Source organism: Rhodoferax sp. U2-2l (genome assembly GCF_020594515.1).
Taxonomy (GTDB): domain Bacteria; phylum Pseudomonadota; class Gammaproteobacteria; order Burkholderiales; family Burkholderiaceae_C; genus Rhodoferax.
The window spans coordinates 57,672-112,942 of record NZ_JAJCTH010000016.1 but is presented as its reverse complement, the minus strand read 5'-3'; the positions used below and the strand labels follow the sequence as shown (position 1 = coordinate 112,942).

General features: G+C 63.0%; 57 protein-coding genes (2 of these 57 cut by a window edge). 34 read left to right on the top strand and 23 right to left on the bottom strand.

Features of this window, described 5'->3' with window-relative positions; all coding sequences use genetic code 11:
* The 3 genes from fliD to LHU53_RS15020 form a co-directional block, all read right to left on the bottom strand.
* Window positions 1-1,304, bottom strand: partial view of a flagellar filament capping protein FliD gene (fliD, locus tag LHU53_RS15030; RefSeq protein ID WP_227333470.1) — the 5' portion only. 484 nt of this gene lie to the left of the window's left edge; the window shows 1,304 of its 1,788 coding nt (coding positions 1-1,304); the start codon lies at window positions 1,302-1,304; its stop codon lies off the left edge, out of view.
* Window positions 1,305-1,319: 15 nt separating this feature from the next.
* The gene (locus LHU53_RS15025) at window positions 1,320-1,691 is read right to left on the bottom strand and encodes a flagellar protein FlaG (protein WP_227333469.1); all 372 of its coding nucleotides are present in this window, start codon (window positions 1,689-1,691) and stop codon (window positions 1,320-1,322) included.
* Between the two features lie 76 nt (window positions 1,692-1,767).
* Window positions 1,768-4,266 carry a flagellin gene (locus tag LHU53_RS15020; protein ID WP_227333468.1) on the bottom strand — a complete coding sequence of 833 codons (2,499 nt, stop codon included), beginning with the start codon at window positions 4,264-4,266 and terminating at the stop codon, window positions 1,768-1,770.
* Window positions 4,267-4,934: 668 nt separating this feature from the next.
* Here LHU53_RS15020 and flhD point away from each other — a divergent pair.
* The 11 genes from flhD to LHU53_RS14965 all read left to right on the top strand — a co-directional run bounded on the left by flhD (window position 4,935) and on the right by LHU53_RS14965 (window position 15,336).
* Complete coding sequence (gene flhD / locus LHU53_RS15015) at window positions 4,935-5,261, top strand: flagellar transcriptional regulator FlhD (protein ID WP_227333467.1); 327 nt, start codon at window positions 4,935-4,937, stop codon at window positions 5,259-5,261.
* Window positions 5,262-5,397: 136 nt separating this feature from the next.
* Entirely contained in the window at window positions 5,398-5,943 is a 546-nt protein-coding gene (gene flhC, locus LHU53_RS15010) for a flagellar transcriptional regulator FlhC (RefSeq protein WP_227333466.1), read from the top strand.
* A 168-nt stretch (window positions 5,944-6,111) separates the two neighbouring features.
* Window positions 6,112-6,969, top strand: a complete 858-nt coding sequence (motA, locus tag LHU53_RS15005) for a flagellar motor stator protein MotA (protein WP_227333465.1) — start codon at window positions 6,112-6,114, stop codon at window positions 6,967-6,969.
* 18 nt (window positions 6,970-6,987) lie between these two features.
* Window positions 6,988-7,929 carry a flagellar motor protein MotB gene (gene motB, locus LHU53_RS15000; RefSeq protein WP_227333464.1) on the top strand — a complete coding sequence of 314 codons (942 nt, stop codon included), beginning with the start codon at window positions 6,988-6,990 and terminating at the stop codon, window positions 7,927-7,929.
* Between the two features lie 69 nt (window positions 7,930-7,998).
* Entirely contained in the window at window positions 7,999-8,388 is a 390-nt protein-coding gene (cheY, locus tag LHU53_RS14995) for a chemotaxis response regulator CheY (protein WP_227333463.1), read from the top strand.
* Window positions 8,385-9,050 carry a protein phosphatase CheZ gene (locus LHU53_RS14990; RefSeq protein WP_227333462.1) on the top strand — a complete coding sequence of 222 codons (666 nt, stop codon included), beginning with the start codon at window positions 8,385-8,387 and terminating at the stop codon, window positions 9,048-9,050. The genes cheY and LHU53_RS14990 overlap by 4 nt, the downstream gene beginning before the upstream one ends.
* A 96-nt stretch (window positions 9,051-9,146) precedes the next feature.
* Complete coding sequence (locus LHU53_RS14985) at window positions 9,147-10,298, top strand: flagellar biosynthesis protein FlhB (protein ID WP_227333461.1); 1,152 nt, start codon at window positions 9,147-9,149, stop codon at window positions 10,296-10,298.
* Window positions 10,295-12,385 (top strand): flagellar biosynthesis protein FlhA, encoded by a 2,091-nt coding sequence (flhA, locus tag LHU53_RS14980; RefSeq protein WP_227333460.1) that lies wholly within the window; start codon window positions 10,295-10,297, stop codon window positions 12,383-12,385. The genes LHU53_RS14985 and flhA overlap by 4 nt, the downstream gene beginning before the upstream one ends.
* On the top strand, window positions 12,382-13,884 hold the full coding sequence (gene flhF, locus LHU53_RS14975) for a flagellar biosynthesis protein FlhF (protein ID WP_227333459.1): 1,503 nt from the start codon (window positions 12,382-12,384) through the stop codon (window positions 13,882-13,884). Before flhA ends, flhF begins: the two co-directional genes overlap by 4 nt.
* The gene (locus tag LHU53_RS14970; protein ID WP_227333458.1) at window positions 13,877-14,620 is read left to right on the top strand and encodes a hypothetical protein; all 744 of its coding nucleotides are present in this window, start codon (window positions 13,877-13,879) and stop codon (window positions 14,618-14,620) included. The genes flhF and LHU53_RS14970 overlap by 8 nt, the downstream gene beginning before the upstream one ends.
* Window positions 14,620-15,336: an RNA polymerase sigma factor FliA gene (locus LHU53_RS14965; protein ID WP_227333457.1), complete on the top strand. Its 717-nt coding sequence runs from the start codon at window positions 14,620-14,622 to the stop codon at window positions 15,334-15,336. Before LHU53_RS14970 ends, LHU53_RS14965 begins: the two co-directional genes overlap by 1 nt.
* A gap of 201 nt (window positions 15,337-15,537) precedes the next feature.
* Here the strand turns inward: LHU53_RS14965 and LHU53_RS14960 are convergent, their stop codons facing one another.
* From LHU53_RS14960 to flgA, 3 genes are all read right to left on the bottom strand, one after another.
* Entirely contained in the window at window positions 15,538-15,933 is a 396-nt protein-coding gene (locus tag LHU53_RS14960; RefSeq protein ID WP_227333456.1) for a hypothetical protein, read from the bottom strand.
* 45 nt (window positions 15,934-15,978) lie between these two features.
* On the bottom strand, window positions 15,979-16,302 hold the full coding sequence (flgM, locus tag LHU53_RS14955; protein ID WP_227333455.1) for a flagellar biosynthesis anti-sigma factor FlgM: 324 nt from the start codon (window positions 16,300-16,302) through the stop codon (window positions 15,979-15,981).
* A gap of 96 nt (window positions 16,303-16,398) precedes the next feature.
* Window positions 16,399-17,139: a flagellar basal body P-ring formation chaperone FlgA gene (gene flgA, locus LHU53_RS14950; RefSeq protein ID WP_227333454.1), complete on the bottom strand. Its 741-nt coding sequence runs from the start codon at window positions 17,137-17,139 to the stop codon at window positions 16,399-16,401.
* A 146-nt stretch (window positions 17,140-17,285) separates the two neighbouring features.
* On the opposite strand from flgA, the gene flgB reads away from it, so the two are divergent.
* Genes flgB through flgL form a run of 11 tightly spaced genes read left to right on the top strand, consistent with a single transcriptional unit; the run spans window position 17,286 to window position 27,990 of the window.
* On the top strand, window positions 17,286-17,735 hold the full coding sequence (gene flgB, locus LHU53_RS14945; RefSeq protein WP_227333453.1) for a flagellar basal body rod protein FlgB: 450 nt from the start codon (window positions 17,286-17,288) through the stop codon (window positions 17,733-17,735).
* A 24-nt stretch (window positions 17,736-17,759) separates the two neighbouring features.
* Entirely contained in the window at window positions 17,760-18,164 is a 405-nt protein-coding gene (flgC, locus tag LHU53_RS14940; protein ID WP_227333452.1) for a flagellar basal body rod protein FlgC, read from the top strand.
* A gap of 15 nt (window positions 18,165-18,179) precedes the next feature.
* On the top strand, window positions 18,180-18,827 hold the full coding sequence (locus LHU53_RS14935) for a flagellar hook assembly protein FlgD (RefSeq protein WP_227333451.1): 648 nt from the start codon (window positions 18,180-18,182) through the stop codon (window positions 18,825-18,827).
* Window positions 18,828-18,868: 41 nt separating this feature from the next.
* Window positions 18,869-20,308 (top strand): flagellar hook protein FlgE, encoded by a 1,440-nt coding sequence (locus LHU53_RS14930; protein ID WP_227333450.1) that lies wholly within the window; start codon window positions 18,869-18,871, stop codon window positions 20,306-20,308.
* Window positions 20,309-20,343: 35 nt separating this feature from the next.
* Window positions 20,344-21,084, top strand: a complete 741-nt coding sequence (locus tag LHU53_RS14925) for a flagellar basal body rod protein FlgF (protein WP_227333449.1) — start codon at window positions 20,344-20,346, stop codon at window positions 21,082-21,084.
* Window positions 21,085-21,103: 19 nt separating this feature from the next.
* Window positions 21,104-21,886, top strand: coding sequence for a flagellar basal-body rod protein FlgG (flgG, locus tag LHU53_RS14920; protein ID WP_227333448.1), 783 nt, complete (start codon window positions 21,104-21,106; stop codon window positions 21,884-21,886).
* 15 nt (window positions 21,887-21,901) lie between these two features.
* Window positions 21,902-22,627, top strand: a complete 726-nt coding sequence (locus LHU53_RS14915; protein WP_227333447.1) for a flagellar basal body L-ring protein FlgH — start codon at window positions 21,902-21,904, stop codon at window positions 22,625-22,627.
* A 35-nt stretch (window positions 22,628-22,662) separates the two neighbouring features.
* Complete coding sequence (locus LHU53_RS14910) at window positions 22,663-23,799, top strand: flagellar basal body P-ring protein FlgI (RefSeq protein ID WP_227333446.1); 1,137 nt, start codon at window positions 22,663-22,665, stop codon at window positions 23,797-23,799.
* Complete coding sequence (gene flgJ, locus LHU53_RS14905) at window positions 23,799-24,713, top strand: flagellar assembly peptidoglycan hydrolase FlgJ (RefSeq protein WP_227333445.1); 915 nt, start codon at window positions 23,799-23,801, stop codon at window positions 24,711-24,713. Before LHU53_RS14910 ends, flgJ begins: the two co-directional genes overlap by 1 nt.
* The gene (gene flgK, locus LHU53_RS14900; RefSeq protein ID WP_227333444.1) at window positions 24,710-26,704 is read left to right on the top strand and encodes a flagellar hook-associated protein FlgK; all 1,995 of its coding nucleotides are present in this window, start codon (window positions 24,710-24,712) and stop codon (window positions 26,702-26,704) included. Before flgJ ends, flgK begins: the two co-directional genes overlap by 4 nt.
* A gap of 26 nt (window positions 26,705-26,730) precedes the next feature.
* The gene (flgL, locus tag LHU53_RS14895; protein ID WP_227333443.1) at window positions 26,731-27,990 is read left to right on the top strand and encodes a flagellar hook-associated protein FlgL; all 1,260 of its coding nucleotides are present in this window, start codon (window positions 26,731-26,733) and stop codon (window positions 27,988-27,990) included.
* Here flgL and LHU53_RS14890 read toward each other — a convergent pair.
* The 5 genes from LHU53_RS14890 to LHU53_RS14870 all read right to left on the bottom strand — a co-directional run bounded on the left by LHU53_RS14890 (window position 27,987) and on the right by LHU53_RS14870 (window position 31,390).
* Window positions 27,987-28,994: an ROK family protein gene (locus LHU53_RS14890; RefSeq protein WP_227333442.1), complete on the bottom strand. Its 1,008-nt coding sequence runs from the start codon at window positions 28,992-28,994 to the stop codon at window positions 27,987-27,989. The two genes, flgL and LHU53_RS14890, sit on opposite strands and share 4 nt — an antisense overlap.
* Window positions 28,995-29,004: 10 nt before the next feature.
* On the bottom strand, window positions 29,005-29,388 hold the full coding sequence (locus LHU53_RS14885; protein WP_227333441.1) for a phosphomannose isomerase type II C-terminal cupin domain: 384 nt from the start codon (window positions 29,386-29,388) through the stop codon (window positions 29,005-29,007).
* Between the two features lie 89 nt (window positions 29,389-29,477).
* The gene (gene trxC / locus LHU53_RS14880; RefSeq protein ID WP_227333440.1) at window positions 29,478-29,918 is read right to left on the bottom strand and encodes a thioredoxin TrxC; all 441 of its coding nucleotides are present in this window, start codon (window positions 29,916-29,918) and stop codon (window positions 29,478-29,480) included.
* A 61-nt stretch (window positions 29,919-29,979) separates the two neighbouring features.
* Window positions 29,980-30,174 carry a DUF2905 domain-containing protein gene (locus LHU53_RS14875; protein WP_227333439.1) on the bottom strand — a complete coding sequence of 65 codons (195 nt, stop codon included), beginning with the start codon at window positions 30,172-30,174 and terminating at the stop codon, window positions 29,980-29,982.
* A gap of 73 nt (window positions 30,175-30,247) precedes the next feature.
* A complete protein-coding gene (locus LHU53_RS14870; RefSeq protein ID WP_227333438.1) occupies window positions 30,248-31,390 on the bottom strand; it encodes a class I SAM-dependent methyltransferase in 1,143 nt (380 codons plus the stop codon).
* 20 nt (window positions 31,391-31,410) lie between these two features.
* On the opposite strand from LHU53_RS14870, the gene LHU53_RS14865 reads away from it, so the two are divergent.
* The 7 genes from LHU53_RS14865 to LHU53_RS14835 all read left to right on the top strand — a co-directional run bounded on the left by LHU53_RS14865 (window position 31,411) and on the right by LHU53_RS14835 (window position 38,758).
* Window positions 31,411-32,196, top strand: coding sequence for an SDR family oxidoreductase (locus LHU53_RS14865; protein ID WP_227333437.1), 786 nt, complete (start codon window positions 31,411-31,413; stop codon window positions 32,194-32,196).
* A gap of 78 nt (window positions 32,197-32,274) precedes the next feature.
* Window positions 32,275-32,649: a dihydroneopterin aldolase gene (locus LHU53_RS14860; protein WP_227333500.1), complete on the top strand. Its 375-nt coding sequence runs from the start codon at window positions 32,275-32,277 to the stop codon at window positions 32,647-32,649.
* 13 nt (window positions 32,650-32,662) lie between these two features.
* Window positions 32,663-33,670: a tRNA 2-thiocytidine(32) synthetase TtcA gene (gene ttcA, locus LHU53_RS14855; RefSeq protein WP_227333436.1), complete on the top strand. Its 1,008-nt coding sequence runs from the start codon at window positions 32,663-32,665 to the stop codon at window positions 33,668-33,670.
* 24 nt (window positions 33,671-33,694) lie between these two features.
* Window positions 33,695-34,279, top strand: a complete 585-nt coding sequence (locus tag LHU53_RS14850; RefSeq protein WP_227333435.1) for a DUF4136 domain-containing protein — start codon at window positions 33,695-33,697, stop codon at window positions 34,277-34,279.
* 121 nt (window positions 34,280-34,400) lie between these two features.
* Entirely contained in the window at window positions 34,401-35,699 is a 1,299-nt protein-coding gene (locus LHU53_RS14845; RefSeq protein WP_227333434.1) for an HD-GYP domain-containing protein, read from the top strand.
* Window positions 35,696-38,110: an EAL domain-containing protein gene (locus LHU53_RS14840; protein ID WP_227333433.1), complete on the top strand. Its 2,415-nt coding sequence runs from the start codon at window positions 35,696-35,698 to the stop codon at window positions 38,108-38,110. Before LHU53_RS14845 ends, LHU53_RS14840 begins: the two co-directional genes overlap by 4 nt.
* Window positions 38,111-38,119: 9 nt before the next feature.
* Window positions 38,120-38,758, top strand: coding sequence for a histidine phosphatase family protein (locus LHU53_RS14835; protein WP_227333432.1), 639 nt, complete (start codon window positions 38,120-38,122; stop codon window positions 38,756-38,758).
* Window positions 38,759-38,786: 28 nt separating this feature from the next.
* Here the strand turns inward: LHU53_RS14835 and LHU53_RS14830 are convergent, their stop codons facing one another.
* Both LHU53_RS14830 and ruvB read right to left on the bottom strand, forming a co-directional pair.
* Entirely contained in the window at window positions 38,787-39,746 is a 960-nt protein-coding gene (locus tag LHU53_RS14830; RefSeq protein WP_227333431.1) for a TRAP transporter substrate-binding protein, read from the bottom strand.
* A 67-nt stretch (window positions 39,747-39,813) separates the two neighbouring features.
* A complete protein-coding gene (gene ruvB, locus LHU53_RS14825; protein WP_227333430.1) occupies window positions 39,814-40,881 on the bottom strand; it encodes a Holliday junction branch migration DNA helicase RuvB in 1,068 nt (355 codons plus the stop codon).
* Window positions 40,882-41,025: 144 nt separating this feature from the next.
* Here ruvB and LHU53_RS14820 point away from each other — a divergent pair, with 144 nt between their 5' ends.
* The gene (locus LHU53_RS14820) at window positions 41,026-42,333 is read left to right on the top strand and encodes a carbonic anhydrase (RefSeq protein ID WP_227333429.1); all 1,308 of its coding nucleotides are present in this window, start codon (window positions 41,026-41,028) and stop codon (window positions 42,331-42,333) included.
* 12 nt (window positions 42,334-42,345) lie between these two features.
* Here LHU53_RS14820 and LHU53_RS14815 read toward each other — a convergent pair whose 3' ends face one another.
* From LHU53_RS14815 to ruvA, 10 genes are all read right to left on the bottom strand, one after another.
* Entirely contained in the window at window positions 42,346-43,641 is a 1,296-nt protein-coding gene (locus tag LHU53_RS14815; protein WP_227333428.1) for an ATP-binding protein, read from the bottom strand.
* Window positions 43,638-44,723 (bottom strand): B12-binding domain-containing protein, encoded by a 1,086-nt coding sequence (locus tag LHU53_RS14810; RefSeq protein ID WP_227333427.1) that lies wholly within the window; start codon window positions 44,721-44,723, stop codon window positions 43,638-43,640. Before LHU53_RS14810 ends, LHU53_RS14815 begins: the two co-directional genes overlap by 4 nt.
* Window positions 44,724-44,737: 14 nt before the next feature.
* The gene (locus LHU53_RS14805; RefSeq protein WP_227333426.1) at window positions 44,738-45,094 is read right to left on the bottom strand and encodes an antibiotic biosynthesis monooxygenase; all 357 of its coding nucleotides are present in this window, start codon (window positions 45,092-45,094) and stop codon (window positions 44,738-44,740) included.
* 3 nt (window positions 45,095-45,097) lie between these two features.
* Window positions 45,098-45,961, bottom strand: coding sequence for an alpha/beta hydrolase (locus LHU53_RS14800; RefSeq protein ID WP_227333425.1), 864 nt, complete (start codon window positions 45,959-45,961; stop codon window positions 45,098-45,100).
* Window positions 45,961-46,671, bottom strand: coding sequence for an ABC transporter ATP-binding protein (locus LHU53_RS14795; RefSeq protein ID WP_227333424.1), 711 nt, complete (start codon window positions 46,669-46,671; stop codon window positions 45,961-45,963). Before LHU53_RS14795 ends, LHU53_RS14800 begins: the two co-directional genes overlap by 1 nt.
* Window positions 46,668-47,432: an ABC transporter ATP-binding protein gene (locus tag LHU53_RS14790; RefSeq protein WP_227333423.1), complete on the bottom strand. Its 765-nt coding sequence runs from the start codon at window positions 47,430-47,432 to the stop codon at window positions 46,668-46,670. Before LHU53_RS14790 ends, LHU53_RS14795 begins: the two co-directional genes overlap by 4 nt.
* Complete coding sequence (locus LHU53_RS14785; RefSeq protein ID WP_227333422.1) at window positions 47,429-48,442, bottom strand: branched-chain amino acid ABC transporter permease; 1,014 nt, start codon at window positions 48,440-48,442, stop codon at window positions 47,429-47,431. The genes LHU53_RS14790 and LHU53_RS14785 overlap by 4 nt, the downstream gene beginning before the upstream one ends.
* Window positions 48,435-49,355, bottom strand: coding sequence for a branched-chain amino acid ABC transporter permease (locus LHU53_RS14780; RefSeq protein WP_227333421.1), 921 nt, complete (start codon window positions 49,353-49,355; stop codon window positions 48,435-48,437). Before LHU53_RS14780 ends, LHU53_RS14785 begins: the two co-directional genes overlap by 8 nt.
* Window positions 49,356-49,370: 15 nt before the next feature.
* On the bottom strand, window positions 49,371-50,567 hold the full coding sequence (locus tag LHU53_RS14775) for an ABC transporter substrate-binding protein (protein ID WP_227333420.1): 1,197 nt from the start codon (window positions 50,565-50,567) through the stop codon (window positions 49,371-49,373).
* 65 nt (window positions 50,568-50,632) lie between these two features.
* The gene (gene ruvA, locus LHU53_RS14770) at window positions 50,633-51,205 is read right to left on the bottom strand and encodes a Holliday junction branch migration protein RuvA (RefSeq protein WP_227333419.1); all 573 of its coding nucleotides are present in this window, start codon (window positions 51,203-51,205) and stop codon (window positions 50,633-50,635) included.
* 145 nt (window positions 51,206-51,350) lie between these two features.
* On the opposite strand from ruvA, the gene LHU53_RS14765 reads away from it, so the two are divergent.
* The 4 genes from LHU53_RS14765 to LHU53_RS14750 all read left to right on the top strand — a co-directional run.
* Complete coding sequence (locus LHU53_RS14765) at window positions 51,351-52,364, top strand: PhoH family protein (RefSeq protein ID WP_227333418.1); 1,014 nt, start codon at window positions 51,351-51,353, stop codon at window positions 52,362-52,364.
* 88 nt (window positions 52,365-52,452) lie between these two features.
* Window positions 52,453-52,896 (top strand): rRNA maturation RNase YbeY, encoded by a 444-nt coding sequence (gene ybeY / locus LHU53_RS14760; protein WP_227333417.1) that lies wholly within the window; start codon window positions 52,453-52,455, stop codon window positions 52,894-52,896.
* 44 nt (window positions 52,897-52,940) lie between these two features.
* Window positions 52,941-55,082, top strand: coding sequence for a protein-disulfide reductase DsbD family protein (locus LHU53_RS14755; RefSeq protein ID WP_370632314.1), 2,142 nt, complete (start codon window positions 52,941-52,943; stop codon window positions 55,080-55,082).
* Between the two features lie 79 nt (window positions 55,083-55,161).
* Window positions 55,162-55,271: the beginning of a DUF1924 domain-containing protein gene (locus tag LHU53_RS14750; RefSeq protein ID WP_227333416.1), read on the top strand. 307 nt of this gene lie beyond the right edge of the window; the window shows 110 of its 417 coding nt (coding positions 1-110); it begins with the start codon at window positions 55,162-55,164; the stop codon falls past the right edge of the window.

Genomic DNA, 55,271 nt, shown 5'->3' with positions numbered 1-55,271 from the left:
CCCGCCACCTTGGTGGCAGGGTCGTACTTGGACAGCTCTGTCAGCGTGTCGGTCAAGGCGTTGAACTTGGTCACAAAGTCGGTCAAACTCGTCACCGCTGGCGCGGTGTCTTTGGTGATCGTCATGGTCAACGGCGTAGCGCCCGTTGTTGCCAGCAAGTTGATGGTCACGCCCGGCAAATTGCCTTCGAGCTTGTTGGAGCTCGACGTCACATCAAAGCCATCGATGCTGGCCTTGGCATCTTGGGCATATTGCACCGTACCGGCACCGGCACCGTTCATGCCAAAAGCGCCACTGGCTGGATCAAAAGCCATCCGGGACAAATTGTCGCCCCCGACTAGCATGGCGTCCGACGTGTCAAACGCCTGCAATCTGAATCCGGACTCGGCACCTGTGGCGGCCGAGCGCAGCAACAGCCGGTCTGAGGTGCCATCGTTAAACACCGTGGCCGTCACCCCGGCATTGGCCGCGTTGATTTTGGCGGCAATGGTGCTGACCGTGTCTTCTGCCGTGACATCAATGCCCACATCGGCACTGGTGCTGGGCACAAACGCGCCCGCGCTGGCCGACACCGCCGCGCCCTTGAGGGCCGAAGCATCTGTGGCCGCAGCGGTCACGCTGGCGGGCAGCGCATCCAGGGCCGCCAAATCGGCCGGATCCAGTGCGGCTTTAGCGGCGTCGAGTGCCGCCAATGCATCTGTTTCAGCACTTTGCAGGCTTGGCGTGGCGTGGTCATTGGCGCCCACCGACGCCACCCATGCGGTGTAGGCCACGGCATAAGCGCCTGCGGTGGTGCCGTTGGCCGGTGCGCCTGAGGCAAAGGCCGTGATCGCCGTGGCTGCGGCTTGGTCGTCGGCCAACGCGCTGGCCGCCGCGGTGTTGGCGCTGGCTGCGGCCCCGGCATCCCCCCAGGTGCCCAAGCGCAGTTTCAAAGTACCCGCGCCCACAGCCTGGCCGCCCGTGATCTTGGCGCTGGCCGCCGACTGCTCCTTGGCCAGCTGTGTCACTGCCAACGAAAAACTGGTGACATTGGCGGTCTCTTTCGCGCTGATGGTGGCTACGCTGGTATTGCTTGAGGTGGCCGTGCGAGCGCCCCAGGCGCTGGGCAGCAGCAGCTTTTCCATCAGGTCTTGAACGTCAGCAAACTTCGACTTGATCTGCCCCAACGCAGACACTTTGGCGGTGACTTTGGTTTCTGACGCAATCAAATTGGCAATGGGGGACTTTCTGATGGCCACCAGTTTGTCCACAATGCCACTCATGTCCAGGGTGCTGCCGACACCCAGCGAGGTGATCAATGCCATGTCAATCTCCGGTTATCAGGCCTTTTCGTTCAACAACTTACCCAGCACCTGGTCCAGCACCTTGGCCAATTGCAGCGCCTGCTCGGTGGGGAACTGGCGGATCACCTCATTGGTATGACTGTCAACCACCTTCACCACCTGCCGCTTGCTGCTGTCATCCACTGAAAACACCAGTCCATTGGCCAAAAACTGCAAGGATTTGTTGATGTCGTTCACCGCCTGCGACAGATCTTCTTGCGAGACCTGGCCCACCGCCTGCGCTGGCGCCACGGCGCCCACTGCGCCGCTCTGCTTGCGGGACTCTACCGCGGCCACGGCGGGCGTCAATGCCGGCATCACACTTTTAGGCATCTGCGTGCTGACTTGGCTGGATACGTCAAACTTCATGATGAACTCCTTATGTAGGAAAACCCCGGCCGTTCGAAACCGGCCGGGGTATCCATATCATGCCGAACCGAAGGGTTTAGCGCATCAGGCCTTGCAGTTTGTTTTGCTGCTCAAGCGCCTTGGTGAAGGCATAGTTGGCAGCATCAGCACGCAAGGATGCAGCGGCCAACTCGGCATTGTCGGCAATAAAGTCAGACTGCTCCATGGTGTCGGACGTTGCCTTGAGCGCAAAATTCTGTCCGGCCAAGTCTTCTGCGGTGGCAATGAAGCTCTTCTGGATGGCACCAATCGCCGACTTGGTATTGGACAAACTGGCAATGGCGTTGTCGATGGTCGTCAAGGCGGCCACGGCGCCTTCGGCGGTGGAGAGGTCAATCATGTCCAACGACCCACCACTGCGGCCAGCGCCATAGGTGCCGACTTTCAGATTCAAAGCATCTGTGCCAGCATCAGTAGTTCCAGCCTCAATCGTAAACGCCTTGGCTGACGACAAAGTCAGGGTGCTGGTGTAAGTGCCCCCCATCAAGGTGCCACCGACAGTAGAAACAGTTGCTGCACCGCCATTAAGGCCGGTGGTGGCAGTGACCAAGGTACCCGAATACGTCGGCGCAGCGATTGCACGGCCATCAGCCGCAGTTAGCGTAACGCCTGTTCCATCGTTGTTCGCTACCACACCGGTTTGGGCTGAGATGGCGTTGATGCCAGCGACCACCGCATCGCGGTCGGTAGCAGCGGTCCCTGTAGTTGTAATGGTCGCTGTTGCAATACCGTTGATCGTTATGGTGCCACTTGAGGCAGCCGCCGTCATAGCAACACCTGCACGTGTGCTTGGCGTAGGAATAGCCGTACCCGCTAATGGTGTGGCTGCCGCAGCCGTCATGTCGATGCCAAGGCCAGTGGAAGCAGCGGTCAAAGTGCCCGTGTTTGCCTGCACTGCAGTGATGTTGCGCCCATCTGCAGCGCTAAGCGTCACGCCTTTCGTGTCGTCATTGCTGTCCGTGGCAATGACACCTGTCCGATCACTGATGGCATTGATGGCATCAACCGTGGCCTTTCTGTTCTGTGCGGTGGTACTGCTTGCCGTGGTTGTGATCACCGCCGTACTTACCCCGTTAATTAGCAGCGAGCCCGAGGTGGCACCGACTGTCATGGTTGACGTGGCACCTTGAACTGTAGTTGCATTAACGGTCGCAGTGACGCCTGTTTGCTCGCTCAACGCATTAATTGCCGCAGCCCGCGAAATACCACTGGTTGCCTTCGAATCCCTCTGATCTGCAGGGGCTGCATCAGTCGTTTTGAACGAATAGGAAGCGGTGTCAGACGTGGCCAGAGACGCACCCACGATGACGCCGTTGATCTTGAAGTCACCAGAGGCAAACGACTTCATGCTTTCAGCGCCACCCGTCGCCGCAGTGGCCGAAGCGTAGGCCGTTTGTGCTTTGAACGTGCCAACGGTTAACCCAGCATCCTTGATACCGCCGGTACCTGCGGCGCCATTCAGGTTCGAAGTGATCACAATGGCTTTGTCTGAATTGAGCGTAATCGAACCGGAACTGACTTCAGCAACGCCATTTGCCGCAGAAGTGCCCAATCCGGTGGCGGCTCCCGTTACCGTGTTCAAAGTCAAGCTGATATTCCGGCCGTCGGCCGCAATCAACTTCACGCCACCTTTGTCGGACCCCGTGTCGACGGCGGTAACGCCAGACTCAATGGCCTTGGCATTGATGGCAGCTACAACCGCAGCACGAGATGAAGCCGTATCTGTCGTCGTCTGCAAGTTAATCGTCACGCCGTTGATCACCGCACTACCCGTCAGAGCAGCAGCCGTCATGGACTTGCCACCCACTTCCGTTGCATTGACAGTCGCAGTCACACCCGTTTGAGCCGACCTGGCATTCACGGCCGCAGCTTTTGCAATCGAGCTGCCAGCGGCTGAAGCCGTGGATGCGGTGTCTGCCGCAGCGAGTGACGGACCAATCAGCACGCCATTCAAAGAAAATGCACCTTCCTTCAAGGCAGTTGTGCCAGCGTTTTGTGCTGTTGTCACCGCCGATGTGTCTGCGCTGCCCATCTTGGAAGCCGAAGCATTGCCAAGAGACGCCATCTTGGTGTCGCCTGTGTTGGCACCCACTTGGAAAGTGGCGTTGTTGAACGAGCCATCCAACAGTTTCACGCCGTTGAAGTTGGTCTTTTCAGCCAGGGTGTTGATGTCGGTCAGGAGCAGTTTGACTTCCTTGACCATGGCATCGCGCGAGGCAGCGGTTTGCGTGCCGTTGGAAGCAGCCATGGCCAGTTCACGCAGGCGACCCACCTTGGTTTCAATCGCTTTGACACCCACTTCAGCCGTTTGCATGAGCGAAACGCCGTCGTTGGTGTTGCGGATGGCCACCACGTTGCTGTTGTATTGGGTTTTGATTTGGGTCAGGATGGTGGAGCCGGCGGCATCGTCTTTGGCGCTATTGATACGCAGACCCGTGTTGATACGGTTCATGGCAGCGCTGGCTGTCGACTGCGCATTGTTGTAGCCCATTGCGGCGGCTGCTGCGGGTAGGTTGGAATTGATAGACGCGACCATGATGATGCTCCAATAAAAATGTTAGACAAAAACACACTTCAACAGCGTGTTGCCAACTGTGGCTGGCTTCCGGTCGATAAATCAGAAGAGAACCGCTGTTGAACATGTTTTCGGCCTTAGGTTTGAAAGCTTGAGTCCTTGTTTTGCCGATTCCCGACAAATAGAACAAATAAAGGTCTCAAGAATTTCTGCCAGTGACCGACACCGTGGGCGCTTGGCCGCTGTCGGCTGCCGCACCCCTGGCACTCGCTGCTTTACTTGGGCAGTGAGGCAACCGTGAGGTTAATGAGATGGCGTCGCTGCAAAAGCGCGATAAGCGGCATAGCCGGGGTTCAATTCGTTTCTGACCACGGGATTTGCCGCGTTCTTGCGGCAGAAAGCTGGGCAAGGTGTGATAGACCCGCCATTTTTCGCGCCACGCGATCGGCTCGGCGGATGACCACAGCGCCTCCACGAGCAAGCCGAGGTTTTGAAACGTGCCGATGTCAATCTCGCGAATCTGTCAGGCTTTTTCCTACAAGCGACCTGTTTTGCCTGACACCCGCTCCATCCAAACGCTGATTCAAGTTTTTGGCGCCCCGTTTCAGAATCGGTTCCATGGTGGTGAACGAGGCAATTAGCCCCCAAACACCATCCAAATATTTAGACACCTTTTCCCGGAGCCCACCATGAACGACGAACAACTCAGCCAGGACATCCGCGACGCCAACCTCACCTACCTGATGCTGGCGCAAAACGTGATCCGTCGCGACAAGGCTGAGGCACTGTTTCGCCTGGGCATCTCGGAAGAGTCGGCCGACATGATTGCCATGCTGTCACCCGCGCAGATTTTGAAGATCGCGTCCAGCCCGATGCTGCTGTGCCGCTTCCGGGTGGATGACGACATGGTGTGGGGCCTGCTCACCAACCACACGCCCGCCAAGGTGGACAACGATGCCACCACCAAGCTGCACGCCAGCATCCTGATGGCCGGCCGGTTTGCTGAAGCCTTGTAAAAACTTTGCGGGAAAGACCAGGATTGACACGCAGTGACATCGGCTCTGTCCCCAACTGTTGTGAAACTTTGCGGGAAAGACCAGGATTTACACGCAGTGAAATCTGCTCTGTCCCCAACTGATTAGAAAGAACACCATGGCCACCGTTTCCACCAAAAGCGTATTGAACGATTCCAAACAAGTGGCCCGCGCCGTGGCGCTGATCCAGTTGGGCGCACGCCTGCAGGTGCTGGAGAGCGAAACCAGCCTGTCTTATGAGCGGCTGCTGCGCCTCTATAAAGAAGTGGCTGGCAAATCGCCTTCCAAGGGCCAACTGCCGTTTTCCACCGACTGGTTTCTGACCTGGCAGCCCAACATCCACGCCTCGCTGTTTTTGAACACCTACGAATACCTGAACAAGGTGAGCGACCTGGAAGACATTGAAGCCATCATGAAGGCCTACAAACTCTACAGCGAGCAGATCGCCACCTGCGGCGTGGAGCCACTGCTCTCCATCACCCGCGCCTGGCGGCTGGTGAAGTTTGTCGACAACCACATGCTGGCCATGACCAAGTGCTGCAAGTGCGGCGGCCACTTTGTGAGCGAGCCGTATGAGAACTCCCGCCACTTCGAATGCGGCCTGTGCACCCCCCCGGCGCGCGCGGGCAAAGGCTCGGCGGGCGGTGGCATTTTGCTGCACTGACTTTAGCTACGTCATTGATAGCTTCTCGTCTTGATTCATCAAGGCGAGAAGCTATTTTTATATCGGGCTCAAGTCACCCAAAAACAGGACGATATGATAGGGAGCAGGGTGCGCAGCGCGTGCGGCTCCCCTTATCAACGCAAATGCTCCTTCTGAAGTAAGCCGTCTATGTTTGTTATTGTTGGTTGGCTGATCGTGATGGTGTGCGTCTTTGGCGTGTTCATCTTTCACGGCGGCAATATCGGCGTGGTGCTGACTGCCCTGCCCTTTGAGTTGATCACCATTGGCGGCGCCACAGTGGGTGCTTTTGTCGCCAACAACCAGATGAAGGTGATCAAGTCCAGCCTGAAGGGCCTGGCCTCCTGCTTCAAAGGCAGCAAATACACCAAGGCGCGTTACATGGACCTGCTGGCGCTCATGTACGACATCCTGCAAAAAGCCCGCAAAGAGGGCCTGATGGCCATCGAAAAGGATGTGGAAGACCCGCACAACTCGGAGATTTTCAAGAAACATGGCGCGGTCGGCAGCGACCACCATGTGGTGGAATTCATCACCGACTACCTGCGCATGATGGTGTCGGGCAACCTGAACGCACACGAGATCGAGTCGCTGATGGACAGCGAAATCGACACCCACCACGCCGAAGAACACGCCGCCGTGGCCGCGTTGCAGCGGGTGGCGGGCGGTTTGCCCGCTTTTGGTATTGTGGCCGCGGTGCTGGGCGTGGTGAACACCATGGGCTCGGTAGGGCAACCGCCGGCGGTGCTGGGCGGCATGATTGCCTCGGCGCTGGTGGGCACGTTCCTGGGGATTTTGCTGGCCTATGCGTTTGCCGAGCCACTGGCTGGCTTGCTGGAGCAAAAGGTGGAAGAAGCCGGCAAAGAGCTTCAGTGCATCAAGACCACGCTGCTGGCCAGCATGCAGGGGTACAACCCGGCCACCGCCATAGAGTTCGGTCGCAAGGTGCTCTACTCCACCGAGCGGCCCACCTTCCTGGAGCTGGAAGCCTTCGTCAAGAAAAAATAGGCCGCCAGATTTACCACCATGGCCACCGAAGCCAAGAAACTACAACCGATCATCATCAAGCGGGTCAAAAAACCCGCCCATGTGGCGCACGGCGGCGCCTGGAAGATTGCCTACGCCGACTTCGTGACCGCCATGATGGCGTTCTTTTTGCTGATGTGGCTGCTGGGCAGCACCTCGGAGGGTGACAAAAAGGGGCTGTCGGACTATTTCCAGTCGCCGCTCAAAGTCGCCATGCAGGGCGGCAGCGGCGCCGGTGCCAGCCAGAGCGTGATCAACGGCGGTGGCAATGACCTGACGCAGACGGCAGGCCAGTCCAAGCGCGGTGACGGTGCTGACCCCAAGGCCCGAAGACTTTCGGGCGACCAGGACAAGGTGGCGCGCGCGCGCAAAGACGCGCTGCAAATGGCGCAGTTGAGCGCCAAGATCAGCGCCCTGATTTCACAGGACCCCAAGCTGGCCGCCTTTAGTGAGCAAATCAAGCTGACGATGACGCCCGATGGCTTGCAAATCCAGATTGTGGACGACCAGAAGCGCCCAATGTTTGACAGCGGCAGCGCCAGCGTCAAGCCGTACATGCATGACATCCTGCAGCAAATCGGGCTGGCGCTGGCAGATATTGACAACCGGGTCAGCCTGGATGGCCACACCGACCAGACACCTTACGGCAGCGGGTCGCGCGGTTACAGCAACTGGGAGCTGTCAGCCGACCGGGCCAACGCCACCCGCCGCGAGTTGGTCGCCGCGGGCATGCCCGACGACAAAGTGGCGCGCGTCATGGGCTTGGCCTCAAGCGTTTTGCTGGACACCGACAATCCGCGCAGTCCTTCCAATCGTAGAATCAGCATTACCATCATGACCCGCGAGGCTGAAGAGCGATTGCTGGGTGTCAGGCCGCCGGACGTCGCCCTCGAACCCGAACCACCTGCTCCCGCCAGCGCACCGGCCACCACCAATCCCTGAAGTTACGCGACACCACGATCGGAATTCACTTTATGACAGTTTCAGTTTGCGCCATCGAAAGGCAGCCTTATGGCCAATGATCTCAAGTTTTTGGTGGTGGACGATTTCTCCACCATGCGTCGCATTGTGCGCAACCTGCTCAAGGAAATTGGTTATGCCGAGGCGGATGAGGCTGAAGATGGCGTGGTGGCCTTGCACAAGCTGCGCAACTCCACCTTCCATTTTGTAGTGAGCGACATCAACATGCCCAACATGAACGGGTTCCAGTTGCTCAACGAGATCAAAAAAGACGAGAAGCTCAAGCACCTGCCAGTGCTGATGGTGACCGCTGAGGCGCGCAAGGAAGACATCGTGATGGCGGCCCAGCAAGGCGCTGCCGGCTACATCGTCAAGCCGTTCACCAAGGCCACGCTGGAAGACAAGGTGAACCTGATCCTGACCAAACTGGGGTTGAAATGAGCACCGGCGCCCCCTCCAGTTCGACGGTGGCGACACCGGATTTGTCGCAAGACGTTCATCAGCGCATTGGCATGCTGACGCGTCAGCTCCATGACTCGCTGCAGGGTTTGGGGCTGACAGAACAGGTCAAGTCCTGGGCCGGCGAGATCCCGGACGCCAAAAGTCGTCTGTCCTACATTGCCCGCCTCACCGGCGAAGCCGCAGAAAAGGTGCTTAACAACGTCGACCAGGCCAAGGCGCACCATGACCACATTGCCGCAGAAACCCGGCGTATTGGCGCACTGATCGTCAAGGACCCCGTGGCCGCCGTGGCCAAGGGGCATGTGATGAACTTCATCCATGATGTGGAAGACGCCACCAAACACATCGACAAGAACCTGACCAACATCATGATGGCGCAGGACTTTCATGACCTCACCGGGCAGGTGATCTCCAAGGTGGTCAACCTGACCGCCAGCATTGAATCCCAGCTGCTGCAACTGCTGATCATCACCGCCCCCAGCGAGCCCGTGAACAAGCCTGCCGATTCAGCGAAGCCCGCCACGTTTGTGGTGCATGACCATCCGGTTTTGCAAGGGCCGGTGGTCAACCCGGAAGGCAATCCGGACGTGGTCAAGGGACAGTCCGAGGTCGACGACCTGCTGGCCAGCCTGGGTTTCTAAGACCGGGCAAAACAGGCGGGGAAACCCCCTGCTTATTGCGCTTTAGTTCCAGGGGCGCAAAAAGACAATGGGAAGAACACGAGGCGTCTTCCCACTATGGATTCCAGCAGTCAAGATAAGAACCTACCCGCGTCAGAGCGCAAGCTGCAAAAAGCGCGCGACGACGGCCAGGTAGCGCGCTCACGCGATCTGTCGCACTTGGCCGTGTTGGGTGGGGGTGCGGCAGCCCTGATGGTGCTGGCACCCATGATGCTGGACCACATCAAAACCCAGCTGACTTGGCAACTGCTGTTTGACGCCCAAGCCCTGAAAGACCCCAACATCATGGTCAACCGCCTGGGTGCCATGGTCGCGGTGGGGCTGGTGGCGTGCACGGTCTTTGCCGCCGTGGTCAGCGTGATTGCCATTCTGGGTGCGCTGGCCACCGGCGGCTGGGTGGCGAGCATGAAGCCAATCACCCCGGATTTCAGCCGCATCAACCCCTTGAGCGGGTTTGGCCGCATGTTCACCAAGGACAAGGCCACCGAGGTGGGCAAGATGACGTTCATCGCCTTCATGTTGTTGCTGGTGGGGTTCAATTACCTGCAAAGCGGGCTGGACACCCTGGGCGCTTTGGTGCTGCAGCCCTCAACCCACGCCATCACCACCCTGGCCGACTGGCTGACCAACGGCATGGCCCAGATGCTGGTGGTGATTCTGGTGGTGGCGACGATTGACGTGCCTTTGCAAGCTTACCTGCACAAATCGCGCATGAAGATGTCACACCAGGAAATGAAGCAGGAAAGCAAAGAGTCTGACGGCAACCCGCAGATGAAGGGCCGCCTGCGCCAGCGCCAGCGCGACATTGCCCAGGGCAACAGCATCAGCGCCGTGCCCAAGGCCGACTTTGTGCTGATGAACCCGACCCACTACGCCGTGGCGATCCAGTACGACGACCAGACCATGAACGCGCCGCGCGTGATCTCCAAGGGCGCCGACCTGCTGGCCTTCAAGATTCGCGACATCGCCAAAGAGAACGCCATCCCCGTCTTGCAGTCTCCCATGCTGGCGCGCGCGCTGTATGCCAATGCCGAGATTGACCAGGACATTCCCACCAGCCTGTACACCGCTGTGGCCCAGGTGCTGGCCTACATCTACCGGCTGAAAGCGGCCATGCGCGGCGAAGGCCCGCAGCCCGGCGAGGTGCCCACACCGTTTGTGCCCCCTGAACTCGATCCCTTGTCCAAAGTGATTGCGGCCACCCCATGAACCCGACCCTGAAAAACGTTTCCAACTGGTTCACCAGCAACAAGGCGCTGATGCAGGGCGCGGCGGCGCCCATGCTGGTGGTGGCCATTTTGTCGATGATGGTGCTGCCGTTGCCGGCCTGGGTGCTCGACACCTTCTTCACCATCAACATCTCGGTGGCGCTGATGGTGATGATGGTGGCGGCCTACATGCTCAAGCCGCTGGACTTTGCCGCCTTCCCGGCGGTGCTGCTGCTGACCACCTTGATGCGCCTGTCGCTCAACGTGGCCTCGACCCGGGTGGTGCTGATGGAAGGCCACACCGGCCCGGGCGCCGCGGGCGCGGTGATCGAGGCCTTTGGCCACTTCTTGATTGGCGGCAACTTTGCCGTAGGTCTGATTGTTTTCGCGATTCTGGTGGTGATCAACTTTGTGGTGGTCACCAAAGGTGCCGAGCGTATTGCCGAGGTGTCGGCCCGTTTTGCCCTGGATGCCATGCCCGGTAAACAGATGGCCGTGGACGCCGACCTGAACGCCGGCCTGATCAACGAAGCCGAAGCCAAACGCCGGCGCGCCGAGGTGTCGGAAGAAGCCGACTTTTTTGGCTCGATGGACGGCGCCTCCAAGTTTGTGCGGGGCGACGCGGTGGCCGGCATCTTGATCTTGCTGATCAACATCTTTGGCGGTTTTGCCATTGGCGTGCTGCAGCACGACCTGAGCGCCGCGCAAGCCGCCGACACCTACATCTTGCTGGCGGTGGGCGACGCGCTGGTGGCGCAGATTCCGGGCTTGCTGATCTCGGTGGCCGCCGCCATGGTGGTGTCACGGGTGGGCAAAGAGCGCGACCTGAGCGGCCAGATCGTCAACCAGATGTTCATCTCGCCCAAGGTGCTGGGCATCACCGGCACCATCATGGGCGTGATGGGGGTCATCCCGGGCATGCCGCATGTGGTGTTTTTGAGCATTGCCGCCCTGCTGGGCTACGGCGCCTGGATGCTGGCGCACCGCCCGCCACCACCCGTTGAAGAGCCGGTGGTCGCGCCCGCAACGGGCAGCGACGGCGAAGCCAGCTGGGACGATTTGCAGCCGGTGGACCAACTGGGCCTGGAACTGGGTTACCGCCTGATCACCCTGGTCGACAAAAACCGCCAGGGCGACCTGCTGACCCGCATCAAAGGCGTGCGGCGCAAATTTGCCCAAGAGGTGGGCTTTTTGCCCCCCCCGGTGCATGTGCGTGACAACCTGGAGCTCAAGCCCAGCGGTTACCGCATCACCCTGCGCGGGGTGATTGTGGGCGAAGGCGAGGCCTTCCCCGGCATGTTCCTGGCCATCAACCCCGGCGGCATCAGCACCCCGCTGATCGGCACCCCCACCACCGACCCGGCGTTTGGTCTGCCCGCCCACTGGATCGACGCGCAGCACAAGGAAGCCGCGCAAATGGCCGGATTTACCGTGGTTGATTCCGAGACTGTCATGGCCACACATTTGTCACACTTGATGCAAGTGCAAGCTGCCAAATTACTGAGCCGCACAGAAACACAACAACTGGTCGAACACGTGAGCAAGCAGGCCCCCAAACTCATTGAAGAAGTGGTTCCCAAAATGGTGCCGATTGCCGTCTTCCAGAAAGTCCTGCAGCTGCTGCTGGAAGAGTCGGTGCACATCCGCGACATCCGCACCATCATCGAATCCCTGGCCGAGCATGCCGGTGCCACCACCGACCCGTTCGAGTTGGCCAAGCGGGTGCGTGTGGCCTTGTCACCGGCCATCGTGCAGCAAATTTACGGCCCCACCAACGAGCTCAACGTGATCGCCATCGACCCGGCGCTGGAACGCCTGCTGGTGCAAGCGCTGGGCAACCCGAACGGTCAGGGCCAGGCGCTGGACCCGGGTGTGGCCGACATCCTGACCCGTAAAGCGGCTGAGATGGCGCTCAAGCAAGAAGAAATTGGCATCCCCGCCTGCCTGCTGGTGCCCGACCAGATCCGCAGCGCCATTGCCCGGCTGGTGCGCCGTGTCGCACCGCGCCTGCAAGTGCTGGCGCACAGCGAAATCCCTGAATCACACACCATCCGCATTGGTCCCATCCTTAAAGGTGCAGCATCATGAACATCCAACGCTTTACTGCCCCAACCTCGCGCGAAGCCCTGGCCAAAGCCCGTCTGGCGTTCGGCGACGGCACCCTGATTTTGTCCAACCGGCCCACCGCCTCGGGGGTGGAAGTGATGGCCACCGGCGAAGACACACTCGAAGCGCTGGACCGCCAAGCCGAAGCCCAGCAAGGCCAGCCGCAGCGCCAGCCACGCCCGCAGCCCCAGTCAACCCCGATTGAGCGCCAGACACCCAGCCGCATCCCCGGTGCCGCCAGCGCCAACCCCGACAGCCAGGTGCTGGACGACACCACCCAGCTGGCCATGAGTACCCTGTCGTTTCAGGACTATGTGCGTGAACGCATGCTGCGCAGGCGGACCGAAGCGATGGCCGCGCAACCGGCCAGCACCCTGCCCGAACGCAACGACCGCCCGGTCTTTCAGGAGCGCACGTCCAGCGCCCGGCCCAACGTCGCACCCCAGGCCCGTCCGGTCAGCCCGCCGCAGATCGCCCCGATCCAGGTGAAAAAGGCCGCCCCCCGCGCCCCGGCCAACCTGGCCAGCAGCGCCGCGCCGTCGCAAGGCATCGTCGACGAATTACACGCCATGAAGGCGCTGATCGAGGACCGCTTCAACACCCTCACCTGGTTGGGCCAGGCGCGGCAAAACCCGATCCATTCCAACCTGATGCTGAAATTGATCCGCTCCGGGTATTCGCCCGCGCTGGCCAGAACCATCATGGAGCGCATGCCCGAAGACCTGAACGCGGCGGACGCCACCCACTGGATGATGGACGTCTTGACGCGCAACCTGCGCACCGACGTCCAAGCAGACGCCATCCACGAAGAAGGCGGCACCTACGCCCTGGTGGGCGCCACCGGGGTGGGCAAAACCACCACCGCCGCCAAGCTGGCCGGCCTGTGCGCCCGCACCCATGGCCCGAGCAGCGTGGGCCTGATCACGCTCGACACCTACCGGGTCGGCGCCCATGAACAACTGCGCACCTATGGCCGCATGCTGGGTGTGGTGGCGCACCTGGCGCATGACCGCGCCGCCCTGCAAGACCTGCTGGGCTTGTTGGCCAACAAAAAAATGGTGCTGATCGACACCACCGGCATCGCCCCCAACGACCCGCGCAAACGCGACATGATGGACATGCTGGACCTGCCCGGCGTGAACCGCTTGCTGGTGCTCAATGCGGGCGGCCACGGCGACACGCTCGACGACATGGTCAGCGCGTTCAAGACCACCGGCATGCAGCAGACCATTCTGTCCAAGACCGACGAAGCCGCCAAGATCGGCCCGGCGCTGGACGCCACCATCCGCCACCAGCTGGTGCTGCGGGGTGTCACCACCGGGCAAAAAGTGCCCGAGGACTGGGAACGTGCCGATGCCGCCAACCTGATTGCTATGTCGATGCGCGCACCTGCCAAGTCGGCATTCGACCCCAAGGTGACGGATCTGGGCTTCTTCTTTGCCCAATCGAGCCCGATGCAACCGGGGCAACTCCATGCTTGAGCCCTGCGTCAACCAGGCCGCCGGCTTGCAAAGCCTGGCGCTGCAGCAGGTGCCGCGCCTGACGGCTGTGGCCAGCCACGGCGAGCAGCAGGGCGAAATGCCCTTGTTGTGGGGGCTGTGCACCAGTTGGGTCAACATGGGTTTGTCGGTGATGGTGCTCGATGGTCATGCCGAGGAAACACCGACCAATCCAGGCCTGGCCCAGCTGCTGACCAACCCGTTGAACCGCCTGCTGGAAGACGACGACCCGGTGTCCTGGCGTGTCATGCCTGCCGCGCTTGGTTTGACTGATCTGTCCGAGCGCGGATTTTTGGCCAGTGCGGCAGGTGAACTGTTCAAGTCTTATGCCGTGGTGCTGGTCTACGCCGACGCCGACCGCATGACACAATTGCTGCGCGGCTGTGCGCTGGCGCCGTTGCTGGTGGTACCCCCGGCCCAGCAAGCCGCCCTCTCCGCCTACCGGGCGCTGAAACACTTGCTGCTGGTGGGGCAACTGCGACCAACTGTTGCTAACATCGTGCCCGATACCCAGACCATGATGCCGATGCCCACCACCACTGTTGCCCAAAACGTGATGGACTGCGCCGCCAGCTACCTGGGTTACCGTGTCAAACCGCTGACCATCACCGCCAGCGCACGGGCAGACCGCTCACAAGACGACATCACCCGGCTGGCCATGCAACTGCTGGAGAGCGCCGTGCCGCTGGAACGCAAGCCGATTGAGAGGGTACATTGATGTATACCGCCAAGGGACAGCTGGACCGCAATGCCCTGATCCGCCAATACCAGCCGCTGGTGCGCAAGCTAGCCCACCACATGATGGCCAAATTGCCGGCCAATGTGCAGGTGGATGATCTGATCCAGGTCGGGCTGATCGGCCTGTCTGAAGCCCTCACCCGCTTTGAGTCCACCCAGGGGGTGCAGTTTGAAACCTTTGCCACCCAGCGTATCCGCGGCGCCATGCTCGATGAGCTGCGCGAAAACGATTGGGCCTCCCGCGGCACCCGCAAAAGCCAGAAGGAAATTGAAGAATCCATCCGCCGCCTGGAACACCAGTTGGGCCATAGCCCGCTGGAGAGTGACATTGCGGCCGATCTGGGCATGTCGCTGAGCGACTACCAGAGTCTGCTGGCCAAGGTCCGGGGCACCCAGCTGGTCTACCTGGAGGACATGACCAACCACTCGGACGACGAAGACAGTTTTCTGGACCGGCACATGGGTGATACCGAGGCCGATCCGCTGAACATGCTGCGCAACCAGCGCCTGCGCGAAGCCCTGGTGGCCGCCATCAACAACCTGCCCGAGCGCGAGCAATACATCATGAGCATGTATTACGAGCAGGACATGAACCTCAAAGAAATTGCCGCCGTGCTCGACGTGACAGAGTCACGCATCTGCCAACTGCACAGCCAGTCCATCGCCCGGCTGCGGGCCAAGATGCGCACGCATTGATCTGGCCGGGAATGTCACAGCTGGCTTGAGGTGCCTGCCCCGGACCTGATCCGGGGCCATCCAGGCCTGTCAAATGCATGGATGCCGGGCCAAGCCCGGCATGACATCTTCTATTTGATTGTCATTGCGGACCCGATCCGCCCTCCATGACGCCCAATGCGTGGATGCCGGATCGCGTCCGGCATGACCGTCTTTGTTATCTCAGGCGCTGATCACCCGGAACTCGCCACTTTGGCGGCCCGCACTGCCGTAAGGCTGGCGGGGATATCTGCCTGCGGCTGGCGCATAGGTTTGTTCACGTGTGGCGGGCATCAGGGTGCTCAGCGCACTTTGGGTGACGAACGTGTGCCGCAACAACGTTTCGCGGCACGACGCCAAGGCGACGGCCATCCGGCGCAGGCGCAGCTTGAGCTGTGGCTGGTTGGCCAATTCCGCAGGGAAGCGCTGCGCCAGTTGCGAAAACGCCAGCACCGCCGCCTGCAGCGCCGTGCTGGCTTGCAGCACATCGCCAGACTGGGGGTCCAGCAAATGGCGGGTGACGAGTTGGAGGTGGGTGTCGATGGTGTCCAGAGCGGACTGGATCGGGCTGTTAACCATGGTGTGCCCCTTTGGCAAATGCCGGGGCAGTGGCTGCGCCCGGGGTTAAACGCGACTGCGTTGCAGCATGTCCTGTGCGTTGGAGAGCAGTTTGTCGGCAATCACCCCGGCATTGACCTTGTAGGTGCCGTCGGCGATGGCCTGCTTCATCGCGTTGACCTTGGCCATGTCGACCTCGGCCAGATCGCTGGCGCCATCCGTCTCCATGGCGCGCGCCAGACTCGACACCGTGACCGCCACACCCGCTGTCTGAGGGCCTTTGGCTGCAGTTGCTTTGGCCTGCGCACTGGCCGCCGGCGCGCTTTTGGCGGCCAGAGAAGCTGCATTGCTGCTCAGGACAGGACTGTCGGATGGTTGGCTGATTTTCATGGTGTTCTCCAAAACTACAGTGAACGTAGCCTCGTAAGATCACTTTCGGCAAAAACAGCCCCGACTTTAACTTTTTTTGAGACATGGGGCTGGTGATCACAGCGCCACCTGCACCGTGCGCTCATCGGACACGGTGCCGGTGACGACCTGGCCGTTGGCCATTTTGACCATGGCGCTTTGCCCCACCACCCCGACAGACAGCGCTTGCGCCCGCCCGGAGATCTGAAAACCAGGGCCGGTAGCCACCACCCGCACCTGCGCGCCGGTCTGAAAAACCTGCGCGGCCTTCACCATGTCCTGGCGCAAGGCCTGCCCGGTCGACAGCAAACGGGTGGCGGTTTTGCCGACCCAGTCGGCCTGGTTGGCCACAATGGCGTTCCTGTTCTCGGCCCAGTCCACCTCCATGGTCATGGCATCCGAAGCGGTCAGCACAGTGCCCGCAGGCACCTGCCCCTTGACGACCCAGGCCGGGCCCATCGCCTTGACAGTGATCGGCAGAAACACATTCCACTTGATGCTGCCTTGAACGCATCGCAAGCCCAGCCGGGCCCGGCCCCACAGGCGCACATTAGGTGGCAGATAAGGCTCCACCTGCTGGCACGGCGCCAGATTGAGACGGCGATCCAGCTGCCCCACCACCACTTCCATGCGCAGCGGCAAGTCGCCGCTTTGCTGAGCCAGCGAGCTGTCCAGCCAGCGCTGCGCGGCGGCGTACACCTCGTTGGCGTCAGCCGATGGGGCGCCCACTTGCGCCTGTGCGCTGCCCAGGCCCAGGCTCAAGACCCCCAAAACCCCAAAAAACAGGCGCTGGACCCATCGAACGCTTAAATCACACATGACGCACCTCGCTCAGTTCAGACGACTTTAAGCGCGCGGGCAGCTGGCTAACCGGACAAGTAAGCGGCGTTTTTGCCGTTATTTGCGGTTTAGAAAAAAACCTGCGTTTTCATAATCCATCGCATGACTGAAAGCAAAGGTGTCCCATGTTCGCTAACTTGACCAGTGGTTTGGACTTTCACTCCAAGGCCTTGGTGCTGCGCGCCGAACGCCAACAAGTTCTGGCCAGCAACATGGCCAACGCCGACACGCCCGGCTTTGTGGCCCGCGATTTCAACTTCAAAGACGCCTTGAGCCAACAGACAAAAACCAGCGCCAGCGAACTCTCCCGGGCTGGCAAGGGTTTGAGCCCGGCAACAGGTAGCACGATGACCAACCAACGGCACCTACCGCTCTCGGGCCCGAGCCACAGCGAGCTCAGCGGCGGCAACGCCCTGGGCTACGCCGTGCAAACCCAGCCCAGCGTGGACGGCAACAGCGTGGACATGGACCGCGAACGCGCCGCCTTTGTCGACAACTCGGTGCGCTACGAATCCACCCTGCGCTTCATCAATGGCACGGCCAAAACCCTTTTGAGCGCCATTCAGGGCCAATAAGCCTCACCACGCAGGAGCCACACCATGTCGATGTTTTCCATATTCAACGTCTCGGGCAGCGCCATCAGCGCGCAGTCGCAGCGGCTCAACGTGGTCGCCAGCAACCTGGCCAATGCCGACGCCGTGGCCGGGCCGGACGGCCAGGGCTACAAGGCGCGCAGTGTGGTGTTTCAAACCACATCCATGGGCGCCGACTCGGCCGCTGGCGTCAAGGTCACTTCTGTTGAAGAAAGCAACGCGCCCTTCAAACGCGTGCACAACCCCAACCACCCGTCAGCCGATGCTGAAGGGTATGTGAACCACTCCAACGTGAACCCGGTGGAAGAGATGGTCAACATGATCTCGGCCTCGCGCTCCTACCAGAACAACATCGAAGTGATGAACACCGCCAAATCCCTGCTGCTCAAAACACTGCAGATGGGCCAGTAAACCAAGGACATCGCCATGATCACCCCCATCGCCACCAGCAACACTTCGTCCGCGGCCAGCAGCGGCACCAGCAGCGCCTCGTCGTCGGAAGCAGCGCAAGACCGGTTTTTGAAACTGCTGGTGGCGCAGCTCAACAACCAGGACCCCATGAACCCCATGGACAACGCCCAGATGACCAGCCAGATGGCGCAGATCAACACCGTCACCGGTATCCAGCAGGTCAACGACACCCTGAAAAGCATGGCCGAACAATTCACCGCCATGCAGGTGCTGCAAGGCAGCAGCATGGTCGGGCACGACGTGCTGGTCACCGGCAACACCCTGACCCTCAAAGACAAGGTCGGCAGCGCGGCGTTTGAGCTCAACGGCCGCGCCGAGAGCGTCAAGGTGGAGGTGCTGTCACCCGCCGGGCAAGTGATCGACACCCTGAACCTGGGTGCGCTGGGCGCCGGTCAGCACAGCTTTGACTGGGACGCCTCCAAGTACACCTTTGCCGGCGACCCCACCTTCAAGGTCAGCGCCACGCTGGGCGGCCAGGCCATTGGCCACACCACCCTGACCCGCGCCACCGTCAGTTCAGTGGGCAGCGAGGGCGGTGTGATGAAAGTTCAGCTGTCCAACGGCACGGCCGTCGACTACAGCACGGTCAAAGCCATCCTCTAACCCAACCCCCATTCACTTCCAAGCCACCAAAGGACACCATCATGTCATTCCAGACCGGCCTCTCAGGGCTCAATGCAGCCGCCCGCAACCTCGATGTGATCGGCAACAACATCGCCAATGCCAACACCACCGGCATGAAAGCCTCACGCGCCGAGTTCAGTGGCCTGGTGTCATCCGCCCTCAGCTCGGCCAGCTCGGGTGGCGTCGGCATTGGTGTGGAAGTGGCCAACGTGGCGCAGTTGTTCACTCAGGGCAACATCTCCACCACCAACAACAACCTGGATGTGGCCATCAACGGCAGTGGTTTTTTCCAGCTGACACAGTCCGATGGCTCACCCGCCTACACCCGCGACGGCTCGTTCAAGCTCGACACCAACGGCTACATCATCACCAACAACAAAGCCAACCTGATGGGTTACCCCACCGACGCAACGGGCAAGGTCACCAGCGCTTCTATTGAGAAACTGCAATTACCCACCAACGCGCCGATTGCCGCCAAAGCCACCACCGCGGTCTCTGCCGAATTGAATTTGCCGGGAACGGCTCATCCGGCGGCCGGGGTGGCGGCGGTGGCGGCGGTGGCGGCGGTGGCGGCGGTGCCGGCTGTGCCTGCGGGCCCGCCTGATCCCGTTACCGGGGTGCCAACACCTCCAGCAGTTCCAGCAGTTCCAGCAGTTCTGGCAGTTGCAGCAGTCGCAGCCGTCCCGCCCACACCTCGCGCCACTTTTGGCACGACGCTCAATGTGTATGACTCCCAAGGGGTCGCTTCGCCTTTGAATCTTTATTTTGAAAAACAAACTGTCAATGCAGCTGCCACGCCACCAGTGGGCCCCAACACCTGGCGGGTATTCACCACCCTTGACACAGCAGACACGACAGGTTTGGGCACCATCACCTTTGACTCAACAGGACGGCTAACCGGCCCAAACATCGCCGCGCCGGCTGGCAATGCCGATAACGTGGGCAAGTTTGGCTTCACCTTGCCAGCAGCGACCGGCATCAAGACACTCAACCCGAATGACACCGATGGGTTTTTGAACGGTCCGGTCGACATCGTATTTGACGGCACCACCCAGTTCGGCACCGCGTTTGCCATCTCCGACCTGACCCAGGACGGCTACACCGCGGGCGAACTGACCGGCTTGAACATCGGTAACGATGGCATCATCACCGCCAACTATTCCAACGGACAAACCCAGGCGGCAGGTCAACTGGCGCTGGCAGACTTCCGCAACATCCAAGGCCTGACGCCGCTGGGCGGCAACGCTTGGGCCGCCAGCAACGCCTCCGGCCTGCCGGTACAAGGCTCGCCCGGGCAGGGCAAGTTCGGCCTCCTGCGCTCGGGCGCGCTGGAAGAGTCCAACGTCGACCTGACCAAGGAGCTGGTGGACATGATGACCGCCCAGCGCTCGTACCAGGCCAACGCGCAGACCATCAAGACGCAAGACCAGATCATGTCCACCCTGGTCAACCTGCGTTAAGCCAGTCACTGACCCGCTTTTGACACGGAGCCGCCATGGACAAACTCATCTACACCGCCATGACCGGGGCCAACGCGGCCGCCAACCGGCAAGCCGTGTTGGCCAACAACCTGGCCAATGTGTCCACCAACGGCTTTCGCGCCGAGCTGTCCACCTACCGCGCGGTGCCGGTGCGCGGCGACGGGTCCACCACCCGGGTGATGGCGTTGGAGGCCACGCCGGGCTTTCTGGACCTGCCCGGCACCGGGCAAAGCACCGGTCGGGCGCTGGACGCCATGGCCGACGGCAAGGCCTGGTTTGCTGTGCAGGGGCTCGACGGCACCGAGGCCTACACCCGCAACGGCTCGTTTGAAGTTGATGCTGAAGGCACGCTCAGAACCAACACCGGCCTGACCGTGCTCAACGATGGCGGCGCGCCCATGACCGTGCCCCTGGGCGCCGAGGTGACCATTGGACGGGACGGCACCCTGAGCGCCAAGGTGGGCAGGCAGCCACCCGAACCCCTTGGCCGCCTGAAACTGGGCACCCCAACGGCCGATGACCCACTGCAACGCAGCGAAGACGGATTGTTTCGCACCACCTCCGGCGACCCGCTGCCCAACGATGGCAACGCCCGCCTGCAACCCGGCATGCTGGAGGGTTCGAATGTGAATGCGATCGAGACCATGGTGGGCATGATCCAGACCGCGCGCCAGTTCGAGGCGCAAACCCGCCTGATGCAAACCGCCGAGGCCGACGACCGCGCGGCAGCCCAGTTGCTCAGCATGCAAGGCTAATTTTTGACAGGACACCCCCATGATCAACTCTCTGTACATTGCCAAGACGGGCATGCAAGCCCAGCAAACACAGCTGGACGTGATTTCCAACAACCTGGCCAACGTCTCCACCAATGGTTTCAAACGATCCACCGCGGTGTTTCAGGACCTGATTTACCAGAACCTGCGCCAGGTGGGCGCCAACAGCACCGAGCAAGCCACCCTGCCCACCGGCATGCAGATTGGTCTGGGCGTGAGCAGCGTGGCCACCAGTCGCTCCTTCGCCGAAGGCCGCCTGGAGCAAAGCGCCAGCAACTTTGATGTCGCCATTGACGGTCAGGGCTTCTTTCAGGTGACGATGCCCGATGGCACCACCGGCTACACCCGCGACGGCAAGTTTGAAATCGATGCCAATGGCACGATGGTCACCGCCACCGGCCTGCCGGTGGCCAGTGGCATCACCGTGCCCATCGGCGCCAAGTCCGTCAGTATTTCTGGCGACGGCACCGTCAGTGCCACGCTGGCAGGCGACACAGCGCCCACCAACATCGGAATGATCGCCCTGGCGCGCTTCATCAACCCACCGGGCCTGACACCACTGGGCGGCAATTTGTATGCGGAGAGCGCCGCCTCCGGCCAGCCCGACACCACCGCGCCCGGCACCGACGGCATGGGCAAGTTGATGCAGGGCTTTCTGGAGACCTCCAACGTGAATGTGGTGCAGGAGCTGGTGTCGATGATCGCCACCCAGCGCGCCTATGAACTGAATTCCAAAGCCATCCAGACCTCGGACCAGATGCTGCAAAAGCTCGGCCAACTGTAAGTTCCCAGGTGCCCTATGAAAACTCCCGGCAAGACCCCCACACCCCGCCCGGCGGCTCGCTGCACGCTGGCCTTGACCTGCCTGCTGGCATTGCTGGGTACCGGCTGCGCCTCGCTGCCCGGCAAAATCGAGGTCGACTTTCCGCCCGCAGCGCCTGCCCAGCCGATCGCCGCCGCCCGGCCCGACATGGGCCCGGCCACCGGCAGCCTGTTTCAAAAAGCCTCCTACCGCCCCGGGTTTGAAGACCCGCGCGCGCGCCTGGTGGGGGACATGATCACCATCCAGATTCAGGAAAAGGTGGAGGCCACGCAAGAGTCCTCCTCCACCGCCAACCGCAGCACCAGCACATCGGCCAGCGTGAGTGCCATGCCGCTGCTCTCAGGCGCCGACCTGGCCCGACTGAAAGCGGGTGTGAAGGCGGGGTCTGAGAACGACTTTTCCGGCGACGGCGCCACCGCCAGCAACAACGAATTCAAAGGCACCATCACCACCACGGTGGTCGAGGTGCTGCCCAACGGCCACCTGAAAGTGGCTGGCGACAAACAAATTGGCGTGAACCAGAATGTGGACGTGATGCGCTTCACCGGCACCATTGACCCGCGCCTGATCAAACCCGGCAACACCATCAACTCGACCCAGGTGGCCAACGTGCGCGTTGAGTCCCGCGGTCGCGGCGCGCAAGCCGAAGCGCAAACAGTTGGCTGGTTAATGCGGTTCTTTTTCAGCTTTTTACCGTTCTAAAGTTGCGCAGAATCGTGCCGAGGGGTAAACCAATCATGCACGCATTCTTCACCACACGTCACCACCGCGCAGGCCAACGCTGGGCCGCTGGCTGCCTGGCTTTTTTGGCCGCGCTCAGCCTGGGGCTGGCCGCCAGCAGCGCCCAGGCCGCCCGTATCAAGGAAGTGGCGGCCGTTGAGGGCGTGCGCAGCAACCAGTTGACCGGCTTTGGCCTGGTGGTGGGGCTGGACGGCACCGGCGACCAGAGCTTGAGCCTGACCAACCAGGGCATGAGCAACTACCTGCAACAGCTGGGCCTGACCACCAACGCCGCCTCGCTGAAAAACGTGGCCGCCGTGCTGGTGACCGCCGAGTTGCCGGCCTTTGCCCGCCCGGGCCAGGCCATTGATGTGAACGTGTCATCGATGGGCAACGCCAAATCGCTCAAGGGCGGCATGCTGATTGCCACGCCGCTCAAAGGCGCCGACGGCGAGATTTATGCCTTGGCCCAGGGCAACCTGGTGATTGCCGGCGCCGGTGCGGCCGCGGGCGGCAGCAAGGTGCAAGTCAACCACCTGAGCGCCGGGCGCATCCCCAACGGGGCGCAGGTGGAGCGGGTGGTGGCCACCCCCTTGCAGGAGGGCAACAGCGTCATTCTGGGGCTGGAAGCCTCGGACTTCCAGACCGCTCGGCGGGTGGCGCAAGCCATCAACCGCCGCTTTGGCAGCGGTGTGGCCAATGCCATGGACGGGCGCACCATCCGCGTCAACGCCCCTACCGAGCCCGATGCACGGGTGACGTTCATGGCCGAACTCGAAGAACTGCCGCTGGAAAACTCGGTGCCGTCGGCCAAGGTGGTCATCAACGCGCGCACCGGCTCCATCGTGATGAACCAGGCGGTGAGCCTGGGCGCCTGCGCCATTGCGCACGGCAATTTGTCGATCAGCATCACCACTGATTTCAACGTCAGCCAGCCCAACGCCTTGTCCAAGGGCGAAACCGTGGTCACGCCCAAGTCAGACATCCAGATCCGGCAAGAACCCGGCATGCTGATTGCGCTACCGGCGGCGGCCCAGCTGTCTGACGTGGTGCGCGCACTCAACTCGCTGGGTGCCACGCCGCAAGACCTGCTGGCCATTTTGCAAGCCATCAAGGCCGCGGGTGCCCTGAATGCCGAGCTGGAGGTGATCTGATGAACATCGCCGAGAACAGCATTTCCAACGCGCTGGCGGCAGACGCCAACTCGCTGGGCAAGCTCAAACTGCAAGCCGGGCGCGACAGCCCCGCCGCGATTCGGGAGACCGCCAAGCAGTTCGAGTCGCTGTTCATGCGCGAACTCATCAAAAGCATGCGTGAAGCCACCATGAAGTCCGGCATGCTCGACAACGCCGGCAGCGACCTGGGCACCGACTTGCTGGACCAGCAGTTTGCCGTGCAGATGTCGGGCCAGCCCGGCGGGCTGTCCGACCTGATTGCCGCGCAGTTGGCGCAGCAGATGGGGGTGAGCCTGCCGCCAGGCGCCCTCAGTGCGGGCAAGCTGACCACCCCGCCAATGAGCGCGATGCAAAAGTCATCGTCCCTGGCGGCCTACAGCGCCAACGCGGTCAAACCCACGTCGAGCCAGGGCCAGTTTGTGGAGCGCCACACCGCATCGGCCATGCGCATCGAGCGCGAAACCGGCATCCCGGCCAGCTACATGGTCGGCCAGGCCGGCCACGAGACCGGCTGGGGCAAACACAACATCCGCATGCGTGACGGCAGCTCGTCCAACAACCTGTTCGGCATCAAGGCTGGTGCTGGCTGGAAGGGCCCGGTGGCCGAAGTCACCACCACCGAATACGTCAACGGCGTGGCCGAAAAACGCGTGGCCAAGTTCCGCGCCTATGCCTCCACCGACGAATCGTTCCGCGACTACGCCCGGCTCATCACCCAGTCACCGCGTTATGCCCAGGTGACCCAGCAAACCGGCTCGGCCCAAGCCTTTGCCAGCAGCCTGCAAAAAGCCGGATACGCCACCGACCCCCACTACGCGACCAAGCTCAGCCGCGCCATTGAAACCACCCAGCGCCTGCAACAACGTATGACGATGGTGGCGAGTGCATCATGAGCGGCCTGCTCAACGTGGCCAGCGGCGCCCTGCGCGCCAACCAGACGCTGCTGCAGACCACCGGCAACAACATTGCCAACGTCAACACCGTGGGCTACTCGCGCCAGACGGCGGTGTTGCAAACCATTGAAGGCCAGTTCACGGGCGGTGGTTACATCGGCAAAGGGGTCGAGGTTGACACCATCCAGCGCAATTACGACATTTTTTTGAACCGCCAGGCCACGTTGGCCAGCACCACCAGCGCCGCCGACAACGCCCGCGCCACCAAACTCAACCAGCTTGAAAACCTGTTCCCCGGCGGCAAGAACGCGCTGGGCGCTGCGGTGAGCGACATGCTCAACGCGTTCTCGGACGTGGCCAGCAGCCCCACCGACCTGACCGCCCGCACCGTGGCCCTGACCCGCATCAACGAAACCGCCACCCGCCTGAGCAGCACCGCCGCCAGCATGGACGAGCTGCAAATGGGCCTGGAGCAGGAGCTGGACCAAAAGCTCACCACGCTCAACACGCTGGCGACCAGCGTGGCGCAGGTCAACGAAAAAATTGCCCGCGCACTGGGCAACGGCCAGCCACCCAACGACCTGCTGGACCAGCGCGACCAGCTCATCCGCGACATCAACCAGTACATCCAGACCACCTCCATCCCGGCCGATGACGGCACCATCGGCCTGTTCATTGGCGGCAGCCAGGCGCTGGTGCTGGGCACGACCGCGGCCACACTGCAGTTGACCGACGGCGACTTTGGTGACGCACAAACCAGCAAACTGGCCATTGTGCGCAACGGCCAGTCCTTCACCCTCAACGAAGCCACCCTGGGCGGCGGCGAGATTCCCGGCCTGTTGCGCTTTCAAAACACCGACTTGGCCGAGGCCCGCAACCTGCTGGGGCGCTACGCCACCGCGGTCACCACCAGCATGAATGACCAGCACAAGCTGGGGCTGGATTTGGATGGCAACGTGGGGGGGGATTTGTTCACGCCCGCAGATTTCAGCAAGAGTGTGCTGGCACCGAAGGCGCCGGCCACCCTCAACACGGGGTCGGCGGTGCTAAGCCTGGGCGTGGCCGATGTCACGCAGTTCGAGGCTTCGGACTATGAAATCAGCTTTGCCAGCGGCACCACTGGCAGCATCACGCGCTTGTCGGACGGCAAGCAGACCGCGTTTGACTTCGGTGCGGGTACTTCTATCACTTTTGACGGCTTAACCTTAAATCGAGACTCTGGCGCAGCCGCTGCAGGCGACCGATTCCTGCTCAAGCCTTTCAGCGCCTCCACCCAGACCATCAGCGCTGAGTTCTCTTCCGCCCGGTCACTGGCCGTGGCCAGCCCGATTGCTGGCAAGATGGGCACAACCAACACCGGTAGTTTGCAGCTGGTCGCGTTAACCCCCCGCACCAACCCGCCCCTGGTTGAAACCGCGGCAACACCCGTCACCCTCCGGTTCATCAGCGCCAACCAGTACATACGCAGCGATGATGCGAACTATGCCAATTACCCGGCAACCATCCCCTTGCCCACCACCCACAACTATGTGCCCGGCACCGCCATTGAAGGCACGGTGCCTGCGACCAGTCCACGAAGCGAATGGTCGCTGGTGCTGCAAGGTACGCCCAAAGCAGGTGACACCTTCGCGGTGGTGGGCAGCAAAGACGCGGCCAACAACAACGGCATCGATTACAAAATCAACTCCGGCAACGCCTCCGCCATGATGGGCTTGCGCGATATCAACATGTTTGACGGCGCCACGCTGACCGACGGTTACGCCGGGCTGATGGCGCAGATTGGGGTGCGCGCCCAAAGCGCCAGCTTCACCGCCGAGGTGTCGTCCCAGCTGGCCGCCACGCTGGAGCAAAACCGCGCAGCCGTCTCGGGCGTCAATCTGGACGAAGAAGCGGCCCGCTTGCTGCAATACCAGCAAGCCTATCAAGCCTCGGCCAAGGTGATTCAGGTGGCGCAAGGCATTTTTGACACCCTGATCCAGACCATTCGATAGCCCCCTGGCGCACAGGAGAAACCACCATGTCCACCGCCATCTACCGCACCAGCTCGGCCAACGCCTACGACAACTCGATCCGCAACATCAACACCCGCTTCACCGACCTGAGTGCCCTGCAAGAAAACCTGACCTCGGGCAAAAGGATCCTGCGCGCCAGCGACGACCCCACCAGCGCCGCCATGGCCGAGCGCGCCCTGACCCGCCTGAGCCGCATCGCCACCGATCAGCGGGCGCTGGCGTCCCAAACCAACGCCATCGCCGTGGCCGAAAGCACGCTGGGCAAGGTGACCACCGCCATGCAACGCTTTCGCGACTTGGTCGTGAGTGCCGGCAACGGCATTGTCAACAGCGGCGAACGCAAAACCATTGCGGGCGAGTTGCAAGGCCTGCGCGACCAGATCTTTGCGCTGGCCAACACCGAGGACAGCAACGGCCTGCCACTGTTCAACGCCCTTGGCAGCGCCCTCAAACCCTTTGTCGGCCCCACCGTGCAGCCACAGGACTACAACTTCAAAGGCCTGCCCGGCCAGAGCGCCGCCAGCGACGTGGCGATTCCGTTTGCGCTCGACGGCGATGCGGCGTTCATGCTCTCACCGGCGCAGGACGGGGTCTTCAATGTCAGCAACAGCAACGCCGCCAGCACGCTGCAAGCCAGCGGGGTCACGGTCACCGATACGGCGCAGGTCACAGGCTCCACCTATCAAATCAGCAACTTGATGGTCGCCGCTGGCGCCAGTCCTGGCCAAAGCAAGCTCACTTACGACTTGGTGGAAACCCTGGCTGATGGCACCCGAGTGCCTGCTACCGGGGTAACCCCAACGACCGGGGCGGACTACCCCACCTCAGCCACCCGCATCCCCATCAGCGTCGGCGGCCTGAGCCTGACCTTGACCGGCAGCCCCTCGGCGTCAGACCGTTTCACCATCGAGCCCAAGGCCAGCGTCTTCAGCGTGATGGACGACGCCATTCGCGGCATTGGCGGCGCCACCACCAACAACAGCGTCACGCAGGCGGTCGGTCAGGCATTGCACAACATTGACATCAGTCTGGCCAACATCAGCGCCGTGCGTGGCCAGGCCGGCGAGTTGCTGAACCGCGCCGACCGCATCAGCGATCTTCAAAAAAACCGCAGCGTGCAGGTGGAGGCTGACCGCGCACGCGCCGAAGACCTGGACATGATCCAAGGCCTGGCAGACTTCAACAAACAAGAGAACGGCTACTCAGTGGCGCTGCAGACCTACGCCAAGGTACAACAACTGTCGCTGTTTGACTACATCCGTTAAGCCACCAGCGCCAGCGCGCCAAAGTCGCCCACACCCAGGCCCAGGCCTGCGGCCACAATCTCGCAGCCCTCGGTCAGCGGCGGCATCTTGCCACGCACCACGGCGCGCAGTTTGGGCAACAGGTGGTCGCGGTGGTGCCAGAACACACTGCCGCCGATGCTGATGCGTTGCACATCCAGCGTGACGATCAGGTCGTACAACATCCGTCCCATGATCTCGCACAGCTCATCGATCAAGGCGGCCGCCTTGGCATCACCGGCGTAAGCGGCTGCAAACAGCGCAGCGGCGTCCGGGTAACCCAGTGGCGCAAACCGGCGGGCAATGGCGTTGCCGGCGATCAGGCTTTCGACATCGCCCACATTGCCGCAGCCGCACAGGGCGTCGTTATTGCTGACCACAAAGCTGTGCCCGGCGTGGCCCGCGTTGCCGTTCTTGCCGCGCAGCACGTGGCCATCCACACACAGCCCGGTGCCAATGCCGGTGCTCCAGGTGACGTAGGCACAGTGGGCCATGGGCACACCGTCCACCTGCAAGGCGCCCCAGCGGCGCTCGGCCTCCAGTGCGCCAATGCCATCGTTTTCTACCCGTACCTGCGGGAAAGCGGCCCGCAGCGGGGCCTCCAGCAGGGCGGTTTTCCAATCGTTGGGCAAGCCGCGCGCCGGACCGGCCTGGCCGCCGCAAATGTTGGGTGCGGCCAGCTCGACGTGCCCCTGGTTCAACACAAACGGGCCACAGGCCGCCACGCCCACCCGGGCAATCCGGGCCACCGGCACGCCGGCCGCCGCGCAGCTCTGGCCAATCAGGCGGATGATTTGCCGCCCCAGCGCATCGGGGTTGCCGGTGGTGGCGGTGGGCTCGGTCACCTTGCCGCGCACGCCATGTTCATCCACGATGTTGACCGCCACCTTGGTGCCACCGATGTCCACGCAGGCGACGGGCGGGCTGCCTGCAGGCAATTGGAAGGTGTCAAAAGAGATCACGCGCGAGGGGAGGTTCGAGGTCATGAACAGGCTTTCAGTCGAGGTCAGGGGTGCAAAGGCGACCGTAATCATCGCTCAAACGGATGATGTCATCTTCACGCAAGTCATCGCCAAATTGCACCTCCACAATTTCGACGGCCAGCGTTGTTGGATTGGTCAGCCGGTGGACCTGCCCCAGCGCGATGTCGCAAGCCTGGCCCATCGTCAGGTCAAACCGTCGGTCATCCAGCGTGACATGCGCCGTGCCCTGCACCACCACCCAGTGCTCGGTACGGTGACGGTGTTTTTGCAGGCTGAGTTGCTGACCCGGGTGCACGCCGATGCGTTTGATCTTGAAGCCCGGTGCTTCGGCAATGGTTTCGTACCACCCCCAGGGGCGTTGGATGCGGGAGTGGTCTGGCGGACTCGGTTGCGTCATGGTCGATGCCCTCGGTGGCGAAGGCTTGCATGCTAAACCTTCGTGGCCAGACCGTAGACCAGCCGATGTCACCACCCCAATGGGGAGCCTCAGCGCGGCGCATGCGCCTGCGTCCAGCGCACGATGTCTGCCGCGCCCAAAGCACCCGCTTGGCGCGCCACTTCGCGGCCACCCACAAACAACGCCAGCGTCGGGATGCTGCGGATATGGAAGCGCGCAGCCAAGGATGGGTTAGCTTCGGTGTCGACCTTCGCCACCCGGATATGCGGCTCCAACTGCTTGGCCGCCTGCTCAAAACCCGGCGCCATCTGGCGGCACGGGCCGCACCACGGCGCCCAGAAATCGACCAGCACCGGGATGTGGTTGCGGCTGATGTGTTTGTCAAAACTGGCCTCGTCCAGCGCGGTGGAATGCGCGGTAAACAGCGGCTGGTGGCAACTGCCGCAGTCGGGCGCACTGCCCAAATGGGCGCGGGCCACGCGGTTGGTGGTGTGGCAGTGGGGGCAAACAAGGTGCAGGGCGTCTGTCATGGTGATACCTTTCTGCCCTTCATATATCGCCTGAGCCTGACATATCAAGCCCTGGCGGGCGTCACAGCACCCGGGAAATACCGGCCGCCACCAAACTCAGGATGATGGTGGTGGCAAACGGCAGGAAAATTTCACGGCCAAAAATCTTGAAACGCACATCACCCGGCAGGCGCCCAAAACCCAGCTTTTGCAGCCAGGGCGTGAAGCCGTTGAGCACAATCAGCGCGAGCAAAACAACAATCAGCCAGCGGATCATGGGGCACCCCGAACAACGCCGCGAAGGCGCCCTGAGACGGGGTTTGAGAAAAGGCCCATGGCTTGCCTGAACCTCACAAGGTATGCGTCTTGTCGCCCGTCGCGAAGCCCAGCGCCTGCCACGGTTCACCCTTGTAGAAACCGATCACCTTGAAAAACTCGCCCATTTCGTGTTCCATGATCAGTTTTTGCGCCATCACGCGGGTCGGCAGGTCGGCGGCTTCCAGGTAGGTCAGCAGGCCACAATTCATCAAAAATCGCGCCTGGCTGGTGTAGCCCAGCACGTCCAGCCCGGCGGCATTACCCGCCAGGGCCACACCAGTGAAATTGACATGGGCGGTGATGTCTTTTGCGCCAACATCGGCCAACGGATCGCTGTCCGCCTGGTGCGCCTGGTGGCACATCACCGTGCCCATGTGGCGCTGCGGGTGGTAATACTCGGCCTCGGGAAAACCGTAGTCCAGCAAAAACACCGCCCCGGCGGTGAGCTTGTCGCCCAGGGTGTGTAGAAAAGCCTCGCTTTGGGGGTGGATCTCGGTCAGGTAATCGTGCTCACCAGGGATGTCCAGCGGCGGGCGCAAGTCCGTGGGGCGGTCTTGCCAGATGAAGGCCGGTGCGCTGTCGGTGGCCACCTCGCCCAATGCCACGCCACGCTCAAACCACACGCCGTGGACGCGGGCCAGCAGTTTCACCGGCATGGCGTCCAGCACTTCATTGCCCAACACCACGCCTTGCATGGCGTCTGGCAGCGCATCGACCCAGCGCACCACCTCTGAAAACTCGGCCAGCGTCGCTTGCTGGCGCTCGCGCAAACTGCCGGAAATATCCACAATCGTGTAGCTCGACAGTGTCACCCCTTGCGCTTTCAGAGCCTGCAGCACGTGCAGCGCCAAAGCGCCGGATCCCGCACCAAATTCCCAGACCTCCTGGGTGCCGGTCACCTGCAGCGCCTGCGCCACCTGGTTCGCCAGCGTCCAGCCAAACAGTGGCGTCATCTCGGGCGCGGTGACAAAATCGCTGCCCGCCACACGCTCGCCGTCCTGCACCGCATAGGGCATGGCACCAAACTTGGCGCTGCCGTGCGCGTAGTAGCCCAGGCCCGGTGTGTACAGCGCCTGGTGCATGAAATCATCAAAGCCGATCCAGCCGCCCGAGCGCGAAATGGCGTGGGCGATGCGTTGGGCAAGGGCGTTCGTTAAACTTGGGGCTGTTGTCATCACCACCGGATTGTCCCCGAATGTCCACCACCCCGCCCCCCGCCCCTCGCCAGCGCACGGTTCTGATCACCGGCGCGGCCAAGCGCCTGGGCCGCGAAATCGCCCTGACCCTGGCCAAAGAGGGCTGGCGGGTGGCGGTGCACTACCGCGATTCGGTCGAAGATGCCGCCAAAACCGTCGCTGATTGCAAGAAACTGGCTGGGGCGTGTGCCTCTTTCCGTGCCAACCTGGCCAGTGAAACCGCGGTGCGCAACCTGCTGCCCACGGTGATCGAGGAATTTGGCCACGTGGACGCGCTGGTCAACAGCGCCTCCACCTTTGAGCACGACACCGCCGCCACCTTCACCTTTGCCGCGCTGGAAAAACATGTGCGCTCCAACGCCGGGGCCGCCATTTTGCTCAGCCACGCGCTGTCTGAGCACCTGAAAACCCAGGGCGATGAGGTGCGCGGCGCCATCGTCAACCTGCTGGACCAGAAGCTGTGGAACCAGAACCCCGACTTCATGAGCTACACGCTGTCCAAAGCCGCGTTGGAGGCCGCCAACACCATGCTGGCGATCGAGTTGGCCCCGCGTTTGCGCGTGGTGGGTGTGGCACCAGGCCTGACATTGACCAGCCACATGCTGAGCCCTGAAAAATTCGACATGCTGCACAAGCTGTCGCCGCTGGGCCACTCGTCCACCGCGGCGGATGTGGCCGCCACCGTGGCGTTTGCGCTCAACAACAACTCCATCACCGGCACCACACTGCTGGTGGACGGTGGCCAGCACCTGATGAAGTTCGAGCGCGACTTCTCGCTGATGTAGATCGCCAGCCCGGCGGCCCCCATGCCCGTCGGCTGCGCCCTTCCCTTTTAACCCTTGACCGATAAGCGACACCTACCCATGGCCACCTACACCCAGGGCCTGCAGACCCTGACACTCACCGGGCTGCGTTTTGATGCCAACCTGGGCATCCTGGAAGCCGAAAAAACCGCCCCGCAGCCGATCCAGGTGGACGCTGAGCTCAACTTGGGGCTGCAGCCGCTGCTGCCTGCTGATGACGACATCACCCACGTGCTGGACTACCGCAAGGTGCGAAAGATCATCATCGACGAATGCACTGCCGAACACGTGAACCTGCTGGAAACGCTGATCGGCAAGCTCTGCACCCGCCTGATGCAGTTGCCCAACGTGAAAGGTGTGCGCGTGAAGATTGCCAAACTGGAGATCTTCACCGACTGCGAAGTGGCCATCCGCATGGAAACCGGGCAGTGGTAAGGAGCACCCCAACATGACAACCCAAGTGATCACCCCCGCTATCCACCAACCGCCAGCAGCCATTTGGACTGACGACGTCACCGCACCCACCCAGACCGAGACCGAGACCCCATCCAACGCACCTGGCGCCAGTCGGGAGGCGGCGCTGCGCGCCGCACGTGAGGTCCACAAACTTGAAAAACGCCTGTGCCGCCAGGTCGGCCAGGCGATCATCGACTTCAACATGATCGAAGAAGGCGACCGCGTCATGGTGTGTGTGAGTGGTGGCAAAGACAGCTTTGGCCTGCTCGACATTCTGATCAAGCTGCAACAGCGTGCGCCGATCCACTTTGACATCGTCGCCGTCAACCTCGACCAGAAACAACCCGGTTTTCCGGACCACATCCTGCCCGAGTACCTGAGCAAACTCGGCATCGAATTCCACATCGAAACCCAGGACACCTACAGCATCGTCAAGAAGGTGGTGCCCGAGGGCAAAACCATGTGCAGCCTGTGCAGCCGCCTGCGCCGTGGCATCCTGTACCGGGTGGCTGACGAGCTCAAAATCACCAAGATCGCACTGGGCCACCACCGCGACGACATGTTGCACACCTTCTTTTTGAACATGTTTTTTGCCGGCAAGCTCAAGGGCATGCCGCCCAAACTGGTCAGTGACGATGGCGGTCACATCGTGATCCGCCCGCTGGCCAATGTGGCTGAAAAAGAACTGATTGCCTGGGCCGAACACCGCCAGTTTCCGATCATCCCGTGTTCCTTGTGTGGCAGCCAGGAGAACCTGCAGCGCCAGGAAATCAAGCGCATGATGCACCAGTGGGAGCGCCAGTGGCCAGGCCGCACCGAGACCATGTTCACCGCGCTGCAAAACGTGGTGCCCTCGCACCTGATGGACCGCAAGCGCCACGACTTCCACAACATCCAGGTCACTGGACAAGCCGATGCCGATGGCGATAAAGTGTTTGATGAAGAAGAATTCCCGCTGCCCCTGCGGCCGGGTTTTCCTCTGGTGGCAACCCCTGATTGAGCATCAACGAGGCCTGCAGCCGCTATGTACAAAGCACTCTCAGCGCTACTTTTGACCGTCTTTCTGCTGACCGGCTGTACCGGTATGCGGCTGGTGGACAGCCAGGTCAACAGCTTCGCGCCAAGCTCAGTGCCTGCAGGCAGCCGTTACCGCTTTGAGCGGCTACCGTCCCAGCAGGCCAATCCCGAAGCACAAGCCCGGCTGGAAGCCATGGCCGAGCAGGCGCTGGCCAAGGTCGGTTTGCGGCGCGACGACCCGGTCGCCCGCTACAGCGTGCAGGTGTCGGCCATCCAACGTGCGCAGTACATCGCGCTGGACCGCCCGGCGCTGGGCTGGAACCTGGGCTGGATGTTTGGCCATGGCGGTGTTTCGGTGGGCGGCGGGGGGCTGTTTCCCGGGCTGGATGCCCGCACCAACTACTGGCGCGAGGTGGGTCTGATCATCCGTGAGCGCGCCACGCTGGCGGTGGTGTTTGAGTCGCGCGCCACCCACGACGGGCCCTGGTCCGACAGCGACGCCGTACTGCCAGCCATGCTGGACGCCGCCTTGCAAGGTTTCCCCAACCCGCCTGCGGGTGTGCGCCGCGTCAACATTGAAATACCGCGTTAAAGGCACGCCACACACGGTGCACAGGCACCCGGTGACAGCCGGTTTCGTTTGTATGATCAGCCCCACTTGAAACTGCGTCGTTGACGCGTTTCACCAGCCTTGTCCGTCTTGACCATCCGCCATGGAAGAAGTCTCCTCCAAAGTCATTGCTATCGAGCGCCTGCAAACGGGCATGTATGTCGAGCTTGAACTGGGCTGGATGGCGCATCCGTTTCCCACAGGCAGCTTCAAGATCACGTCTGAGCGACAGATCGAGATCATTCAGGGTCTCGGGCTCAGGCAGGTTCGCTACGTTCCTGCCAAAAGTGACCCGCCCCCCAGCACGCTGGTCGAGGCCCCGCTGCAGGCCACCAACCCGGCTAGTCCGCACAACGACACCGCCGCCCAGCGCGCCGCCCAGGAGCAACTGCAGCGTAAGCAGCGCGCTGATGCCTTGGCCGCCCAGCAACGTGATCTGGCCGTGTGCGAGCGCCGTTTCGGCCAGACCGTGCGCCAGTACAAACAGGTGCTGGAGCAGGTACACAGCAAGCCGCGCGAGGTGATGACGCAGTGCCAAACGCTGGTGGACAGTTTCGTCGGGGACATGCAGTGCAACGGGGAGACGGCGATCCGCCTGCTGTCCGATGGCATGGGTGACAAACTGGCCATGCACCCGGTCAACGTCAGCATCATCTCGCTGCTGCTGGGCAAACAGCTGGGGCTGGCGGCGGCAGACCTGGCGGACCTGGGTCTGGCGGCATTTCTGCATGACCTTGGCAAAACCGAGCTGCCCGACCGGGTGCGCTGGCTCGACGACAGCTTCTCCGCCCATGAAATCAAGGCCTACCAGTCCCACGTGGCCCAGAGCGTGATGCTGGGCCAGCGCATGGGCCTGCCTGGTGGCGCCCTGCAGGCCGTCGCCCAGCACCACGAGATGGTCGACGGCAGCGGTTTCCCAGTCCGGCTCAAGGGGGACGCCATGACCCTGCCGGGCAAAATCCTGGCCTTGGTCAACCGCTACGAAAACCTGTGCAACCCCAGCCGCCCCAGCTTGGCGGTCACCCCGCATGAAGCGCTGGCGCTGCTTTTTGCGCAGTTCAAAAGCCGGTTCGACGCCACCGTGCTGGGTGGTTTCATCCGCATGATGGGGGTGTACCCGCCGGGCTCGGTGGTGCAACTGACCGACGAGCGCTACGCCATGGTGGTGTCGGTCAACTCGTCGCGGCCACTCAAGCCCCGGATCATCGTGTTTGATGCACAGGTGCCCCCCCATGAGGCGCTGATCCTCGACCTGGAGGCCGCCCCCGAGCTCAGCATCAAACGCAGCCTCAAACCTGCCAGTTTGCCGCAAGCGGCGCTCGAGTACCTGTCACCACGCCAGCGCATTTGCTACTTTTTTGAGCGCGCGCTGGATGCGCCCGCGCCCGGGGAGGCGACATGACACGCGTGGTCTGGCGGCCGTTGATCGAGGGCTTGCTCGAATCGGTCTGGCTGGTCGACCCGACCGACCTGCGCATTCTGTCCGTGAACCAGGCCGCCTGCGACCTGCTGGGCCTGGCCCGGCAAGACATGGTGGGCAAACCCGCGATTGAACTCACCGCCACCCCGGAAGACCAGTTTTTCTGGGAGGACGTGGCCGCCGGCCTGACCGACAGCATCCACTCCGAGACACTCTTGCGCGGTGCCGATGGCGTGGCGGTGGCGGTGGAGCGCCGCGTCAGCCTGGTCTGGCCCGAGGCGGACCGCTCGGTGTACCTGGTGGGCATCCGCGACCTGCGCCAGCAACGCAGCACCGAAGACGAGCTGGAGCAACTGGTGGCCGAGTTACGCGCCACGCTGGAATCCACCGCCGACGGCATTCTGGTCAGTGACATGGCGGGCGGCATCCGCAACTACAACCGGCGCTTTGCCGAGTTATGGGCGGTGCCAGAGGCCCTTCTGCTCACCCGCAACGATGCCGCGCTGTGCGCCCACCTGACCAGCCAGGTCAGTGACGCGGCGCTGTACACCCAGCGGCTGCAAGACATCGCCGACAACCCGCTGCTGGAAGCGGCCGACATTCTGGTGCTGACCAACGCGCGCGTGCTGGAGCGCGTCACCCGCCCGCAATACAGCCGCGGCCAGCCCACCGGGCGGGTGTTCTCATTTCGCGACATCACGCAGAGCCTGGCCGCCGAATCGCAACTCAAGCTGGCCGCCAAGGTGTTCGAGTCCAGCCTGGAAGCGATCTTCATCACCCGCGCGGATTTCACCATTCTGGCGGTCAACCCGGCCTGTCTGGGCCTGACGCAGTGCCCGCCAGAGAAACTGCTGGGCGCCTCGCCCAAAGACTTCTTTTTTGACCCGCAAAACCCCGAACTGCTGACCAACGTGGTCGCCCGGCTGACGGAGCACGGCTTCTGGCGCGGCCAGCTCTGGCTGCGCCAGCAAGACCTGGGCGCCTGCGCCGTGCAGGCCTCGTGGGTGCTGCTGCGCGACGATGCGGGCCAGGTGTCGCACAGCATCGGTTTTTTCCGCGACCTGACCGAGGAGCACGCGGCGCAAAAACGCATCGAGCAACTGGCCTACAACGACGTGCTCACCGGCCTGCCCAACCGCCTGCTGCTGTCACAGCGGGCCGAGTTTGCACTGCGCGTGGCCGAGCGCAACGGTGGCGGATGTGGCGTGTTTTTCATCGACCTGGACCGCTTCAAGAACATCAACGACTCAATGGGCCACAACTTTGGCGACCGGGTGCTGGTGGACGTGGCGCAACGGCTGCTACGCTGCCTGCGCGACACCGACACCCTGTGCCGCCTGGGTGGCGACGAGTTTGTGATTTTTCTGCAATCCATGGATGCCCGCGGCGCCGAGGTGCTGGCGCAGCGCATTCTGGAGGCCATGGGCCAGGCTTTCCACGTGGACGATATGCAGTTTTCGGTGGGCTGCAGCATTGGCATTGCGCTGTACCCGGAGGATGGCCACACCCTGGACACCCTGATCAAGTGCGCCGACACGGCGATGTATCTGGTGAAAGCGCGCGGCCGCGGCAGCTTCCGGTTTTACCAGCCGCAGATGAATGTGAACCTGCTCTCCCACATCAAGATGGACCACGCCATGCGCCAGGCCATGGAGCGCAACCTGTTCCGGCTGGCCTACCAGCCACAAATTTCACTGGCCTGCGGCAGCCTGCTGGCGGCCGAGGCGCTGATCCGCTGGACCGACGACGACCTGGGCGTGGTATCCCCCGGCTTGTTCATCCCGTTGGCCGAAGCCTCGGGCTACATCACCACCCTGGGCAACTGGGTGCTGGAAGAAGCCGTGCGCCAGGCCACCCTGTGGCAAAACCAGGGCACACCGGTGACGGTGTCGATCAACGTGTCGGCGTTGCAGTTCCAGCAGCCCGATTTTGTCGACATCGTGGCCGCGGTGGTCAGCATTGCGGGGCTGGCGCCGCACCTGCTGGAGCTGGAGCTGACCGAGTCAATCCTGATCCAGGACGCCAACGAAACCCTGGGCCGCCTGCACGCGTTGGCCGCGCTGGGCGTGGCACTCTCCATTGATGACTTTGGCACGGGTTATTCCAGCCTGGCCTACCTGAAGCGGTTCCCTATCTCTAAGCTCAAGATTGACCGCTCCTTTGTCACTGGCCTGCCCGACGACGAGGGTGACCGCGCCATTGTCAGCGCCACCATCGGCATGGCGCGTGGCCTCAAGCTCAAGGTGGTGGCCGAAGGCGTGGAGACCACGGCCCAGCGCGACTACCTGGCCAGCCTGGGCTGCGAGTCGTTCCAGGGTTTTTTGTGTGCACCCGGCCTGCCCCCCGACCAGTTCGAGGCCCTGATGCACAGCCTGCCCAAACCGCTGCGCTGAGTCGCCACCATGCAAGCCACCCGCATCATCGCCATCCGCCACGGAGAAACCGCCTGGAACGTGGACACCCGCATCCAGGGGCACCTGGACATTGCCCTCAACGAAGTGGGCCAGTGGCAAGCCCGCCGCGTCGCGCAAGCCTTGGCAGATGACCCGGTGGACGCCGTCTACGCCAGCGACCTGCTGCGCGCCTGGCAGACCGCACAGGCGATTGCCGAGGTGGCGGCCTGCCCCCTGACGCCGCACACCGGCCTGCGTGAACGCGGTTTTGGCGAGTTTGAGGGCCGCACCTACGCCGAGATCGAGGCCCTCTGGCCCGACCTGTCACGCCAGTGGCGCCAACGCGAGCCGCATTGGGCGCCCCCCGGTGGTGAATCGTTGGTGGCCGTGCGCGAGCGGGTGCAGCGCACCGCCTCCAGCTTGGCGGCGCGCCACCTCGGCGGCCAGATCGTGCTGGTGGCACATGGCGGGGTGATGGACATGCTGTACCGGCTGGCCACCGGGCAAGACCTGCAGGCCCCGCGCGCCTGGCAGTTGGGCAACGCCGCCATCAACCGCCTGCTGTGGACGCCCGAAGGCTTCACCCTGGTCGGCTGGGCCGACACCTCTCACCTGGAGAGCAGCGTTCGGGATGAGGCCATCACCTGAGCGTATCGCGCTTGATGTCTGCCGCCCTTCAGTTGGCGTAGAGCTTCGCAATCACCGGCTTGAGTTCTGCCTTGGCCGCGGCCAACACTGCCTCTCTGGCCTTCTTGGCAAAGCCGGACGGGTCGGTTTCGACAAAGATCATGCCCTTGGCTTTGAGCTCGGCTTCGAGCTTCTGCTCGTCGGCCAGCATCAAGGAGCGCTCGTAGGCTTGCGCGCGCTGGGCGGCTTCCTGCACCGCTGTCTTTTGATCTGCCGTGAGTTGGTTGAACGACTTCTCACCCATGGCCAGGTAGATCCAGGAGCGGACATGCTCGGTGCGGTTCACGTATTTCTGGACCTCAAAAAACCGGGCCGACTTGACCAACGCCAGCGGGTTCTCCTGGGCCTCCACGACGCCCGTCTGCAGTGCGGTGAACACGTCACCAAACGCCATCGGGGTGGGTTGCGCCCCAACGCTGCGCCAGAATTGCATGAACACCGGCACGTTGGGCACGCGCATCTTCAGGCCCTTCACATCGTCCACCGATCGGATGGGTGTTCTGGAGGTCAGGTTGCGCGGACCCCGTGCGAAGTAGGCCAAGGGGATCACTTTGGCGCGTTCAATCACCTCCTGCTTGATCTCTTGCCCCAGCGGGCCCGTCACCGCCTTGTCCACCTCGGCCAGGCTCTTGAAGGCATAGGGAATGGCCAGCAAGGCGGCTTTGGGCGCCCAGTTTTGCAGCGATTCACCGGTGAGGGTCATGTCGGCAGAGCCCAGTTGCATGCCGTTGATCAGGTCCATTTCCTTGCCCAGCGCCTCGTTGGCGAACACCTTGACCTCCACCTGGCCGCGGGTCAGGGTCTTGACCTCTTGTGCGAACTTCAGCGCCGCCTTGTGCCACGAATTGTCTTCATTGGCGACGTGCCCGAGCTTCAAGGTGACATCGGCCGCGCACGCGGCACCAGCGCAGAAGAACGCCGCACTGGCCAGGGCCAACGTGCGTCTCATTGTCCAGTCCGTTCGAGACATTTTTTTCTCCTGGTTGACGCCAGCCGACAAACGTTGGCCAGCCCGCTCACACACCAAAGAGGTCCACCCCACTTGCCTGCAGTGCCGGTGGCGTGACGCCCAGATGCCGGTAGGCGGCCAGCGTGGCGATGCGCCCACGTGGGGTACGTTGCAGGTAACCCTGCTGGATCAGATAAGGTTCGATCACGTCCTCAATGGTTTCGCGCTCTTCCCCAATGCTGGCGGCGATGTTGTCCAGGCCCACCGGGCCGCCGTCAAAGCGGTGGATCACGGCCTCCAGCAGCTTGCGGTCCATCAAGTCAAAGCCTTGCGGGTCCACATCGAGCATGGCCAGCGCGCGGTTGGCGATGTCGAGCGTGATCTCGCCCACCCCTTTGACGTCGGCATAGTCGCGCACCCGGCGCAGCAGCCGGTTGGCAATGCGCGGGGTGCCGCGCGAGCGGCGGGCAATCTCGAAGCCGCCATCCGGGTCGGTCGGCACATTGAGCAGCCCGGCGCTGCGTTTGACAATGCGCGCCAATTCCTCAGGCGTGTAAAACTCCAGCCGCGCCACGATGCCAAAACGATCCCGCAGCGGGTTGGTCAACATGCCGGCACGGGTGGTGGCGCCCACCAGGGTGAAGGGTTGCAGATCGAGCTTGATGCTGCGCGCCGCCGGGCCTTCACCAATCATGATGTCAATCTTGTAGTCTTCCAGCGCGGGGTAGAGGATTTCCTCAACCACCGGGCTCAGGCGGTGGATCTCATCGATGAACAGCACATCGTTTTTTTCCAGGTTGGTCAAGAGCGCCGCCAGGTCCTTGGGTTTCTCCAACACCGGGCCGCTGGTCTGGCGCAAATTCACCCCCAGCTCGGCAGCGATGATGTGGCTCAGCGTGGTTTTGCCCAAGCCGGGCGGGCCAAACAGCAGCACATGGTCCAGCGCCTCGTCGCGCTTTTTGGCAGCGCCGATAAAAATCTCGAGCTGTTCACGCGCCTTGACCTGGCCCACATAGTCGTCGAGCAGCTTGGGGCGCAGGGCGCGCTCAATCGCCTCCTCATGGGGCGAGGCGGGCGCGTTGGACACCACACGTTTGGCGGGTGCCGGGGCAAAGTCGTCGGTTTGGATACTCACAGCGGGCTCAGGTGGCGGAATCGAATGGGCAAAGCGGGGTTTGGCTGGCACTATAGCGCTCAATACTGTGCCCGAGTTTGCCGATAACAAGACATACAGACTATTCACGCCCCGCGCACCGCAGTGCCTGACCCCGGACAAGACATGAACACACACCCCACCTGGCCCCGCGCCATGCCCCCCCCTAGGCTGGCGGCTCGCGCTCAATGTGACGCAGACTGGCGCGCACGGGCCTGGGCCACCTGCCTGAGTGCGCTGCTGATTGGCGGCGGCTGGAGCCAGGCCCATGCCGCCGACCCTGGCGCCGTGGTCGCCAAACCCGCCGCCAGCGCGAAGTCAGCGCCCTCCAAACCGGTCGCCACGGCACCGGAAGCCGCCCCCGCCGAGGACAAAGTCGACCTGGGCAACGACATCAAAAAAGCCCTGCGCGAGAGCCTGCCCAGTCGCAAAAAACTCACCCTGGTGATCTCGGACCAACCCGAGCCGGTGGCTGCCCAACCCAAACCGGCGCCAACCGCCAAAGCGGCCACAACCGCCAAAACGGCAGCCATCGCTGTAGCGGCTGTGGCGACCTCTGCCCAAGCAGCTACGCCCGAGGTGCAGGCCGCACCCGCCCCCGCGGTGCGCCCGGCCGTGGCGGCACGCAGCCCACGGGTCGTCCCCGCCGTGGTCAAGCCCACAGCCAGCCGCGAGTACCTCCAGGCCCGGGCCGCCGCCCTGGCCGGGCATGCCCCCGCCCTGGCCAACCCCACCGACGGCAGCCACGGCGATGGGCACTGGACGTATGCCGGACCCACCGGCCCGCAAGCCTGGGGCCAGCTCAAGCCCGAGTTCACCACCTGCGCCATCGGCAAACGCCAGTCGCCGATCAACATCGAAGATTCATACACGTTGCAGGGCCCGGCCGAGCCGCTGCTGTTCAACTACCAGCCCGCCAACGGCGTGGTGGTGAACAACGGCCACACCATCCAGGTGAACATCCAGGGCAACAACACGCTGACCGTGCGCGGCTCCACCTACACGCTGGTGCAGTTTCACTTTCACACCCCGTCGGAAGAACGGGTGAACTTCCGCAGCTTTGCCATGGTGGCGCATCTGGTACACCAAAATGAGCAGGGACAACTGGCCGTGGTGGCGGTGCTGCTGGACCCGGGTGAAGCCAATGCGCTGATCGACAAGGTGTGGACCTACATGCCGCTGGACATCAATGACGAGGTGCGCATGCCCGCTGGCCTGCTGGACATGGATGAGCTGCTGCCCAAAGACCAGCGCTACTACCAGTTCATGGGCTCGCTGACCACGCCGCCCTGCACCGAAGGGGTGTTGTGGATGGTGATGAAAACCCCCACCCAGCTCAGTCAGACGCAGTTGCGGCTGTTTCAGCAGCTTTACCCCAACAATGCCCGCCCGGTGCAAGCGGTGAACGGTCGCCCGATCCGCAACGCCCAGTAAGCGGCGCAGGCGCTAAGCGGGCTGTTGTACCGGCAGCCAGACCCTGAACGTGGCCCCGCGCCCGGGTTCACTGCTGACCTCGATGCGGCCATGGTGCTGCTGCACGATGCCGTAAGACACCGACAGGCCCAGCCCGGTGCCCTGGCCGACCGGTTTGGTGGTGAAAAATGGGTCAAAAATGTGCGCCAAGTCATCCGCTGCGATGCCCTGGCCGTTGTCAGCCACCTCCACCCACACCTCGTCGCCCTGGCAGCCGGTGCGCAGGGTGATCACGCCTTGCCCTGCCATGGCTTGCGCGGCGTTTTGCAGCAGGTTCAGAAACACCAGGTTGAGTTTGGGCAACACACAGGTCACCGCGGGCAAGTCACCGTAGGCCTTGCGCAGCTCGCAGCGCTGGCTGATCTGGCTCCCCAACACGCTCAGCGTGCTCTCCAGGCCCTGATGGAGGTCTTCCGCGCGCCAGCTATCGGCCGCATCGGTGCGGGCAAAGTCGTTGAGCGCCAACACAATGCGCTTGACGCGGTCCAGCCCCGCTTGCGACTCATCAAGCAGCGGCAGCACATCATCTTTGATGAAGGGCCAGTCCAGCTGGTTTTTCAGGACAGCGATCGCGTTCATCTTCAGCTGGGCGTTGCCGACACAGGTTGGCGCGGCTTCATAGGCGGCGATGATCTCCAGGCAACGGGCCACATAGCCCTTGAGCGTGCTGAAGTTGGCGTTGACAAAGCCAATCGGGTTGTTGATCTCATGCGCCACCCCGGCCGCCAGCAAACCGATGGCGGCGAGTTTTTCAGACTGCAGCAACTGGCTCTGCGCCTGCACCAGCTGCGCATTGGTGGCCCGGAGGTCCGCGTTGGCCTGCGCCAGCTGCCGGGCGCTTTGCTTGAGTTTGAAGTTGGTCTGCGCCAGCTCGGTCTGCGCCTGGGCATAGGCGCGGTTCAGGTCCAGCACGGTGTGGGTCAGGTGCTCCAGTTCGGCCACATCAAATTCGGCCAGCAGGCGCAACGCACCGCCCTCGCGCCAGATGCGCGCCTTCAGGGTGCGGGTTTGGCCCGCATAGTCGCCAACGGTCAGCAACCCGGCATACACCAGCGCAGGCTCGGCCCCGGCCACACCGGGCAGGGCCAGCAGCGCAGAAAAATCGGGCTGGATAAAAAACCCGGCCACCGGGCAGGGCTTGGGCACAGGGGCGGGCACCTCGATCAGCCGCAAAAACCCGGCGTTGGCCTCCAGCAGCAGGCCGGCCTCGCTGATGCGCGCTGTCACCACCGCCAGCAGTGGGGCCAGGTCAGACGCGCCGCAGCTCATGACACAGCAGGTCGGGTGGCCAGCATTTGGTCAGCGCAGGCCACCGCCGCTTGGGCATCGAGGCTGATGGCATCGGCCCCGAGCACGTCCGCCAGACGGCCAAAGCGGTTCACGGCCAGCCCGCCAATCATCACCACCGGGCGCTGGCTGCCCATGGCCTCGTTGAGTTGGCCGATCACCGCCTTGGCCGCGCGCAACTGATGCGCAAACGCCACGGACAGCCCCACCAGATCGGGCTGGCTGGCGGCAACTTGCGCCACCAGCGCGGGTGTCGGCACGTCGGCCCCGAGGTAGTGCACCTGCCAGCCCGCCAGAGAAAACGCGTCCGACACCATCAACAGGCCCACCGCATGCTGGTTGCCTTCCACACAGGCCAGCAGCACACTTTTGCCAATCGGCGCGGGCGGCGGCGAGCGCATCAGGCCCATCGGCATGACCATCTGCACGATGGCGGTGGCCATATGCTCTTGCGCCACCGAGATCTGGTTAGCTTGCCATTTCTCGCCAATGTGATACAGCGCGCTCTGGATGATGTGCATCTCCACATCCACCAGGCTGTGCCCCGCATCCATGGCGCGGTTCATCACGTCCAGCGCCGCGCGCTGGTCGCCACGCAACAAGGCGGCCTCAAAGTCCTGCGCCTCGGGCCACGGCTGCTGCACGGGCAACAGCACCGGCGCACTGCCCGCCTGCAAAAAACCCTTGCGCGCCGCGGTGAGCGCCTGCACCACCACCGCGCCGGAGGCAGGCGGCATCTGCGCGCCAAAAAACTCGCCCAACCAATCCAGCGACTGGGCCAGGTGCTCGGACGGGATCGACCGGGCGACCAGCACACTGTCGAGCCAGCTCAGGTAGTCCACCATCGGCTGCAGCAGGCCAAACTCCAGCACCGGGCGCAAAAACTCCAGGTGAAAGATCAGGTCGTCCTGACAGGCCTGGCGGCCCGCCTCGCCAAAACGTGCGTAGGCCGAACCGTGCGTGGCATAAAACCGCTCGGTCACGGCTTTGACCGCGTCGCCCTGCAGCGCCAGGAATTGCTGCAGCCCGGCGGCGTCCAGGGTGGCGAGGTCAGCAGTTTTCATGGGCAACTCCAGGGTTAATGGGCAAACACGTTGAAGATCTGGATCTCGGTGCTGCCGCGCACCAGCTTGAGACCGCGCGGAATGCCCTTGTGCGAGGCATGGTAGCTGTGGCCATGGTGCCAGTCGCGGTAACTCTGCTCATCGGCCCAGCGGGTCACCAGCCACACCTCGGCAGGATGGCCCACCGGGTGCATCACTTCCAGCCCCAGAAAACCCGGTGCGTCATCGACCAGGTGCGCCCGTTCACAAAACGCGGTGTGCACCGCCTCGTCCATGCCGTTGGCGATGGTGAATTTGCTGATCACCACCACCGGCTGTGCGTTTCTGGCTGGGTGTTCTGCCGGACTGGGCAGGGGCGCGGCATCCGACATGGTTCATCCTTTCAGCCGCTCGGCCAGCCACTGGCACAGCGCGTGGGTGGGCGACTCAAAACCGTGGATACCGGTGTAGTGGTCGGCCTGCGCCAGCGCGCTGAGCTGGCTGACATTGCCCGCCGCGGCCCAGGCCTGATGGAACCGCCCCGACTGGCGCGCGAACTCGGGCGTTTCCTGATCCCCCCAATTCACCCAGAGCGGCGTCGCACAAGGCCGCACCGAAAAAGCGGGCGAGTTGCGCCGGATGATGCCGTCGTCCAGCTGGATCATGGGCTGCAGGTAGCTGTAACGCAGGGGGGCGATGTCATAAATGCCGCTCACCAACACAGCGGCGGTTAGCGGATCCATCGGCAAGCCGTAGTCGCGCGCCCATGGCGTTTGCAGACACATGGCAGTCAGATGGGCGCCGGCAGAATGACCGCCCATCGCGATCCGAGCCGGGTCGCCACCGTAACGCGCGATGTTTTTGAAGACCCAGGCCAGCGCCGCGCGCGCCTGGCGCGTGATCTCGTCGATCGTCACCCACGGGCACAAGGCGTAATTCACCACCACGGTGGTGATGCCCAGCGGCTGCAGCCCCAGCGCCACGCCACTGAACTCCTTGCTGGACAGCGCACGCCAATAACCCCCGTGCAGAAACACAAACACCGGCGCGTTGGGCGCCTCTGCCGGAAAAATGTCCAGCGTTTCGGCCAAGGTGGGGCCGTAAGGCACATCCAGCGCGCTGGTCAAGCCCGCCCGGGCCAGCGCCGACTGCTGCGCGTAATGCCGGGCTGGCGCGCTGGCATCCGGCAACCTGATCGCCGGGTTGTACTGCGCATCGATCTGCGCCTGGGTGTCAAAGTCGCGGTAGAGCGTGTTCATCACACGCCAATATACCGCTGCCAAAGCGCCGGTTGGGCCGCCAACTCGGCAGAATTTCCTTGCCAGACCACCTGGCCGCGCTCGATCAGCGTGTGGTGGTTGGCCAGCTTGACCAGCCGCTGCACGTATTTGTCGATGACCAGAATGGTTTGCCCCTGGGCGCGCAAGGTGTCCAGGCAGTGCCAGATTTCCTCGCGCACCAGGGGCGCCAGCCCTTCGGTGGCCTCGTCCAGGATCAGCAGGTGCGGGTTGGTCATCAGCGCGCGGCCAATGGCCAGCATCTGCTGCTCACCGCCCGAGAGCTGGTTGCCCATGTGGCGACGGCGCTCGGCCAGCCGGGGAAACAGCGCAAAGATGCCATCCAGCGTCCACGGGTTGGCGCTGCCATGGCGGTTGGCGGCAAAGGCCAGCAGGTTCTCCAGCACCGACAGGTTGGGAAAAATCTGCCGCCCCTCGGGCACCACCGCCAGGCCCATGCGGGCGATGCGGTCCGGCGCGAGTGCCTCGATGCGTTCACCACGAAAACGCACCGTACCGGCCAGGGCCGGTGTCAGCCCCAAAATGGAGCGCACGGTGGTGGTTTTGCCCATGCCGTTGCGCCCCAGCAGGGTGGCCACCTCACCGCTGTGGATGGCCAAAGTCAAACCAAACAGCACCTGGCTGCTGCCATAGGCGGTTTGTAAACCTTCCACGTCCAGCAGCGCGCTCATGCGGCGGCCTCGTCATCGTCACCCAGATAGGCCGCGCGCACTTCCGGGTGGGCGCGGATGTGGTCCGGCGTGCCGCAGGCGATGACCTTGCCGTACACCAGCGCCGAGATGCGGTCGGCCAGGCGAAACACCGCGTTCATGTCGTGCTCCACCAGCAGCAGCGTGGTCTCGCCGCGCAGGCTTTGCAGCAGCTCGACCATGCGTTCGGACTCCTCCGGCCCCATGCCCGCCATGGGTTCATCCAGCAGCAGCAGCTTGGGGCGTGTCGCCAGCGCAAGACCCACTTCCAGCTGGCGCTGCTCGCCGTGCGACAAGTTGCCCGCCAGTTGCTGCAGTTGATGCGCCAGACCCACGCGTGCCACCACCTCGGCGGCCACCTCGTAACGCTCGGTATCGCGCCGCGCCGCGCGCCACGGGTTCAGGCTCAAGCCCGCATGCGCCTGCACGGCCAGCGCCACGTTGTCCAGCACCGACAGGTGCGGGAAAATGCTGGTGATCTGGTAGGACCGCGCCAGCCCGTGCGCCACCCGCGCGTGCATCGGCATGGTGGTGATGTCGATGCCGTCAAAGTGGATGCGCCCGGCACTTGGTGCCAGCGCGCCCGAAATCAGGTGGATCAGCGTGGTTTTGCCGGCGCCGTTGGGGCCGATCAGGGCGTGGATTTCTCCGGCCAGCACCTCAAAATGCGCGTGATCGGTGGCCAGCAGGCCACCAAAAGACTTGACCAGTTGGTCCACCTGCAGCAGCGTCGCGTGCGTCATGCCCCACCCCGCTTGCGCCACAGGCTCAGCAAGCCATTGGGCGCCAGCAGCACCACGACCAGCAGCGCCATACCCAGGCCCAGCTGCCAGTGGATGGTGAAGGTGCTCAACACTTCTTCCAGCACCAGAAACACCACCGCACCGACAAACCCACCATACAGCCGCCCAACGCCGCCCAGAATCACCATGATCATCAACATGCCGGACTCGCTCCACTGCATCATCGACGGGCTGACAAACCCACCCTGGTTGGCCAGCAGCGCACCGGCCAGACCAGCCAGCGCGCCCGCCAGCGTGAAGACAATGAGCTTGATGCGGTACACCGGAAAGCCCAGTGCCACCATGCGCGGCTCGTTCTCGCGGATGGCTTGCAGCGCGTGGCCCAAGTCAGAGTTAAGCAACCGGTGCAACAGCGCAAACACCGCCACGGCCAGCGCCAGCACCAGGTAATAAAACGGGCCGTCCTGGCTCAGGCTCAGCCCCCAACCCAGTTCTGAACGACCCGCCAGCGACAGCCCATCGTCCCCGCCGTAGGCCTTGAGCGAGATCATCAGGTAATACAACATCTGCGCAAACGCCAACGTGATCATGATGAAGTACACGCCCTTGGTGCGCAGGCTGATGGCGCCAATGAGCAGCGCAAACAAACCACTGGCGAGCACCGCCACTGGCCAGCTCAACCACGCCGACACCACCCCTTCCTGCATCAGGATACCCACCGCATACGCCCCGACGCCCACAAACGCCGCATGGCCAAAACTGACCATGCCGCCAAAGCCCAGAATCAGGTTCAGGCTGCTGGCCGCCAGCGCAAAGATCAGGATGCGGCTGGCCACGCCCACGTAAAACCCGTGTCCCATTGCATCAGCCAGCATCGGCAACAGCACCAGCCCCGCCAGCAGCAACAAAGCAGGCAGCACGGGCAGGTGATGGTCCAGCAAGCCCGGTGCTGACGGCGCCAAGCGGGCAATTTGCGGCACACCTGCCGTATCGGAAGGACCGTTAACCATGGGCAGGAAACAAGCCTTGCGGCTTGAAGAACAGCACCGCCGCCATCAACAGATAAATCAGGATAGACGACACCGCGGGCCCGGCGTTGGCCGCTGCTTCCGGCCCCAGCAGCCAGTCAAACAGCAGCGGCAGCAGCGTGCGCCCGGCCGTGTCCACCACGCCCACCAGCAAGGCCCCCAGCAGCGCGCCGCGAATCGATCCAATACCGCCGATCACAATCACCACAAACGCCAGGATCAGGATGCTCTCGCCCATGCCCACCTGCACCGCCAGCAGCGGCCCCAGCAGGCCACCCGCCACCGCACACAGCGCCGCGCCCAGCGCAAACACCGCGGTGAACAACTTGCGCACATCCACGCCCATGGCCAACGCCATCTCGCGGTTCGACGCACCGGCGCGCACCTGCATGCCGTAGCGTGTGCGCGTCACCAGCACATACAGCAGCAAAGCCACCGCCAGCCCGACACCAATGATGAACAGTCGATACGCCGGGTAACTCAGGCCCGGCAACAGCTCCACCGGCCCGGCCAGCGCGGCAGGCGGGTTGAGCTCCAGCGGCTGCGCGCCCCAGACCATGCGCACCAGCTCGTTGCTGATCAGTAAGATGGCAAACGTGCCCAGCACCTGCGACAAGTGGTCACGCGCGTAGAGACGGCGCAACACGGTCAGCTCCAGCAACGCCCCCACCACCGCTGCCGCCAGCACGCCCAGGCCCAGGCCCAGCCAGAAGGAGCCACTGGCCAGCGCGATGCTGGCCACCAGATAGGCGCCAATCATGTACAACGAGCCATGCGCCAGGTTGATCATGTCCATGATGCCAAACACCAGCGTCAGCCCGGCGGCCAGCAAAAACAGCATCAAGCCAAACTGCAGCCCGTTGAGCGACTGCTCCAGAACCAGAAGTCCCGTCATCAGACCCGGGCGTGTTTACAGCGCCGGCATCTTGCACTGCCCGACGTAGGCGTCCACGTGGTTCTTGAACACCGTGTTCAAAGTGCGGTTGGTGATGCGGCCCTGGGCGTCTTTGGTGATCACGCGCAGGTAGTAGTCCTGCACCGGGAAGCCGTTGCTGTTGAACTTGAAGGCGCCACGCACCGAGTCGAATTTGGCCGCGGCAATGGCTTTGCGCAAGCCTGCCTTGTCGGCCAGGTTGCCCTTGACATCGCGCACGGCGGCGTCCATCAGGCGCGCGGCGTCATAACCCTGGCTGGCGTACAGCGTGGGCAGGCGGCCGAACTCTTTCTGGAAATCGGCCACAAACCGTTTGTTGGCGGCGTTGTCGAGGTCATGCGCCCACTGGCTGGTGTTGAACATGCCCAGCATCGGCTCGCCAACCGCGCGGATCACGTCTTCGTCCGCCGAGAAACCCGGGCCAAACAAGGTCATGTCCTTGGACAGCCCGGCACCGACAAACTGTTTGATGAAGTTCACGCCCAGGCCACCGGGCAAAAAGATGTACACCGCATCGGCACCCGAGGCGCGCATTTTGGACAGTTCGGCGCCGTAATCCAGCTGGCTCAAGGGCGTGTAGGCTTCAGAGACGACCTCGCCCTTGTAAAAGCGCTTGAAACCGGCCAGCGCGTCCTTGCCCGCCGGGTAGTTGGGCGCCAGCAGCGCCACTTTTTTGAAGCCCTTGTCCATCACCGTCTTGCCCACGGCTTCGTGCTGGTTGTCGTTCTGGTACGAGGCGCTGAAGAAATACGGGTTGCACTCGGCCCCGGCGTACTGCGACGGACCGGCGTTGGCGCTGATGTAGAAGGTCTTGGCGTCAAAAATCGGTTTGCCGACCGCCAGCATCACGTTGGAAAACACCACGCCGGTCATGAAATCGACCTGATCGCGCTTGAGCAGCCGGTCAGCGGTCTGTTTGGCGGCATCAGGCTTGCCTTGGTCGTCGGCCACGATCACTTCGGCAGGCAAACCACCGAGCTTGCCGCCGGATTGTTTGAGCGCCAGGTTGAAGCCGTCGCGGATGTCGATGCCCAACCCGGCACCGGGGCCTGAGAGCGTGCTCAGCAGCCCCACCTTGACCTTGTCGGCGGCCTGCGCTGCGCCAGCCAGCAGGGAAAGTGCCGCCGCGGCGGCCAGGGTCAAACGCAATGCGGGTAAGCCAGTGGTTGTCATCTCGGGTGGGTCCTGTCAGTGGGTGGGATGTCATAAAAAGTGTGATTGTCGCGGAGGCAAGGGGCCTACTTCGCCAGCGCCCGCAGCGCCAGCTTGATGCCCTCACTCACGCCCACGTCCTGCGGCAGGGCTTTGAGGGCGGCGGCGGCTTCCTTGTCGTTGTAGCCCAGCGCCAGCAAGGCCTGCAAAATGTCGGATTGGGCGTCGTTGGCCACGCTGGCGACCACACCGATGTCCGGGCCGAGTTTGCCTTTGAGTTCGAGCAGCAGCCGCTCGGCGGTTTTTTTGCCGATACCCGGCACCTTGATCAGGCGGCCCGCCTCCTGCAGGGTGATGGCTTGTGAGAGTTCGGTCACACTCATGCCCGACAACACCGAGAGCGCGGTACGCGGCCCGACACCGCTGATCTTGATCAGCTGGCGAAACGCCTCACGCTCGGCCGCATTGGCAAAACCGTACAGGATCTGCGCGTCCTCCCGCACCACAAAGTGGGTCAGCAAGGTGACCTTGGCGCCGATCTCGGGCAGGTTGTAGAAGGTGCTCATCGGCACCAGCACCTCGTAACCGACGCCGTGGCAGTCGATGATGACCTCGGGCGGGTTTTTGTTGTCCAGCGTACCGGTGAGCTTGCCTATCATTTTTTACCTATCATCAAGAAGTCTTTGGGTCTGACGGAAAATCGGCCCAGGCAGGCAGGCCCAACAACCCAGCCGCCAGCCACGGCATGTTGGCCCAACCCCACGGAGCGGTGAAACCGCCGCCCCTCTTCAGAGAATTATCAACGTGATCCTTCGCCATCTGTTTTCGCCACCCAACAACACGCGTCTGAGCCACCTGTGTGGCCCGATGGACGCGCACCTGCGCACCATCGAGACCGCGCTGCAGGTCCGCATTGCACACCGGCACGAGCAGTTCAAGGTCGATGGCCTCAAGATCCACGCCCAGCGTGCGATGGAGATGCTGCAGGCGCTGTACGAGATGGCGGCGCGCCCGATTGAGCCACGCACGGTGCAGCTGATGCTCTCGGGTGACGGTGATGTGAATGGTGCCGATGGCCCATCACTCAAAACCCGCCGCGCCGACCTGAAACCACGCTCGATGAACCAGGCGCATTACCTGGACTGCATCGCCAGCTGCGACATCACCTTTGGCATCGGCCCGGCTGGCACTGGCAAAACCTACCTGGCCGTGGCCATGGCGGTGGACGCCCTGCAACGCAGCACGGTGCAGCGTATTGTGCTGACGCGCCCAGCGGTTGAAGCCGGTGAGCGCCTGGGTTACCTGCCCGGCGACCTGGCGCAAAAGATCGACCCCTACCTGCGCCCGCTCTACGACGCACTCTATGACCTGATGGGTTTTGAGGCGGTGCAAAAAGCCTTTGAGCGCCAGACGATTGAGATTGCGCCGCTGGCCTTCATGCGCGGGCGCACCCTGAACACCGCGTTTGTGATTCTGGACGAGGCGCAAAACACCACGCCCGAGCAGATGAAGATGTTTTTGACCCGCATCGGTTTTGGCTCCAAGGCCGTGGTGACGGGCGACGTGAGCCAGATCGACCTGCCCGCCGACCAGCTCAGCGGTCTGATCGACGCCGAAAGGGTGCTGCGCAGTGTCGACGGCATCGCCATGTGCCGCCTGACCAGTGCCGACGTGGTCCGCCACCCGCTGGTGGCGCGCATTGTGGATGCCTACGACGCGCCGGGTCGCTTCAACCCGCACCCACGCCTGGATGCCGACCCCATGCCTGCGCTGGCGCCCGCCGCCTCACGACCGCGCACCCGCAAAGCGGCGCCGTAAGCTGATGAATTCTGATCGACGACGCTGCCAGCCTTGACTCATCAACGGCTTGAGGCTGATTCCGCAACCCTTTCTGACCTCCGATCCCATGAACCAACTCACCCTGTCCCTGCAATTTGGCAAGCTGGCCGATGCCGCCCTCCACCGCGCCGCGCTGCCGCGCCACAAGGTGGCCAAATGGATTCGCCACGCGCTGCAAGACGACGCCGAAATCACCGTGCGCATCGTTGACGCGGAAGAAGGCCAGGCCCTGAACCGCGACTACCGGCAAAAAGACTACGCCACCAATGTGCTGACGTTTGACTACACCCAGGAACCCATCGTCACCGCCGACCTGGTGTTATGCGCACCGGTGGTGGCCAAGGAAGCCAAAGAGCAAAACAAAACCCTGGAAGAACACTACGCCCACCTGCTGGTGCACGGCACCCTGCACGCCCAGGGCTGGGACCACGACGAGGACGAAGACACCCAGGTGATGGAGCTGCGCGAAAGCGAGATTTTGGCGCGCCTGGGGTTTGACAACCCGTATTGAGCCTGCTGCGGAACTCTGCGCTGCCACCCGACTCTGACCACCCCATGACGTTCCCCTTGATCCTGACACGCTGGCTGCTGGCGGCCGTTTTCATCGCTATCAGCCCCACAACCATTTGGGCGCAAGGCCAAAAGACGATCACCCAGGTGGTCACCACCGAGCAGGTGCGTGCCGAGCTGATGGCGCACGCCCCGGACGGTGCCGACCCTGGCAAAACCGTCTGGGTGGGCCTGCAGCTCGCCCACATCCCCGACTGGCACACCTACTGGAAAAACACCGGCGACCCCGGCCAGCCCACCGCGCTGACCTGGACCTTGCCAGTGGGCGTGCTGGCAGGCGACATCGCCTGGCCGCTGCCGCACAAGCTGCCGCTGGGCACGCTGATGAACTATGGTTACGACGGCACGGTGCTGCTGCCGGTACCGCTCACCATCACACCCGGCTTCAAGCCCTCGCCACTTTCGCCCGAACTGGAGATCAAACTGCAGGCCAGCTGGCTGGTGTGCCGCCAGGAATGCATCCCGCAGGACGGCGAATTTGTGCTGCGCCTTCCGACTCGAAGCTCCACCGCCCTGAACGCCAGTGTCTTTGAGACCGCCTTGCGGGACCAGCCCAAGCCACTCCAAGTGCCCGCCAGCATCACCCTGGACGGCCAGAGCATCAAGCTGAGCGTGCCCGGCCTGCCCGCCAGCCTGCGCGGCCAAAAGCTCGACGTCTTTCCCGAAACCCCCGAAGTGATCGAGCCCGCCGGGCCCTGGACGCAGGCTTGGCAAGGCGATGTCTGGACCGCCAGCCTGCCCATGGCCCTGCACCGCAGCGCCAGCCCCACGCAGATGCCGCTGGTGCTGGTGGCCGAGGCGCCCGGTCAGCGCAGTGGCTACCTGATTCAGGCACAAGTCAGTGGCAACTGGCCCGCCCAGGCGCCTGTCACCATGTCCGCCCCCACGGCCCCGAGCTTCGCGCCAGCCTTGCCCGCCAGCGTGCCGCCCAGCTTCTGGCTGGCACTGGTCGGCGCGCTACTGGGCGGTGTGATCCTGAACCTGATGCCCTGTGTGTTCCCGGTGCTGGCGATCAAGGTGGTGAGCTTCACCCGCCACGCCGATGACCGGCGCAGCCACCGCGTGAGCGGCCTGGCCTACAGCGCGGGAGTCGTCCTGTCGTTTCTGGCCCTGGGCGCGCTGATGCTGGCGCTGCGCGGTGCGGGTGAACAACTGGGCTGGGGTTTTCAGCTGCAGTCACCCGCGGTGGTGGCGGGCCTGGCCGTGTTGTTCTCCGTGATTGGTCTGAACCTGGCGGGGCTGTTTGAGTTTGGCCAGTTTGTGCCTGGCCGCCTGGCCACGCTGGAGGCCAAGAATCCGGCCGTCAACGCGTTTTTGTCGGGCGTGCTGGCGGTGGCGATTGCCTCGCCCTGCACCGCGCCGTTCATGGGCGCCTCGCTGGGGCTGGCTTTGAATCTGCCTGCGCTGCAGGCGCTGGCCATCTTCGCCACGCTGGGAGTGGGCATGGCCCTGCCCTATCTGGCGGCCAGCTGGTCGCCCGCGCTGGCACGGCTGTTGCCGCGCCCTGGCGCGTGGATGGCGACTTTCCGCCGCGCCATGGCGTTCCCGATGTTTGCCACCGTGGTCTGGCTGGTGTGGGTGCTGGGCCAGCAAACCGGCATCGACGGCGCCAGTGCCTTGCTGGCGCTGCTGGTGGGGCTGGCGCTGGTGATCTGGGCCTTGACCCTGCATGGCCACGCGCGCCTGCCTGTGGTGGCGTTGTCCATCGCTGCCTTGTCCCTGATGACATGGGCCACCGGCAAACACATCGTCACCTTCCCGGAGCCTGCCAGCAGCTTGGTCAGCAGCGCGCGCTGGCAGGCCTGGTCACCCGGCAAGGTGGAGGAACTGGTCGCCAGCGGTGCGCCGGTGTTTGTGGATTTCACCGCTGCCTGGTGCGTGACCTGCCAGTACAACAAGAAAACCGCCTTGGCCAATGCCGAGGTGCTGGCCGACTTTGACGCGAAAAAAACGGTGTTGTTGCGCGCGGACTGGACCCGCCGCGACCCGGCCATCACCGCAGCGCTGGCCCAACTGGGGCGCAACGGCGTGCCGGTGTATGTGTTTTACCAGCCAGGCCGGGCGCCGGTGGTGCTGTCGGAGATTTTGTCGGTGGGCGAGGTACGCGCCGCCATTGCGGCCTTGTAGGGCTGGGGGTCGCCCGGGCTAAGACTTTCTTAAGCCTGGCTTTTTAAGCTGGAGCCTAGTTCATCACTGAGGTTCCCGCATGACAAACTTTCGCCAACCCACCACCCTGCTGGCCAGCCTGGCCGCGTTGACCATCGCCCTGCCGCTGGCAGCCAGCGCCAACCCCATCCTGGACAGCTACAAGGCCCA

Excerpts from the sequence above, each read along its gene's own strand:
- LHU53_RS14850 (WP_227333435.1), top strand. The coding sequence starts at position 33,695 with ATGTACAAAGCACTCTCAGCGCTACTTTTGACCGTCTTTCTGCTGACC.
- flgL (WP_227333443.1), top strand. The coding sequence starts at position 26,731 with ATGTCCACCGCCATCTACCGCACCAGCTCGGCCAACGCCTACGACAAC.
- LHU53_RS14790 (WP_227333423.1), bottom strand. The coding sequence starts at position 47,432 with ATGACGCACGCGACGCTGCTGCAGGTGGACCAACTGGTCAAGTCTTTT.
- flgA (WP_227333454.1), bottom strand. The coding sequence starts at position 17,139 with ATGTGTGATTTAAGCGTTCGATGGGTCCAGCGCCTGTTTTTTGGGGTT.
- motB (WP_227333464.1), top strand. The coding sequence starts at position 6,988 with ATGGCCACCGAAGCCAAGAAACTACAACCGATCATCATCAAGCGGGTC.
- ttcA (WP_227333436.1), top strand. The coding sequence starts at position 32,663 with ATGACAACCCAAGTGATCACCCCCGCTATCCACCAACCGCCAGCAGCC.
- ruvA (WP_227333419.1), bottom strand. The coding sequence starts at position 51,205 with ATGATAGGCAAGCTCACCGGTACGCTGGACAACAAAAACCCGCCCGAG.
- flgC (WP_227333452.1), top strand. The coding sequence starts at position 17,760 with ATGTCGATGTTTTCCATATTCAACGTCTCGGGCAGCGCCATCAGCGCG.
- LHU53_RS14930 (WP_227333450.1), top strand. The coding sequence starts at position 18,869 with ATGTCATTCCAGACCGGCCTCTCAGGGCTCAATGCAGCCGCCCGCAAC.
- LHU53_RS14820 (WP_227333429.1), top strand. The coding sequence starts at position 41,026 with ATGAACACACACCCCACCTGGCCCCGCGCCATGCCCCCCCCTAGGCTG.
- LHU53_RS14815 (WP_227333428.1), bottom strand. The coding sequence starts at position 43,641 with ATGAGCTGCGGCGCGTCTGACCTGGCCCCACTGCTGGCGGTGGTGACA.
- LHU53_RS14830 (WP_227333431.1), bottom strand. The coding sequence starts at position 39,746 with ATGAGACGCACGTTGGCCCTGGCCAGTGCGGCGTTCTTCTGCGCTGGT.
- flhD (WP_227333467.1), top strand. The coding sequence starts at position 4,935 with ATGAACGACGAACAACTCAGCCAGGACATCCGCGACGCCAACCTCACC.
- LHU53_RS15020 (WP_227333468.1), bottom strand. The coding sequence starts at position 4,266 with ATGGTCGCGTCTATCAATTCCAACCTACCCGCAGCAGCCGCCGCAATG.
- LHU53_RS14890 (WP_227333442.1), bottom strand. The coding sequence starts at position 28,994 with ATGACCTCGAACCTCCCCTCGCGCGTGATCTCTTTTGACACCTTCCAA.
- LHU53_RS14885 (WP_227333441.1), bottom strand. The coding sequence starts at position 29,388 with ATGACGCAACCGAGTCCGCCAGACCACTCCCGCATCCAACGCCCCTGG.
- LHU53_RS14800 (WP_227333425.1), bottom strand. The coding sequence starts at position 45,961 with ATGAACACGCTCTACCGCGACTTTGACACCCAGGCGCAGATCGATGCG.
- LHU53_RS14960 (WP_227333456.1), bottom strand. The coding sequence starts at position 15,933 with ATGGTTAACAGCCCGATCCAGTCCGCTCTGGACACCATCGACACCCAC.
- LHU53_RS14935 (WP_227333451.1), top strand. The coding sequence starts at position 18,180 with ATGATCACCCCCATCGCCACCAGCAACACTTCGTCCGCGGCCAGCAGC.
- LHU53_RS14870 (WP_227333438.1), bottom strand. The coding sequence starts at position 31,390 with ATGACAACAGCCCCAAGTTTAACGAACGCCCTTGCCCAACGCATCGCC.
- LHU53_RS14785 (WP_227333422.1), bottom strand. The coding sequence starts at position 48,442 with ATGGTTAACGGTCCTTCCGATACGGCAGGTGTGCCGCAAATTGCCCGC.
- LHU53_RS14810 (WP_227333427.1), bottom strand. The coding sequence starts at position 44,723 with ATGAAAACTGCTGACCTCGCCACCCTGGACGCCGCCGGGCTGCAGCAA.
- LHU53_RS14965 (WP_227333457.1), top strand. The coding sequence starts at position 14,620 with ATGTATACCGCCAAGGGACAGCTGGACCGCAATGCCCTGATCCGCCAA.
- motA (WP_227333465.1), top strand. The coding sequence starts at position 6,112 with ATGTTTGTTATTGTTGGTTGGCTGATCGTGATGGTGTGCGTCTTTGGC.
- LHU53_RS14795 (WP_227333424.1), bottom strand. The coding sequence starts at position 46,671 with ATGAGCGCGCTGCTGGACGTGGAAGGTTTACAAACCGCCTATGGCAGC.
- LHU53_RS14840 (WP_227333433.1), top strand. The coding sequence starts at position 35,696 with ATGACACGCGTGGTCTGGCGGCCGTTGATCGAGGGCTTGCTCGAATCG.
- LHU53_RS14990 (WP_227333462.1), top strand. The coding sequence starts at position 8,385 with ATGAGCACCGGCGCCCCCTCCAGTTCGACGGTGGCGACACCGGATTTG.
- LHU53_RS14805 (WP_227333426.1), bottom strand. The coding sequence starts at position 45,094 with ATGTCGGATGCCGCGCCCCTGCCCAGTCCGGCAGAACACCCAGCCAGA.
- flgK (WP_227333444.1), top strand. The coding sequence starts at position 24,710 with ATGAGCGGCCTGCTCAACGTGGCCAGCGGCGCCCTGCGCGCCAACCAG.
- LHU53_RS14970 (WP_227333458.1), top strand. The coding sequence starts at position 13,877 with ATGCTTGAGCCCTGCGTCAACCAGGCCGCCGGCTTGCAAAGCCTGGCG.
- flgM (WP_227333455.1), bottom strand. The coding sequence starts at position 16,302 with ATGAAAATCAGCCAACCATCCGACAGTCCTGTCCTGAGCAGCAATGCA.
- LHU53_RS14845 (WP_227333434.1), top strand. The coding sequence starts at position 34,401 with ATGGAAGAAGTCTCCTCCAAAGTCATTGCTATCGAGCGCCTGCAAACG.
- LHU53_RS14780 (WP_227333421.1), bottom strand. The coding sequence starts at position 49,355 with ATGACGGGACTTCTGGTTCTGGAGCAGTCGCTCAACGGGCTGCAGTTT.
- flgJ (WP_227333445.1), top strand. The coding sequence starts at position 23,799 with ATGAACATCGCCGAGAACAGCATTTCCAACGCGCTGGCGGCAGACGCC.
- LHU53_RS14775 (WP_227333420.1), bottom strand. The coding sequence starts at position 50,567 with ATGACAACCACTGGCTTACCCGCATTGCGTTTGACCCTGGCCGCCGCG.
- flhA (WP_227333460.1), top strand. The coding sequence starts at position 10,295 with ATGAACCCGACCCTGAAAAACGTTTCCAACTGGTTCACCAGCAACAAG.
- LHU53_RS14755 (WP_370632314.1), top strand. The coding sequence starts at position 52,941 with ATGACGTTCCCCTTGATCCTGACACGCTGGCTGCTGGCGGCCGTTTTC.
- LHU53_RS14985 (WP_227333461.1), top strand. The coding sequence starts at position 9,147 with ATGGATTCCAGCAGTCAAGATAAGAACCTACCCGCGTCAGAGCGCAAG.
- LHU53_RS14915 (WP_227333447.1), top strand. The coding sequence starts at position 21,902 with ATGAAAACTCCCGGCAAGACCCCCACACCCCGCCCGGCGGCTCGCTGC.
- LHU53_RS14865 (WP_227333437.1), top strand. The coding sequence starts at position 31,411 with ATGTCCACCACCCCGCCCCCCGCCCCTCGCCAGCGCACGGTTCTGATC.
- LHU53_RS15025 (WP_227333469.1), bottom strand. The coding sequence starts at position 1,691 with ATGAAGTTTGACGTATCCAGCCAAGTCAGCACGCAGATGCCTAAAAGT.
- LHU53_RS14835 (WP_227333432.1), top strand. The coding sequence starts at position 38,120 with ATGCAAGCCACCCGCATCATCGCCATCCGCCACGGAGAAACCGCCTGG.
- LHU53_RS14860 (WP_227333500.1), top strand. The coding sequence starts at position 32,275 with ATGGCCACCTACACCCAGGGCCTGCAGACCCTGACACTCACCGGGCTG.
- LHU53_RS14910 (WP_227333446.1), top strand. The coding sequence starts at position 22,663 with ATGCACGCATTCTTCACCACACGTCACCACCGCGCAGGCCAACGCTGG.
- LHU53_RS14925 (WP_227333449.1), top strand. The coding sequence starts at position 20,344 with ATGGACAAACTCATCTACACCGCCATGACCGGGGCCAACGCGGCCGCC.
- ybeY (WP_227333417.1), top strand. The coding sequence starts at position 52,453 with ATGAACCAACTCACCCTGTCCCTGCAATTTGGCAAGCTGGCCGATGCC.
- flhC (WP_227333466.1), top strand. The coding sequence starts at position 5,398 with ATGGCCACCGTTTCCACCAAAAGCGTATTGAACGATTCCAAACAAGTG.
- flhF (WP_227333459.1), top strand. The coding sequence starts at position 12,382 with ATGAACATCCAACGCTTTACTGCCCCAACCTCGCGCGAAGCCCTGGCC.
- trxC (WP_227333440.1), bottom strand. The coding sequence starts at position 29,918 with ATGACAGACGCCCTGCACCTTGTTTGCCCCCACTGCCACACCACCAAC.
- cheY (WP_227333463.1), top strand. The coding sequence starts at position 7,999 with ATGGCCAATGATCTCAAGTTTTTGGTGGTGGACGATTTCTCCACCATG.
- LHU53_RS14875 (WP_227333439.1), bottom strand. The coding sequence starts at position 30,174 with ATGATCCGCTGGCTGATTGTTGTTTTGCTCGCGCTGATTGTGCTCAAC.
- flgG (WP_227333448.1), top strand. The coding sequence starts at position 21,104 with ATGATCAACTCTCTGTACATTGCCAAGACGGGCATGCAAGCCCAGCAA.
- flgB (WP_227333453.1), top strand. The coding sequence starts at position 17,286 with ATGTTCGCTAACTTGACCAGTGGTTTGGACTTTCACTCCAAGGCCTTG.